Here is a 55900-nt window from a genome sequence, read left to right as displayed (position 1 = left end):
TGGCGCCGCTGCTGGCGGGCGTCGCCGCCAGTTTCGGCCCGCCGGAATACGCCGCGCTGGCGGTGACCGGCCTCGTCTCCATCGTCGTGGTGTCGGACGGATCGGTGGTCAAGGCGCTGATGTCGGGCCTGCTGGGTCTGCTGCTGGCCACCATCGGCACTGACGAATTCTCGACGGGCTACCGCTTTACCTTTGGCAATTACAACATGCTGAACGGCTTCCACATCGTCGCCGTGGTCGTCGGCCTCTTCGCACTGTCCGAGATGGCGTTGCAGGCCTTCGGCAAGGATCTGACCGCCAAGCCCGACATCGCGCCGGTGCGCGCCAGCTTCCGCTCGGTGCTTGCCACGCTGCGGCACTGGAAGAACCTCGTCCGCTCCTCCGCCATCGGCGTCTTCTTCGGCTCGCTGCCGGGGGCGGGGGGCATCATCAGCGCCTTCGCGGCCTATGCGGTCGCCAAGGCCGCCGCACGGCCCGAAGAACGCTATGGCGAGGGCGCCGAGGGCGGCATCGTGGCCACCGAAAGCGCCAACAACGCGACGGTTGGCGGCACGCTGATCCCGACGCTCGCGCTTGGCATTCCGGGCGAAGCCACCACGGCGATTTTCATCAGCGTGCTTCTGGTGCTGGGCATCTACCCCGGCCCCGCGCTGTTCACCGAAACGCCCGAAGTGGTGGGCGGGATCTATCTGGTCTATTTCTCCGCCAATATCCTGCTGCTGCTGCTGGGCGTGCTGACCACGCCGCTCTTCATCTACACGCTGAAACTGCGCAAGGCGCATCTGATCCCCGTGGTGCTGCTGATGTGCGCCATCGGCACCTTCACGCTTCAGGCCTCGGTCTTCGATCTGTGGGTGATGTTCGGCTTCGGTGTGCTGGGCACGCTGTTCCGCATGGGCAACTATCCGCTTTCGCCGATTGTCATCGGGCTGGTGCTGGGGCCGTTTCTGGAAAACAACCTGCGCCGCTCTCTGCTGATCTCGCGCGACGGCATGGGGATTTTCCTCGACCGGCCCGTCGCGGCGGCGCTGATTGCGATCAACGCGGTGCTGATCGCCTGGGCTGTCTATTCCTTCCTGCGCAAGCAGAAGACAACATGAGCAGGCTTCGGCAGGACCAGGCGCTCATCGCGATAGATGGTGGCGGCTCGACCTGCCGGCTGGCGCTGTGCCGCGACGGGCAGGTGACGCGGGTCACTGCCGGACATGCCAATATGCACACCGACAGAGAGGGCGCCCTTGCCGAGATCGCCGGGGGCCTCGCGGCGCTGAGCGCGGCGGCGGGGCTCGATACGGCTGACCTCCGAGCTATCCCGGCCTATGCCGGGCTGGCCGGAGTGCTGGATGCCGCGGCCGGCGCGACAATTGCCGCGAGGTTGCCTTTCGACCAGATCCGGGTCGAGGACGACCGGCAGGCGGCAGTGACGGGTGCGCTTGGTCGCCGGGACGGTTATGTCGCGGGCATCGGCACGGGCTCGTTCCTCGCCCGCAAGACCGGCGAAAAGATCCGCCTTGCCGGAGGCCATGGCCTGGCGCTGGGCGACGAGGCGTCGGGAGCCTGGCTGGGGCGCGAATTGCTGCGCGCCTGCCTGCATGTGCTGGACGGCTTCGCCGAAACCACCCCGCTGCTGGAAGACGCCCTTGTCCGTTTCGACCGCTCGCGAGCTGCGATCATCGCTTTTTCCGGCACGGCAACGCCGGGCGATTACGGCGGGTTTGCCCCGTCGGTTGTCGCCGCCGCCGAGGCCGGGGATTCCGCCGGGCTGGCGCTCATGCGGCGCGGCGCCGACTACCTCGCCCGCGCGCTGGCCGCACTTGGCCACCAGCCCGGCGCGGCGGTCTGCCTGACTGGCGGCCTTGGCTCGCGCTATAGAACATTCCTGCCCGACAGCCTGAGAGCGGATGTCACCGCCCCCGCCGGAACGCCGCTCGACGGCGCGCTGGCGCTGGCGCGGCGTTTCCGCCTGGACCTTCTGAAAGGACACTCGTGACCATGACCGCAACCGTGCCCGCCCCAACCCTGATGCGTCAGGAGATCGAAGAGATCCCCAGAGCGGTTGCGCGCCTTCTTGAGCGCGGCGGACCGCAGATCGCCGCTGCGGCAGCGGCGCTCCGGGCCGCCGATCCGGGCATGATCGTCACGGTGGCGCGCGGTTCGTCGGATCATGTCTGCACCGGCTTCAAATATGCCGCCGAGATCATGACCGGCCGTCCCGTCGCCTCGCTCGGGCCGTCGCTGGCCTCGATCTACGGCGCGGCGCTGAAGCTGGAGGGGGCGGTCTGCCTCGGGGTGTCGCAGTCGGGCCGCAGCCCCGACATTGTCGCCATGAGCGACGCGGCCCGCAAGGGCGGCGCGTTCAGCCTTGCGCTGACCAACGACCCCGCCTCGCCGCTGGCAGGCCTTAGCGATCATGTGATTGACATCCACGCAGGGCCCGAGCTGAGCGTGGCCGCGACCAAGACCTACGTGACCTCCGCAGTCGCCGCGCTGTGGCTGCTGGCGGAATGGCAGCGCGACGCGGGGCTGCTGGCTGCGCTGAAGGATCTTCCGGCGCAGCTCGAGAAGGCCGGGCACCTGACCTGGCCGGAACTGCGTGCGGCGCTGGCCGAGCGCACCTCGCTCTTCACGCTGGGTCGGGGCCTGACCTTTGCCACCTCGAACGAGGCTGCGCTGAAGTTCAAGGAAACCTGTCAGCTGCACGCCGAGAGCTATTCCGCCGCCGAGGTGCTGCACGGCCCCGTTTCGATTGTCGACGAAGGCTTTCCGGTGCTGTGCTTTGCGGGGGCTGACGCGGCGGAGGACAGTCTGGCGCAGGCGGCGGACGATCTGACGACCAAGGGCGCGCGGGTCTTTGCCACCACGAGCAAGGTTGCCAAGGCCACAGTGTTGGAGCATGTGGCAACCGGCCATCCGATGACCGAACCGCTGTCGCTGCTGGTATCCTTCTACGCAATGGTGGAAGCTTTCGCGACATCGCGGGGCGGCAACCCGGACGCCCCGCGCAACCTGCGGAAAGTGACGGAGACCCTATGACCGGACCGCTCATCGCGCTTGTCGGCGCCGACATCCTGCAACCGGGCGGGCGACTGTCCGGCCATGCGCTGCTGATCCGGGGGGACCGGATCGCCGCGATCGTGCCGGAAGCGGATCTGCCGGGGGAGGCGATCGTCACCCGGCTCGACGGCGGCCTGCTGACCCCCGGTTTCGTCGATCTTCAGGTCAATGGCGGCGGCGGGGTCATGCTGAACAACAGCACCGATGCGGGGGCGCTGGCCACCATGGCCCGCGCCCATGCCGCCATCGGCGCGACCTCGATCCTGCCGACGCTGATCACCGACACCGCCGAACAGGTCGCCCGCGCCATCGCGGCGGTGGCCGAGGCGCTGGCGGCGGGAACGCCGGGCATCCTGGGGCTGCATCTCGAAGGGCCGCATCTTGCGCTGTCGCGCAAGGGGGCCCATGACCCGGCGCTGATCCGGCCCATGGAGGAGGCGGATCTGGAAATGTTGTGCGCCGCCGCCGCGCGCCTGCCCCTCCTGATGCTGACCGTGGCACCCGAAAGCGTGACGCCCGCGCAGATCCGCCGTCTGGTCGCCGCCGGGGCGCTGGTGTCGCTGGGCCACACCGATGCCACCTATGAAACCTGCCTTGAGGCCATCGCGGCGGGTGCGCGGGTGGTGACCCATCTGTTCAATGCGCAGAGCCAGATGACCGGCCGTGCCCCCGGCGTGGTCGGCACCGCGCTTGCGCGTGGTGAGCTGTCGGCGGGGCTGATCGCGGACGGCATTCATGTGAGCGCCGCCAGCATGGGCATCGCCCTGCGGGCCAAGCGCGGCCCCGGACGGATCTTTCTGGTCAGCGACGCGATGGCGACCGCTGGCAGCGACGTGCCGGGGTTCACCCTCAATGGCCGCCGCATCCTGCGCGACGGCGACCGTCTGGCGCTGGAGGACGGCACGCTGGCCGGTGCGCATCTGCCGCTGGCCACCGCCATCCGCAACCTTGTCGGGCTTTGCGAGGTACCGCTCTGCGAGGCGGCGGCGATGGCGACCGAGGTGCCCGCCGGTCTGGCCGGCGCCACGGGTCGCGGCCGGCTTTGCGCCGGATACTGCGCAGATGTGCTGCACCTTTCGGATGAGATCGCGCTCCGCCGTGTCTGGCAGGGCGGCAAAGAGGTGGTGGCGCTCTGACGCCGCTGCCGCCTTTTCGCGGAAAGGGCGGTTCGGCAGGCGGCGAGGGGGCGTCAGGGTCGGCTGAAGACCACCGACGCCAGCCAGCCCGAGAAAACGGCGATCATTGCCGCCGCGATCCCGTAGAGCAGCCCGCAGCCCTGCGCGGCCTGATAGATCATGCGCTGTATCGAGCTTGACGGCCGATCCCAATGCCTATGACGCCTGGTTTCGCGTCAAGGTACAGGAAGCCCTGGACGACCCGCGCCCGGCAAAGTCAGATGGGCAGGCGATGCAGGACGTTCAGGCGCTGATTGACGGAAAGCACCGTGCACGGTCGTAATGGAAGGCAACGGCAATCGCCGACCTTCTGGCGATTATCGACGATATCTCTGACGACAATCCCGGTGCCGCCCAGTCTCTCAAGGACGAAATCCACGACAAGGCCGCGCGACTTAGAGACCATCCCAGATCTATCGCCTTGGTCGTGTCACCGGCACGCGCGAGGTGTTTGTGTGTCCGAATTACATCGTGGTCCACGCTGAAACCCGGGAAATCGTAAGCGTCTTGCGCGTTCTACACGCAGCGCAGCAATGGCCGTGACCCCGGCCGGCTTTTGTTTTTGGAGGCATGCACAGCGGTGCGCGCGTGCCCCGGACGCTTTCGGTCTTAGATCGAGCAAAACGCCTCTTCCAGCTTGGTTCGGGTCTTGCGGATATGTGCGCGAAGCAGGTTTTCGGCCTCTTCGCAGTCCCTGCGGCTGATCGCCGACAATAACAGCCCGTGCTCGGCATGGATGATCCATTGCCCCTGCGCACCCAGAATGTCGGAATAGGTGCGGCGGTAATGCTGGGTCGTGCTCCAGAACCGCTCGATCATGCCAAGCAGCATCGGTGCCTCTGCGCAGGAATAGGTCAGCAGGTGAAATTCGCGATCCAGCCGCAGGAAGGTCTCGGTATCGGGGGCGGCTTCGCAGCCCTTGTGGAGCTCTTCGAGCCGGGTCAGCGTCTCGGGCGTCATTCTGGGGATGCTCTCTGACAGCGCCAGCGGTTCGAGCCGCTCGCGGATCTTGTAGATCTCGACGCATTCGGCCATGTCGACCTCGGCGATCCAGGCGCCGTTGTTCGGCACAAAGACCACCAGACCGTCGCGTTCGAGAATCCTCAGCGCCTCGCGCACCGGAATGCGGCTGGTGCCATAGCGCTCGGCGAGCTGCTCCTGGCGAATGCGCTGCCCGGGCGTCAGCTCGCCGGAGAGGACGGCGGCCCTGATGTCGGAGGCGATCGACATGCTCATCGTCGTCGATGCATCGGCCTTCTGCTTGCGCTCACTCATTCTGCCACTCTTTTCGTTTCTTCATCGCGATCCGCCCTCACAATGGCTGAGGTTGCCACAGGAGCCGGTCGCTGTCGCGCTCATAGGCCTTGCCCGCCGGAAAGCTTACCAGTTCGCAGGTCAGGCCCCAAGGCGTCCGGAAATAGATCCAGGTCTGCCCGCCGCTCGGCCCTGCGTCACGGACCACTGGCGTTCCCAGCAGCTCGACACCGTGACGACGGAGACAGGCGAGAGCGGCTGCGAAATCGTCGACATAAAAGGCCAGATGGTGGCCGCCGACATCGCTGTTCGCGGGCAGTGTGCGGGCCTGATCCGGCGCGGAATACTGGAAAAGTTCGAGATTGGCGCCGTTCGCGCAGCGCATGAAGGCGAGCCGTTCCATCACCGTGCCCGGCGGCACCGCAAGCTGGCGTTCGATCCAGCCGTCCTGCGAGGCGAAGGGGCCGAGCTCGTAGATCTTTTCCCAGCCGAAGACGGAGGAGAAAAACCCGACGGCCTGATCGAGATCGGGTACCGTGAGGCCGATATGTTCGATGCCGCGACACCCGGGGACGACATCGGGCTTGGTGCTGTCCTTGCTCATGACCGTTGCTCCGCCAAAATCGCCGCCTCGCGCCGCGCCTCCCAGGCCTGACCGGGCAGGGCGGCGACAAGCGCCTGTGTGTAGGGGGCCCGGGGCTGAAGCAGCACGTCATGCGCGCTGCCGCGTTCCACGATCCGCCCGCGATGCATGACAACGAGATTGTCCGAGATCTGGCAGGCGACGCGCAAGTCGTGGGTGATGAAGATCAGCCCCAGATCGTATTCACGCTGAAGATCGGCCAGCAGGTCCAGAACCTTGGCCTGCACCGACACATCCAGCGCCGAGACGCTCTCGTCGGCCACAAGCACGCGCGGCGACATCGCCAGCGCCCGGGCGATGCCGATCCTCTGCCGCTGACCGCCGGAGAATTCATGCGGGAAGCGGGTCAGCGCGCTTTCGTCCAGCCCGACGCGCGAGATCAGGCGGCGGGCATCCTCCATGGCCTGTACCCGGGAGACACCGGCGGCCAATGGCCCGGCGGTGATGCTGCGCGCCACTGTATGCTGAGGGTTCAGCGAGGAATAGGGATCCTGAAAGATCATCTGGATGACGCGCCGCTTGGGCCGGAAGGCGCGGACCGACAGGTGCGTGACATCCTCGCCGTCGAGCAGATACTGCCCGCTATTGGGCTCTTCGAGCTTGACCAGTAGCTTCGCGACAGTGGATTTCCCCGATCCGGATTCCCCGACCACGGAGAGGGTCTCGCCGGCCCGGAGGTCGAAGGAGACATCGTTCACCGCATGCACCGCGCGATGCTTGCCGCCGGGTTTGCCGTATATCTTGTTGAGGTTTTTCACGCTGAGCAGCGGCGGGGTATCGAACGGCCGGGCGTCCTTGGGGATCATCATCGGTACGGCGTCGATCAGCTGTCGTGTATAGGCGTGTTTCGGCGCCTCCAGCACATCGGCGACGGCGCCCTCTTCCAGCGTTTCGCCATGGCGCATCACGATCACCCGGTCGGCGAGTTCGGCGACCACACCGATATCGTGGGTGATCATCATGATCCCCATGCCCTTTTCGTCCCGGATGCGCTTCATCAGGTCGAGGATCTGGGCCTGTGTGGTGACGTCCAGCGCCGTGGTCGGCTCGTCGGCGATCAGCAGGTCGGGTTCGAGTGCAAGCGCCATGGCGATCATCACGCGCTGGCGCTGGCCGCCGGAGAGGCGGAACGGATAGCTGCTCCGGATGGTCTCGGGCTCGGGCAGGCCGACGAACGCCAGAAGCTGGAGCACGCGGGCGCGGATATCGGTGAAGTCGCTGCCCGGATGCACCTTCATCACCTCGGCGATCTGGTCGCCGATCCGCATCAGCGGGTTCAGCGCCGACAGCGGTTCCTGAAAGATCATCGCGACCTCGCGCCCGCGCAGGTCGCGCAGGGTGGATCTGGACTGACGCAGCAGGTTGCAGTCGTTCAGCCGGATATGCTCCGCGCTGAAGCGCAGGCTTTTCGGCAGCAGTCCCATCACCGCATTGGCCGTCATGGATTTGCCCGACCCGCTTTCGCCGACGATGCAGAGGATCTCGCCCTTTTCGATGGTCAGATCCATGTCGTGCACGGCAAAGGGCCGGTCGGCGCCGTCGGGCAGCCGGACGCTGAGCTTGCCGATATTTAGAACGTCTGTTGCGTGCCGGGTCATGCCTTGCGCTCCCCATGAGCTTGCGGGTTGAGGGCTTTTTCAAAGCCTTCGCCGATCAGGTTGACGGCGACGACGGTGACGACGATGGCAAGGCCCGGGAAGACGCTCAGCCACCAGGCGTCCCGCAGCATCGTGCGCGAGGCGCCGATCATGTATCCCCATGAGATCATGTTGCGGTCTCCGAGGCCGAGGAAGGACAGCGCGCTTTCGGTCAGGATTGCGGTCGCCACCATGAGCGAGGCCATGACGACGATGGGCGAGACCGCGTTCGGTAGGATATGCCGGAAGATCAGCGCGCCCTCGCTTTCGCCGAGAACGATCCCCGCCTTGACGAATTCGCGGGTCTTGAGGCTCATCACCTCGCCGCGCACGAGGCGGGCGACCGGTGGCCAGGACACCAGGCTGATTGCCAGCACGATGGTGGTGAGCGAGGGCGAAAAGATCGCCACAAAGACCACCGCCATGGCGAATTGCGGCACGGTCTGGAAGAGTTCGGTGAAGCGCATGAGCAGGTTGTCGAGCATGCCGCCGTAGAACCCCGCCAGGGCGCCGATGGCCACGCCGAGCGTGATCGAGATGATGGTGGAGACCACCCCCACCGTCAGCGAGACCCGCGCGCCATAGGCGATGCCGGCGGCGACGTCGCGTCCCAGCATGTCGCTGCCCAGGGGCAGGGTGTCGTCCGCGAACGGTTCGAGCAGAGGAATGGCAGAGCTTTGCCAGGGCGACACGGGGTAAAAGACATGGGCGAAGACCGCGATCACCACGATCAGGGCGAGCAGCCCGAGCCCGATGACAAGCGGAGTGTTTTTCAGAAGGGTTTTCATGATCCTCAGCTCCCGGCGCTGGTTTCGATCCGGGGATCGACGATGCGGTAAAGAAGGTCCGTGGCGATGTTGACCAGGATGACCAGCAGGGCGGTGGTCAGGAACACGCCCAGGATGACGGGGTAGTCGCGCTGAAGGATCGCGTCGAACATCAGCCGCCCGATCCCGGGCCAGGCAAAGACCGTCTCGGTCAGCACGGCGCCGCCGATCAGCTGGCCGATCTGCACGCTGGCCAGCGAAAAGACCGGCAGGATGGCGTTGCGCAGCACATGCACGCGCAGGATGCGGCCGCCGGGCACGCCCTTGGCGCGGGCGGTCTTGACGAAATCGGCGTTGGAGACGTTGATCACCGAGGCCCGCATCAGCCGCGCATAGGTCGCGGCATAGAACAGCCCCAGCGAGAAGGCGGGCAGGACCAGGTGGCGCCCGATATCCAGCATCCGCTCCAGCGGCGCATCGGGCACCAGCACCGATTGCATCCCGAAGGGCGGGAACCAGCCCAGCCGGACGGAAAACAGCAGCACGAACATCATCGCCAGCCAGAACAGCGGTGTCGCATAAAGCACGAGGGTGACGATCATCAGGCCCCGGTCGAGCAGGGTATTGCGAAACCAGCCGCCCAGCATGCCGAAGACCACGCCGATGATCAGCGCGATGCCGAAGGCGGTCATGGTCAGCAGCAGCGTGGCGGGGATGCGCTCGGCGATCATGCTGGCGACGTCGCGCTGGTTGCGGAACGAATAGCCCAGATCGCCGCGCAGCAGATCGCCGGCATAGATCGCGAACTGGGTCACCAGCGGCTTGTCGAGCCCCATCTCCTCGCGGAGCTGCTCGACATAGGTTTCGTCGCCGCCGCCGGCCTCGCCGGCAAAGATCATCGCGGGATCGCCGGGCGCCATATGCACCAGCGTGAAATTCATGATGGCAACGCCGATCAGGACCAGCAGGCCATTGCCCAGCCGGGTCAGGAATATTCTGTATGTCATGAAGGTCTCTTTCGAGTTGGCGGGAAGCGCGCCTGCGGCGCTTCCCGCGCGACGGTCAGGCGGCCTTCCAGGTCGCTTTCATGGTGTCCATGGCGCCGATTGCGCTGGTGACGACCTCGTTCACCGTATCGCGGTAGATCGTCGGCGAGCGCATCTCGAAGATCCAGCCGAGCGCCACATCGTCCACGAGCAGTTTCTGCACCTCGGTATAGAGGCGCTGGGTCTCTTCCGGGTCGACCGAATTGGCGGCCTCGGCAAAGAGCCTGTCGGCCTCGGGGTTGGAATAGCCCTCGTTATTGGCGGCGGGGGTGCCCTGAATGATGTTCGAGCTGAGATAGTGCCGCGCCACCCCCAGCGCCGGGTGGGCGTATTGGTAGGTGTAGTTGAGCGCCAGATCGAACTCCCAGGTCGAGAGCGCCTGCGCCCAGCCGGACACGTCCACCCCCTTGATCGACACGTCGAGCCCGGCCTGCGTGAGCTGCTGCGCGATGTATTCCGCGGTGCGGTCCCATTGCTGGCCATAGGGCAGGGGCGTCAGCGTCACCTTCAGATCGTCGCCGCTCAGCCCGCTTTCGGCGACAAGGCTCTGCGCTTTCTCGATGTCGAACGGGTATGGTGTCACGTCAGGCTCGTAAAACGCGGTGCGCGACGAGACCGGGCCGGTCGCCGGTGCCGCCATGCCGAACCAGATATTGTTCGAGATGAAGTTGCGGTCGACCGCATGCATGACCGCCTGGCGGATCTTGAGGTTGTTGAAGGGCGGCTTGCGCAGGTTCATCTGGATGAAGGCATGCGGCGCGTAGAACTCTTCGCCCATCGTCGTCATGACCACATCGTCGGTCTCGGACAGGCGGCGCGCGACGAAGCCCTCGACATCGCCCGGCCGCAGCACATCGACCATTTGCTGTTCGAAGGCCGTCTCGCGCGAGGCCGCATCGGGGATCACCAGAAAGGTCACCCGGTCGAGATGCGCGGCGCTGTCGTCCCAATAGTCCTCATAGCGTTCCAGCTCGATCGACTGGCCGCGGTTCCAGCTCACGAATTTGAACGGCCCGGTGCCGATGGGGGCGTTGTTCGCGGGGTTGGTGCGATAATCGGTGCCCTCATAGATATGCCTGGCCATGATCGGCAGCGAGCTCAGCTCGAAGGCGTAGATGAAGGCCGAGAAGGGCTCCCTGAGCGTGAAGGTCACGGCGAAATCGCCATCGGCCTCGATGCGCTCCACATAGGTTTCGGCGAGCAGCTTCCAGCGCGGATGCGAGCTGCGCATCATGTCGTCGGCGGTAAAGACCACATCCGCCGAGGTGAAGGGCGTGCCGTCATGCCAGGTCGCGTTCTGCTGCAACTCGAACCGGTAGGTCAGCCCGTCCTCGGAAATGCTCCAGGATTTCGCGAGCGAGGGCATCGGCTCCAGATCGGTGGTATAGGTCAGGAGGCTCTCGAAAATCTTGCCGCCGACATAGATCGTCGGCGCCTGAAGGTTCAGGCCGAGACCCAGCGTGGCGGGCTCGGGACGGGCGATCAGCACCAGGCGCCCGCCCTCGACCGGCCCTGTCTGTGCCAAGGTGGTGCGTGGCAGCGTGAGCAGCGCCGTAGCGCCCAGAAGCGCCATGCGGCGCGTGACTGTGAAGCTGGTCTTGTTCAGCATGGTCTTTTCTCTCTGTTGGTGTTTTTTGGTGGTTGCGCGGGTGTCAGCTTTGCTTTGCCCGCGGATTGCGCAGCCCGGCGGTCTCACCGCCATCGACGGTGAGGACGTCACCGTTCACGAAGGACGATTTTGGCGAGATCAGCCAAAGCACCGCCTCGGCGATGTCCTCCGGGCGGCCGAGGCGACCGCTGGGAATGCGCGCTTCGAGCTGCGCGCGGCGACCCGGAAGCGAAAGGGTGTTTTGCATCATCCGCGTCTCGATCTGCCCGGGGCAGACCGCGTTGATCCGGACCTCGGGCGCGATTTCCAGCGCCAGCGCCTTGGTGAGGCCGATCAGCCCCGCCTTGGACGCGGTATAAAGCGCGATCCCTTCCTCACCGGTCTTGCCCGCGATGGAGGAGATCATGACCACAGAGCCGTTTGCCGCTTTCAGCGCGGGCAGGCAGAGGGCAGTCAGCAGGCTCGGCACCTTGAGATTGAGGTCGAAAACCTGATCACAAAGCTCTTCGGTCGTCTCCTCAAAGGCGTTGCGGGCGCCGCGCCCGGCATTGTTGACGAGCCCGGCAAGGCAGCCATCGCTAAGCGTGAGCGCGCGTTCCGCCAGCGATGCGACGGCGCCGGGCGCGGAGAGATCCGCTTGCAGGAAACGCGCCTCCGGGATCTCGCCGGCGAGCGCTTCGCCGGCCTCTGCGTCGCGCCCGGTGAAGATCGGCAGATAGCCCTCCTGCGCGAGCAGCCGGACGCAGGCGCGCCCGATGCCATGGGTGCCGCCGGTGACGAGGACGTGCCCGCCGCTCATGTCCCGGCTCCGGTCAGCGCGGTGGTGTAATCGGGATGCTCATGCAGCGCCCAATAGGCTTTGCGCAGCGACAGGGTGACCGGTCCGGGGCGGCCGTTTCCGACCGGGCGGCCATCGACTTCGCGCACCGGCATCACGCCACCGGCGGTGCTGGTCAGAAACACCTCGTCTGCCTCGTAAAGCTGTTCGGCGTTCACCCGGCCCACCGCGACCTCCAGCTGATGCGAGGGCGCCAACTCGATCACCGTGCGCCGGGTCATGCCCTCGAAAATCCCCTCGGCAGGGGTCGAAAGCGTCCGGCCCTTCAGACAGAAGACGTTGAAGCCCGCGCCTTCGGTCAGCCCGCCATGGATGCTGGGATGCACCGCAACATCCGCGCCCTGGTCATAGGCCTCGAAAATGCCGCGCGTCAGATCGAGCCAGTGGAAATTCTTGATCCGCTGGTCGACCGCCTCGGACGGAATACGCGGGGTCTTCGCGACCACCATCTTCAGGCCGCTTTCCTGCTGCTCGGGGCGCGAGATCCAGACGAAGGGCTGCACGAAGAGGCTGAGCCGGTTCTTGCACATGCGCGGATCGCGGCTGCCCGCCGGCGGCACGCCGCGGGTGCAGGTCATCTGCACATAGGCATCCTCCAGCCCGCTGCGGCGCGCGGCCTCAAGGATCAGTTCGCGCAGCTCTGCGGGGGTTTCGTCGATCTCCATCCGCAGCCCGGCCATCGAGGCGTAGAACCGTTCGATGTAATCGTCGAGCCGGAAGAACCGCCCCTTCCACATATGCGTCACGTCATAGGTGGCGTCCGAGCGCACAAAGCCGCGATCCAGCATCGGGATCCGTGCGTCGGCGAGGGGGATAAAGGCGCCCTCCACATAGGCGCATCCGGGCGCGTCATGGGGGGCGGGCTGTTGGCTGGCGAGGATGGACATGGTGTTCTCCCGTGGAAAGTCGGTCAGCTTTGAAAGCCGGTGAGGAAGGCGGAGAGGCAATGCGGCACCGCCTCCAGATTGTATCCACCTTCCTGCACCAGCACGGTCGGCAGGCTTAGCGCGGCAAAGCGCTCTCCGATTTGCCGGTAAGCGTCGGTCGTGAGGCGCAGGCCCCTGCTCGGGTCGTCGATATGCGCGTCGAACCCCATCGAGACGACGAGCGCGTCGGGGGTTTTGAGCAGAGCCTCCTCAAGCGCGGTGTCGAGCGCGGCCAGATAGGCGTTGTCTTCGGTGTCACCGGGCAGCGGCACATTGCGGGTGAAGCCGGTTCCCGGCCCCGCGCCGCGCTCTTCCGCATGGCCCCAGAAATAGGGATGATAATGCGCCGGATCGCGATGCAGCGAGACGAAATGCACGTCGTTGCGCTCGTAGAAGATGTCCTGCGTTCCGTTGCCGTGATGAACGTCGATATCCACCAGAAGCACGCGTCTGGCCTCTGACAGCAGCGTCTGCGCCGCCACCGCCGCATTGTTGAGATAGGTCGCGCCGCCGCCGCAATCCCGGCCCGCGTGGTGGCCGGAAGGGCGGCAGAGCGCATAGGCGGCGCGATCGCCGCCCAGCACCGCCTTTGCGGCGGTCTCGGCAATCGTCGCCGCTTCGAGCGCGGCGGCGAAAGTGTGTTCGTGGATGGGTGCGAGCTGGTCATGCATATGCAGGCCGACGCGAGCCGCCGGGTCGTCGGGATAGCGGTCGCCGGTGCGCATCGTGGGAAAGACATTCGGAAAGATGCCGTCGGGCGGCGTGCCATAGGCCGCGACCCAATCGGCATAGATGTTGCGCAGGAACGCGACATAGCGGGGGCTGTGCACGCCCTCCAGACAGGCCTCCCGCGCTTCCGTCACCTCGACCCGTTCCCATCCGCAGCGTTCCGCGGCGGCGGCCAGCAGGCCCGGACGTGCTGCGACATCGTTCGAGCGGCGCGGCTGGGAGAGGGAGAATACGGTCGGAAGATGGTGAAGCTCGTGCTTGCACCCGGCAAAATAGCGCATCGGTTCGTCCACTGTGTGTTTGGGCAAATGGATACGAATCTGCGCGCTCAGTCAAGATTAATGGATACATTTTTTTGAATCTCGGCGCGAGAAGGTCGAATTTCCTGGCTGCTTGCTGGAGTGGATTCCGGCGGGATGCGCGGCAGGTTTGCGGCGGGAATCTTCCCGTAATCTTATGATTAGGCGGATGTTTGGCTGTTTTTGAGCGGGCTTTAAGGCGCTCTAGGCAACTTCCTGACCTGGCTGTCGCGCGCCAGTACATGAGCGCGTGTTTTTGATAATGGATACATTTTATATTGACAGCTCCCGGTGGAACGGTGATGTTCCCGCCTATCGAGGCGGAGCGGCAGCCGCGCTTTTCAGAGACCGGGGATGGACCACGGCCTTTGAGGCTGATTCACGCAAGCTGCACTCGCGCCGGATCGCGGACGGAAACCAGATCGCGGAACATATAGGCGCCGCGCGCCGGCAGAGTGGACCCCGCCCGCAGAGCGCCGCAGCCTGTTCCGAACCAAAGAGGAGGTGCCTCATGAGGCAGATTCACAACCCAGATATCGCGCCGCCCTTCGGCCCCTATTGTCACGCGGTGGAGGTCGGCCCCGGCGACTCGCTGCTGGCCTTTTCGGGCCTCGTCGGCTGCGAACCGGACGGCACGCTTCCGGCGGATGCGGGGGAGCAGACCCGACTGATCTTTGAGACGCTGGCACGGCTGCTGGAGGGCGAAGGCCTCGGCACTGAACATGTCGGCAAGCTGAACTTCTTCGTGACGCGGCGCGAGGATCTGCCCGCAATCCGGGCCGCGCGCGACGCCTGGCTGGGCGATCACCGGCCTGCCATGTCGCTTGTGCTGGTCGCCGGGCTCGGCAGCGAGGACTGGTTCCTCGAAGTCGACGGCTTCGCCGTGCGCCCGGGGGCGGCGGAATGATGGATGAGATCCTCTCGCTCGACGCCACCGGGCAGGCGGAGCGGATCGCCAAAGGCGACGTGTCGCCCCTGGAGCTGCTGGACGCGACGATTGCCCGCTGCGAAGACCGCAACCCCGGGCTGAACGCGGTCACCGTAAAATTCTACGACATGGCGCGCGATGCGGTGAAAGCCGGGCGCGTGCCCGCCGGCCCGTTCCACGGCGTGCCCTTCCTGCTCAAGGATTTCTACGCCCACAAGGCGGGCACGCCGACCACCGCAAGCTCGGCGCTGCTGGCGGGCGGCGTGATGGACCACGACAGCATCCTGACCGAACGGTTCGAGGCGGCGGGATTCGTGATCTTCGGCAAGACCAACGTGCCCGAAATGGTCAGCATCGGCACCACCGAGCCGCTGCTCTACGGCCCTGCGCGCAACCCCGTGGATCCAGAGCGCACCCCCGGCGGGTCGAGCGGCGGCGCGGCGGCGGCGGTGGCGGGTGGCATGGTGGCGGCGGCGCATGCCAATGACGGCGCCGGCTCGACCCGCATCCCGGCCTCCTATTGCGGGCTCTTCGGCCTGAAACCTTCGCGGGCACGGACCACGCTCGGCCCGGATGTGGGCGAATCCATCGGCGGGATCACCTCGGAACATGTGGTGACGAAAAGCGTGCGCGACAGCGCCGCCATTCTCGATGCCACGCAGGGCGCGGCCCCCGGCGACCCCTATGTCGCCCCGGCGGTTTCCGGCAGCTATCTCGCCAGCCTGAGCCAGCCGCTCTCGGGCCTGCGGATCGCGGTGTCGACCGATCCGTTCTTCGACGGCTGCACGACCGATCCGCAGGTGGGTGCACAGGTGCTGAAGGCGGCGGCGCTGCTCGAAACCATGGGCCATGAGGTGAGCGAAACCGCGCCGCCGGTGACCCCGGCGGAGTTCCGCGAGGTGTTCCGCCGCTTCTGGCCGATGACGGTGTCGCGCGCGGCCTTCGGACTGGCTGCGGCACGCGATTGTTCCGTCGAGGAGATCGCCGCGCAGATGGAGCCGATCAACCGTCACATGGTCTCGCTCGGGATCGGTCTGCCCGCCGTGCAATACATCACCGATCTGGTCTATTTCCAGGGGCTGACGCGGCGCATGGGCCGGTTCCTCCAAGAGACCGACGTGCTGCTGACGCCGGTGGTGCTGCATCCCGCGCCGAAGCTCGGGCATTACGATGTCGACCGGATCGGGGCCGAACGTGCCTTTGACCGCGTGATGGAGTCCTTCGCCTTCACCTGTCTCGCCAATGTCACCGGTCTGCCGGCGGCCAGCGTGCCCTTTGGCCACACCAGGGAAGGGCTGCCCGTGGGCATTCAGATCACCGCGGCGCTGGGGCGGGAAGACCTGCTGTTCCGGCTGGCGGCGACGATTGAACAGCATCTGCAACAGGAGGGCTGAGCGATGACCGGCATTCCCCTTACGATCCCCGGCAGCGCGCGTCTGGTCGGCGTCATGGCCGACCCGGTGGCGCAGGTCCGCACGCCGCAACTGCTGTCGGAGGCCTTTGCGGAGGCCTCTGTCGAGGCGCTTTGCCTGCCGATGCATGTGCCCGCCGGGAATCTGGGCGCGGCGCTGGACGCGGCCCGCAGCATCAGGAATATCTCCGGCTTTGTGCTGACGATTCCGCACAAGGAGCAGGGCGTCGCCTTTTGCGACGCCGTGTCCGAGCGCGTCACCCTGTCGGGCAGCGTCAACGCGGTCCGGGTGCAGCCGGATGGCAGCCTTCTGGGCGAGACCTTCGACGGGCGCGGCTTTGTCGGTGGGTTGAAACAGGCCGGTTATGCCATTGCGGACAAGCGGGTGCTGCTGGTGGGCGCGGGCGGCGCGGCGGCGTCGATTGCCGCCGAGCTGCTGACCGAAGGCATTTCCGAGCTGCACCTGCTGAACCGCACGCCGGAACGCGCGGAGCGTCTTGCCGCCCGGCTCGCCCCCGCCTTCCCGGAGTGTCGCATCGGCCTTGCAGGTGCCGAAGCGGCGCCGGTGGATCTGGTGGTGAACGCGACCTCCGTCGGCTTGCGGGCTGACGATCCGATGCCGCTGACGGTGGATCGTCTGACCAGCGCCGATATGGTTGCCGAGGCGCTGGTGCCGCCGCAGCAGACCGCGCTTGGCCGCGCCGCGCAGGAGGCGGGGATCGCCTATCTCGACGGGCGCGCGATGCTTCAGGGCCAGCTTGGCCTGCTGCGGGATTTCTTCTCCGCCTGACCGCTTCCGATCTTTTCCGACTTCCTCAGGTCCGGGGCATTGCGCCCCGGGCCGCCGGCCTCTGCTTGCCGAGTTTCCTGAAAGGCTTCCGACATGCCCCTCTATGACGACCTCACCCCCAAGACCACCTGGCGGGACATCCGGGCCTCCGACGACGAGCGCAGCGCGCTCGATCCCACGCTCGGGCGCACGATGCTGAGCCAGCTCCATCTGATCCGCGCCTTCGAGGAAAAGGTTCTGGAGCTTGCCGGGCAGGGGCTCGTGCACGGCCCGGCGCATTCCGCCATCGGGCAAGAGGGCGGGGCGGTCGGCTCTGCCATGGCGATGCGCGCCTCCGATCAGGTCAATGGCTCGCACCGGGCGCATCACCAGTTTCTCGCCAAGGCGCTGGCCTATGTGGCGCCCGAGGGGATCGACCCGGAGAAGAGCTTTGGCGAAACCCTGCGGCATCTGTCCAAGCGCACGCTGTCGGAGATCCTCGGCCTTGCCGAAGGGTTCTGCAAGGGGCGCGGCGGCTCGATGCATCTTCGGTGGGCGGAGAGCGGCAATCTCGGCACCAATGCCATCGTCGGCGGCGGCGTACCCATGGCAGCCGGCGCGGCCTGGGCGCATAAGCATGCCGGCACCGGCGATGTGGTCTACACCTATTTCGGCGACGGCGCGGTGAATATCGGCTCGGTGCTGGAGACGATGAATGTCGCCGCCGCCTGGAAGCTGCCGATCTGCTTTTTCATCGAAAACAACCGCTACGCCGTCTCGACCCATGTCGGGGAGGTCACCGCCGAAACCCGCCTGTCGTCGCGCGGGCTTGCCTTCGGCATCCCGGCGCTGCGGGTGGACGGGATGGATACGCTGTCGGTCTATCTGGCGGCGGAAGAGGCCAACGCGATCATGCGCAAGGGCGGCGGGCCGGTGGTGATCGAGGCGGATGTCTACCGCTATTTCCACCAGAACGGCGCGCTGCCCGGTTCGGCCTTCGGCTATCGCAGCAAGGAAGAAGAGGCCGAATGGCGGGGCCGCGATCCGCTCGACGCCATGGCGCGCGACCTGATGGAGCGTCAGATCATCGGTGCTCAGGCGGTCGAGGATCTGCGGGCGCAGTGTCAGGCGATGATGGACGGGATCGCCGGCGAGCTGGTCGAAGAGGTCGACGGCAAGCGCCGCATCGTGCCCGCGCTCTGGCCCGAGGAGAGTTTCCGCGATTTCGGGTTGCGCGGCGATCTGTCGGAATTCGACGGCGCCCGGTTCGAAGAGCAGGAGAGCTTTTCCGGCGCACTCAAGGAGAATGTGAAATTCATCGACGCCGTGGCCGATGTCATGATGCGCCGGATGGAGACCGACGCGCGCGTCGTCGTGCTGGGCGAGGATGTGCACCGGCTCAAGGGTGGCACCAATGGCGCCACCAAGGGGCTGTCGGACAGGTTCCCCGAGCGCTGTCTCGGCACGCCGATCTCCGAGAATGCCTTTACCGGCATCGCGGGCGGCATGGCCGCCAACGGGCGGGTGCGTCCGGTGATCGAGTTCATGTATCCCGATTTCATGTGGGTGGCTGCGGATCAGGTGTTCAACCAGATCGGCAAGGCGCGGCACATGTTCGGCGGCGACAGCGCCATGCCGGTTGTGCTGCGCACCAAGGTGGCCATGGGCACGGGCTATGGTTCGCAGCATTCCATGGACCCCGCGGGCATCTTTGCCACCGCGCCGGGCTGGCGCATCGTCGCGCCCTCGACGCCCTTCGACTATGTCGGGCTGATGAACGCGGCGCTGCATTGCGACGACCCGGTGCTCGTGCTCGAACATGTCGATCTCTACGCCGCGAAAGGCGCCGCCCCGGCGGAGGATCTCGACTACATGATCCCGCTGGGCAAGGCCAAGGTCGTGCGTGAGGGCAACCGGGTCACGGTGCTCACCTATCTCGCCATGGTCGAAAAGACCCGCGAGGCGGTCGAGCGGCTGGGGGTCGATGCCGAGATCGTCGACCTGCGCAGCCTCGACCGCGCCGGGCTCGACTGGGAGACCGTCGAGGCCTCCATCGAGAAGACCGGCAATGTGCTGATCGTCGAGCAGGGCGCGGCGGGCACGTCTTATGGCGGCTGGCTGGCGGATGAGATCCAGCGCCGCTGTTTCGATGCGCTCGACCAGCCGGTCAAACGCGTTCACGGCGCCGAGGCCTCTCCCAGCATCTCCAGGGTGCTGGAATCGGCGGCCTGCGCCCGCCTGTCGGACATCGAGGCCGGGCTGCGCGACGTCATGGCCGATCAGGGCCTGCCGCTGGCTGCCGAATAAGGAGAGAGCACATGCCCAAGGATATCGTTTTGCCCTCGCTTTCGGCGGGAATGGAAGACGCGGTGATCGCGCGCTGGCTCAAGACGGAAGGCGACGCCGTGGCGCCGGGCGAGGCGCTGGCGGAGGTTGAGACCGATAAGGCGACGATGGAGCTGGAGGCGGAGGCGGCAGGCACCCTCGGCAGGATCCTTGTGCCGAATGGGGAGCGCGCCGACGTGAACGCGGTGATTGCCGTGCTGCTGGAGGAGGGCGAAAGCGCGGATGCGCTTGCGGCATACGCGCCGGGCGGCGCAACGCCTTCCGCGCCGGAAGCGCCGAAAGAGGCCCCGGTCTTGTCCGAAGAGACGGTTGCGGCGACGCCGCGCAGGACGGAGAAGGTGCTCGCCTCGCCGCTCGCCCGCCGGGTCGCCGCGCAGAAAGGCATTGATCTGGCGGGGCTTTCCGGCTCCGGCCCGCGCGGCCGGATTGTGCGGGTCGATGTCGAACGGGCGGCGGAACAGGCTCAAACCGCTCCGGTGGCGCAGGCGCCGGTTGCCAAGGCCGCGCCCGACCTGACCGGCCTCGGAGCTTATGAGGCAATCCCGCATTCCAGCATGCGCCGCACCATCGCCCGCCGTCTGGTGGAATCGAAAACCACCGTCCCGCATTTCTATCTCGAGGCCGATTGCGATCTCGACGCCCTGCTGGCGCTGCGCGCACAGGTCAACGCGGGCCGCGACACGCCCGCGCGGATCTCGGTCAACGATTTCCTGATCAAGGCCGTCGCCAACGCGCTTGCGGAGGTGCCCGAGGCGAATGCGGTCTGGACCGACGAGGCAATCCTGCGCTTTGGCTCCGTCGACATCTCGGTCGCCGTGGCCACCGATGGCGGGCTGATCACCCCGGTGCTGCGCGACGCGGATCGCAAGAGCCTGGGCGCGCTCTCTGCCGAGATGAAGGCGCTGGCCGTCAGGGCGCGCGAGGGGCGGCTCAAACCCGAGGAATATCAGGGCGGCGGCTTTTCCCTCTCCAATCTCGGGATGTACGGGGTCAAGCGCTTCTCGGCCATCATCAACCCGCCGCAGAGCTGCATCCTCGCGGTGGGCGCCGCCGAGCGCCGCCCGGTCGAGCGCGACGGCCAGCTCGCCTTTGCGCCGGTGATGAGCGTCACGCTTTCCGTCGATCACCGCTCCGTCGACGGCGCGGTCGGCGCGCAATGGCTCGCCGCTTTCAAGGCCGCCGTCGAAACCCCGATGACGCTGCTGGTCTGACACCGGAGCGGATATGACTGGACTGGAGGACATCTGATGAAACCCCTGTCACTTGCCGACCTGAGGGCGACCGGCCTCTGGCGCGACGCGACGCTTGTCGCGGGCACATGGATCGAGGCCGATCCGCCGACCGCGATTGCGGTGCACAATCCGGCGGACGGCAGCTTGCTCGGCCATGTGCCAAGGCTCGGCTGCGACGAGGTCCGGCGGGCCATTGAGGCCGCCGTGACGGCGCAAAAGGCCTGGGCGGCGCGCACGGCGAATGACCGTGCCACGGTCCTGCGGGGCTGGTTCGATCTGATGATCCGGCATCGCGACGCGCTGGCGCAGATCCTGACGCTGGAGCAGGGCAAGCCGCTGGCCGAGGCGGCGGGCGAGATCAGCTATGGCGCAAGTTTTGTCGAATGGTTCGCCGAAGAGGCGCGCCGGGTTTATGGCGAGACGATCCCCGGCCATCAGCCCGACAAACGCATTCTGGTGACAAAGCAGCCCATCGGCGTGGTCGGGGCGATCACGCCGTGGAATTTCCCCAATGCGATGATCACCCGCAAGGCCGCGCCCGCCTTTGCCGCCGGCTGTGCCATGGTGCTGAAACCCGCCTCCCAGACGCCCTATTCCGCCATCGCGCTCGCGGTGCTGGCAGAGCGGGCGGGGCTGCCTGAGGGGCTCTTCAGCGTCGTTACCGGGCCGGCCTCCGAGATCGGCGCCGGGCTGACCGAAAGCCCGGCTGTGCGCAAGCTGACCTTCACCGGCTCGACCGAAATCGGCGCGATGCTCTACCGGCAATCGGCACCGACGATCAAGAAACTGGGGCTGGAGCTGGGCGGCAACGCGCCCTTCATCGTCTTCGACGATGCCGATCTGGACGCCGCCGTCGAGGGCGCGCTGATCGCGAAATTCCGCAACAATGGCCAGACCTGCGTCTGCGCCAACCGAATCTATGTGCAGGCGGGCGTCTATGAGGCTTTCGCCGCAAAGCTTGCAAGCGCGGTCTCAAAGCTGCGCACCGGCAATGGTCTGGGCGAGCGGGTCGATCTCGGCCCGCTGATCGACGCCGCCGCGCTGGCCAAGGTCGAAGAGCATGTCGCCGACGCGGTTGGCAAGGGCGGGCGGGTGCTACAGGGCGGCAGGCCCCATGCACTGGGCGGCACATTCTACGAGCCGACGGTGCTGGCCGAAGTCACCTCCGACATGGCCGTCGCGCGGGAGGAAACCTTCGGTCCCGTCGCGCCGCTCTTCCGCTTCATCGACGAGGCGGAGGCCGTGGCGGCGGCCAATGACACCGAGTTCGGGCTGGCTTCTTATATCTATGCGCGGGACGCGGCGCGGATCTTCCGCGTCTCCGAAGCGCTGGAATACGGCATGGTCGGAGTGAACACCGGCCTGATCTCGACCGCCGAAGCGCCGTTCGGCGGGGTCAAGATGTCGGGCCTCGGGCGCGAGGGTTCGCGTCACGGGATCGACGATTATCTCGAGCTGAAATACGTCTGTCTGGGCGGGGTCGCATGAGCGATGCGCCCTGTTGTGAACTCACGCTGAAATACAAATCCAGATATGCCGTTTTATTCCAATCGGTTCCAGATTTCCAAAACCGTGGTTTCGAAGATCTCAGCTGGCGTATGGTAGCCTAGGTGTTTGATCCCACGGTTTGATGGTTTGAACCGCTCCGGGTCAGCACGTCGGCCCAGGCGGGCTTTGTGCTCGATGCGCTGGAGCAGCCGTCCATGAGCGTCGGCCGACGAAGCGCACGGGACTGGTCCACCACTCGGATCGCGGGTGCCAATACCTGTCCATCAAGTATTCCGAGCGTCTCGGCGAGGCCGGCATCGAGCCATCTGTCGGGAGCGTCGGTGACAGCTATGACAATGCTTTGGCTGAGACAATCAATGGCCTGTTCAAGGCAGAGGTCATACACCGCCGCGGCCCTTGGCGCAGCTTTGAGGCCGTCGGGAACATACCGCCCGCCGAAGCCGAAGAAGAATACGACGCAGCTCTGGAAGCCGAGGCCGTCGCCGCGCAACCAACGAAAATCAGCCTCCGGAAAACCCGCATCGGTTCAATCCGTCTGCTTCGCGGGATTTGATACGTGCCAAAGGGCAGATCCCGGCCCCTTCGACAGAAGGCGCACTACAAGCCTGCGGCGGTTCAAAGCCCGGTGATCCCCTCGATAGGAAGCGGCGGATAGGGTTGTGTCACCGCCTCCGGTCGGCGCTTTTCGTAGAAGGCATTGCCACCGGTCGAGAGCACGTAATGCATGTTGTTGTAGGAGGCGCGGTAACTGCTGCTGTGAAAGAACCGCGCATCGGCAATCATCGGGTGCCGCTCGCCATGCAGGACCGAGAGCGCCGCCTCTCGTACCAGCGCGGTTGATGCACCGGTCATCTCGCGGGTCATGACGCCCGGCGCGAACTGGTTCTTTTGCGAGACGACACCGCAGACCGTTCCCGGAAAATCGTCCGAGGCGACGCGGTTCATCACGACACTGCCCACGGCGATCAGCCCGTCGCGGCTCGACCGGTGCGATTCGAAATACATCGCGCGCTCCATGCATTCGAGCTCGTCGGGATGGTGACGCATCCGCGCGCCGCAGGCGGCCAGCAGCACGAGCAGCGGTAAGGCGAGGGCGGCGGTGCGGGTCATCGAGATCAGGGGCATGTCGCAATGTCTAAACGGAAGGCACGCGCCTTGGCACTTGTGGGGAAGCCTGCCGGCCTTGGCGCTGCGTTCAGTCTATCACTAGGCTGCGGCAAGATCTTCCCGCCATGTCGCCGCGGGGAAAAAATTGTCGGCGAGACCGGTCAGGGTGTGTCTTTTGCATCGGCATTGGCGGTCAGGATATCTTGTGCCAGCGCCGGGTCCGAAACCGCCCGGGCGAGCACCAGTGCCCCGACCAGCCGGCTGAGCAGCCGGATCGCCGCCGCCTCGCGCTCGGGCGTGCCAGTGTCTGCCGCCGCGCCGGCGATCTGGTTCAGGGTCTTGCGCAGCCCGGCGTCGAAGGCCTCGCGCACCGGCGCCTCGTGGCGCGGTGCCTCGGCGCCGAGAGTGGCGTAGGTGCAGCCAAGCCCGCGATGGCTCAGATGCGGCTCGGAGAGGTACCAGCGCGCCACAGCCGCGAGCGGATCGCCCTCGGCCTCCTGCAACACGGTCTCCCAGGCCTCGGCGTTGCGGGCGAGCGCGTCCTCTGTGGCCTCGGCCAGCAGCGCTTCCTTGCTGGCGAACTGTTTGTAGAACGCGCCATTGGTCAGCCCCGCCGCCTGCATCAGCGCGGCGATGCCAACCCCGTCATAGCCATGATCGCGAAACATCTCGCCGGCGGTGCGCACCACCCGGGTCCGGTTCTGCGCCGCGTCCTGCCGGCTCATCCGCATTGGGGCCTCCTCTGATATTCGGTTTGAATTATAACCGTAATCTTATTGTTGACAAGATGGAGTATGATCGTAATCTAAATGAAATTCAGGGAGATTCAGCATGTCAGACAAGTCCAACGATCCGGTGGCCATCGTCGCCGCCAGGCGCACTCCGCTGGGCGCCTTCATGGGTGCCTTTGCACAGGTGCCAGCGACCGAGCTGGGTGCCGTGGCGATCCGCGCGGCTCTTGGCGATGCGGCGCTCGACGGGGCGGATGTGTCGGAAATCCTGATGGGCTGCGTGCTGCCCGCCGGGCTCGGCCAGGCGCCGGCGCGGCAGGCGGCGCGGGCGGCGGGGCTGCCGGATGCGACCGGCGCGACCACGATCAACAAGGTCTGCGGCTCGGGGATGAAGGCGACGATGCTGGGCCATGATCTCATCCGCGCGGGCAGCGCCGGCATCGTGGTCACCGGTGGCATGGAGGCGATGTCGGGCGCGCCCTTCCTGATCCCCGAGATGCGCGGCGGGCGTAAGGCGGGCGGCACCGAACTGCTCGACCATATGATGACGGACGGGCTGGAGGATGCCTATGAGCGCGGGCGCCCGATGGGCACCTTCGGCGAGGCGACGGCAGAGCGCTACGGCTTTACCCGCGCCGATCAGGATGCCTATGCGGTGCAGACGCTGGAACGCGCCCGTGCCGCCGTCTCCGGCGGTGCCTTCGCCGCGGAATGCGCCCCGGTGGAGGTGCCTGGCCGCAAGGGGACTGTGACGGTGGTGCGGGACGAACGGCCCGAGCGCATCGACCCGGCAAAGATCCCGGGGCTGCGCGCGGTTTTTGGCGACCTGGGCACGATCACAGCCGCCAGCTCTTCGGCCAATGCCGATGGCGCGGCGGCGCTGGTGCTGGCCTCGGCCCGGGAGGCGGAGGCGCGCGGGTTGCAGGTGATGGGGCGAATCCTCGGCCACTGCACCCATTCGCAGGAGCCCGCCTGGTTCACCACCGCGCCGATTCCGGCGATCCAAAAGCTCTTGGCCCATGTCGGGTGGACGGCCGACGACGTGGATCTCTTCGAGATCAACGAGGCCTTTGCCGTGGTGGCCATGGCGGCGGCACGGGAGATCGGTATTCCGCGCCAAAAGCTCAACGTGAACGGTGGCGCCTGCGCGCTGGGGCATCCCATCGGGGCGACGGGCGCGCGCATCGTCGTGACGCTGATCCACGCATTGCGCGCCCGCGGCCTGCGGCGCGGCGTGGCCTGCCTCTGCATCGGGGGCGGCGAAGCGACGGCCATCGCGCTGGAGGTTACGCCGTAGGGTGGGTTTCCAACCCACCGACCGCAGACCTACGCCGGCACGACCTCTCCTTCTGCCTCTGCAACACGCGGGCGCAGCCCGAAATCCTGAAGCACCGCGATCACCGCAGGCGTCACGAACAGCGCCAGAAAGGTCGCGGCTGTGAGGCCGAAGGCGAGGCTCGCCACGATGGGGCGCAGGAACTGCGCCTGCGTGCTCGGCTCGAAAAGCAGCGGGCCGAGCCCCACCACCGTGGTCAGCGAGGTCAGAAAGATCGCACGGAACCGGTCGCGCACCGCCTCGCGCCCGGCCTCCAGCACATCCATGCCGCGGGCGGTCTTGTCGTCGATGAAATTCACCAGAAGGATCGAGTCGTTCACCACCACCCCGGCAAGCGTCGCCAGCCCCACGAGGCTCGGCAGAGAGATCTGAAGCCCCAGCGCCATATGCCCCCACATCACGCCCACAACGCTGAGCGGGATCGCGGCCAGCACCGCCAGCGTGCGGACAAAGCTTTGCAGGTAGAAGGCCAGCAACAGGAACACGCCACCGGCACCGAGCGCCATATTGCGCGCCAGCGAGCTGCCGGTGGTCGCGGTGTCTTCGGCCTCGCCGAGAATCCGCACGGAGATCTCGGGGCGGGTTGCCGCGAGCTCGGGCAGATAGGAGGCGCGCAGCGCCGCCATCAGCTCGCGGGCATTGGCCACGGCGGGATTGATCGTGCCCTGAATGCGCACGCTGCGCTGCCCGTCGACCCGGTTGATCGTGGCATAGCCGCGCGATTGCGTCACCGTCGCCACCGCCGAGAGCGGCACCAGCGCGCCGGAGCTGCTGCGGATCCGCAGATCGGTGATATCTGACAGCGCGATCCGGTCGCCGGCGCCAAAGCGCGCGACCACATCGACCTCGCCCAGCCCGTCGGCGAAGCTGAGCGCGCTGTCGCCGCGGAACGCGGCGCGCAGCTCGCCGGCGAGGGTCTGCGGCGCGACCCCCAGTGCGTTGGCGGCGGCGGTGTCGAGCCGGACGAGATATTCCGGCTTGCCGGGCATCAGGTCGAAGGTCACGTCGCGCACCCCGTCGAACTCGCGGAAAAACCGACGCATCTCGCGGGCGGTGGCTGCCAGCGCTTCCAGATCGGGGCCCTGTACGAGCAGGTCGATGGGTTTGCCCCCGGCGCCGCGCTCCTTGTCGGTGATGCGGAATGCGGCCATGTCGGGCAGCCGTCCGCTGAGCATCTTCCAGCGGTCGAGAATCTCGGTGACATCGGTGTTGCGCGTGCCGGCGGGCAACAGCTTGGCGCTGATCGTCGCCATATGCGGGCCGGTGCCCGGCGCGTCGGGGTTGCTGCCATAGGTGACCGTGTAACTCTGGACAAGCGACTGGCCCCCGGGCTGCGCGGGCGTCAGTTCGGCATTCATGATGTCCAGCGCCGAGACCACCTTGGCCACGCGCTTTTCGGTCAGCGACAGCGGCGCGCCCTCGGCCAGCAGCAGCCGCGCCTCGACAGTGTCGCTCTCGAGCTGGGGAAAGCTCTGATACTTGATAAAGCCGCCGGAATAGGGGGCGAGCGAGATCAGCACGAGAAACACCGCAAGGCCCAGCGTTGCATAGCGAAAGCGCAGTGCCAGCCCGGCGAGCGGCACGATCACCGCGTCGCGGAACCGGGCAAAGCCGTCATTCACCGCGCCGCTGATGCGCCCCGGCTCTGCCCTCCGACCCAGCGAATGGCGCATATGCGCGGGCAGGATGAGGAAGGCTTCGATCAGGCTGATGGCGAGCACCAGCAGCAGCACGATGGGGATGTATTTCAGCACCGCGCCGATACTGCCGGTCATGAAGCTCAGCGGCCCCACGATCATCGCCGTGGTCAGGAAAGAGGCGAAGACCCCCGGCCCGACCTGTCGCACGCCGTTCACAGCCGCATTGTGGGGCGCTTCCCCGGCCTCGCGCCGGCGCACGATGTTTTCGGAAATCACGATGGCGTCGTCCATCAGCAGCCCCACCGCGATCAGCAGCGCCACCATGGTCATCATATTGATCGTGTAGCCCAGAAGCTGCATCGCAAAGATCGCGCCCAGGAACGAGACCGGCAGCCCCATCGCCACCCAGAAGGACAGACGGAAGCCGAAGAACAGCCACATCACCGCCAGAACAAGGAGCAGGCCCTGCGTGCCGTTCTCGGCGATGATGCGCAGGCGGTCGCGGATATTGCTGGTGGAGTCCTGCGAGATCGCCAGCGCGATATTGCCCGGCGCATCGGCGCGTGCCTGCGCGATCTGCCGGTCGAGCGCTGCCTTGACGCGCAACGCATCCTGCGTGGCGGTCTTATTCACCGAGACGATGGCGGCGCGGTGGGCGCCGTAATAGGCCGCCTGTGCCGGATCGGCGAAGCCGGCACGGATCGTTGCCACATCGCCCAGCAGCAGCGTGCCGCCGCTCGCGCTGCCCGCGACGGGGATGCGGGCCAGCTCGGCGGGGCTGCGTTTCTCTCCCAGAAAGCGGATCGCGGCATCGCCATCGGGCCCTTGCAGCGTGCCCGCCGGCAGATCGAGGCTGTGCTGCGACAGGACAGAGGCGATCTGCGCGATGTTCAGCCCGTGGCGGCGCAGGGCCACCGCGTCGAAGGTGACCGCGATCTCGCGGTCGGAAAAACCGTTCACCTCCACATCCGAGATCTCGGGATCGGCGCGCAGCCGGTCGGCGAGCGCGGAGGCATAGGCAAAGAGAACCTGCGGGTCTTCCGGCCCGGTGACGGCGATGGAGGCCACGGAGGCGACGCGCTCGACCACTGTGCTCACCGGATCCTCGGCCTTGTCGGGAAAGCCGGTCACGCCGTCGATTGCGGCCTTCAGATCGTTGTGAAACCGCGTCATGTCGGCGCCTTCGACGATCTCGGCGGTGAGGATCGCGGTGTTTTCGCGCGCGAGGCAGGTCAGCCGGTCGAGGTTTTCGACGCGGCGCAGCGGGGTCTCGGCCATGACGCAGATGCCGCGCTCGACCTCGGCGGGGGTGGCGCCGGGATAGGCGATACGGATCTCTACCTCAGAGGGCGCCACCAGCGGAAAGGTATCGCGTTGCAGCTTGGGCAGCGCCGCGAGGCCGAGCGCCAGCAGCGCGATCATAAGGATATTCGCTGCCGTGGGGTGGAGCGCGAAGAGCCGGATCATTTGCCGGCCTCGCCGGATTTGTTTTTGCCTTGACCGCTCCCCGCGCCGCCGCCTGCAGGCGCGCTCTGCCCCAGCGCCTCGGCGGCAAGGGCGGTCATGCGGGCACTGTCCTCGACCGGTTTCACCTGCATGCCGGGCACGGCCACGGTCGGCGACGTGATCACCAGTTGGTCGCCGGGTTCCAGCCCGCTGTCGATCACCGCAAGATCGCCCATGGTGAAGGCGATGGTCACGGCGCGTTTCTGAAGCGTCTCGTCGGCGCCCACGACCAGCGCCGTACCGTCCCAGACCGCATCTGCCGGGGCCACGAGCCGTTCGGTCTGCGGGCCGATCAGCAGCACCTCGACAAACATGTTGCGCCGCAGCGGCGGGCGCTCTCCGGCAGCGGCCTGGCCGAGCGGATCCTCGACGCGCACCACCACCGTGGCGCTTTGCGTCCCGCTGTCGATGGCGTCGCCGACCCGTACGACCTCCGCTTTCCAGGTGACATCGTGGCCCGGCGCCGTGAGGCGCACGCGGGCTTTCAGATCCGCGACCTCGGCGTCCCCGCCGGCCAGCCGCAACAGCGGGCCGATATGGCCCAACGGGAACCGTGCCGGCACCTCTGCCGCCGCGAGGTCCTCGGCGGCGAGCAGCGTCTGCCCCGCCCCGACATATTGGCCCTCCGTGGCGGTCACCTCGGTGATGCGCAGGTCGTAGGGCGCACGGATCTCAGTGAAGTCGAGCGCCCGTGCCACCGTGGCCTTTTGCGACAGCACGACCTCGCGCTCGGCGGCGGCCAGTCGGCGCTCGTTTTCGAGTCCGGTCACCTGCGCGCGGGCGGAGAGTTCCTGCCGGCGGGCGGCATCGAGCCCGGCGCGCGCCGCGACTCCCTGGTCGGTCAGCCGCTCCTGCCGCGCCAGTTCGGCCCGGGCGAGCTCCAGATCGGCGCGCGCGATGTCCAGGCTGGCGGCGAGCGTGTCGTTCTTCACATCCGCCGCAGCGATCTGCGCGTCCATCTGCGCCAGCGACAGGCGCAGATCCGAATCGTCGATCCTGAAGAGCACCGTATCCGCTGCCATCAGCGTGCCCGCCGCGAGATCTGCCCCGGTTTCCACGATGTCGCCGGCGACACGCGCCACCGCGTGCCATTCGCGCGCCGGGTTGACGGTGCCGTAGCCCGACAGCCGGGGCAGGACCGGCACAGGTTGCATGGTCAGAACCCGGACGGGCAGGGAGGGACGCTTCACGGCGGCCTCGGCGGGGGGCTGTTTCAGCGTTTCCGCATAGACAAAGGCCGCAGCACCAAGAGCGGCAGGAATGCCAAAAGCCAGCGCACGGCCAATCAGGGAACCCAAGCCCGCCATCTATCGTGTCTCCGATCATATCTCGACTATTGAATGGGTTCACAGAACAGCCCGGGCGGGCAAAAGGCAATAGTCTTGTCGCTGTCGCGATGTAGGTTGGCGATCCGCTATTCGAAGCAGGCGGCGCGGCCATCGCGTTCGATGGTGGCGGCGCCGTCGCGGATCTGTGCGGCACGGCGCTGGACATAGCTCGAGGGGCGCGAGGCCGAGCGGTCCTTGGGGTCGGGCAGGATCGCGGCGAGACGTGCCGCCTGGGTGGCGCTCAGCTTGTCCGGGCCGACGCCGAAGTAATGCCGGGAGGCTGCTTCGACGCCGAACACGCCTTCGTCGAACTCGGCGATGTTGAGATAGATCTCGAGAATGCGCCGTTTCGACCAGAGTGCCTCCACCACCGGGGTGATCAGCGCTTCCAGCGCCTTGCGCGGCCAGCTGCGGCCCTGCCAGAGATAGACGTTCTTCACGACCTGCTGGCTGATCGTCGAGGCTCCGCGATTGCCGCCTTCTTCGATGGCGGCGCGGATCGCCCGCATGTCAAAGCCCCAATGGGTGCAGAAATTGGCATCCTCTGCCGCCACGACCGAACGCAGCATCACCGGTGCGATGCGCTCGGCATCGACCCAGCGCTGATCGACGGAGGCGCCGAGCCGCCGGCCCTCGGACCACATCGTGTAGGTGGTGGGCGGGTTGATCAGCTTGTAGAGCAGGACCGCCAGCAGCAGCAGCCCCACCGCGACCATGCCGAGTCTGAACGTCTGCCGCAGCAGCCAGCGCCCCGGACGGATCCGCCTGCGCGGCTTTGCGACCGCCTCACGCAGCTTGTCGGGTTTTGCCTGCTTCTTCGGTTTTTTCGCTGCTCGCGCCATGAGCTTAGAAATACACGGGCTGGCGGGCGGGGGGAAGCGTGCAACACGCACAAGGCCCGGCGCATCTATGCGCTCCGGGCCTTGGCCGCCCCAGTGGCAGGGGACGATATCCGACACTCATCATCATACGCCACGGGTTACATTTGGAACTAACACTCCGAACAATTCCTTTATGGCCACTGAATTGGGTGCCGTTAGGTAAACAATGTGGCGCAATCCGGAAAAATCACTCGGTCGGGCGGTTTTTTCCCTGCACTTCAGGCCAAAAGCAAGACGCCCGGGGAAATCCCCGGGCGTCTGCGACATCTCATGAAAGCCGAGGCTTATTCCGCCGGCACGGCGAGGCTGTCCTCGATGCCCAGCGGGTGGGCGATCTTGTTCAGCATCTCCTTGGGGCAGACCTGGAGGAAGTTGACCTTCTCCAGATCCCAGTGCTGGAGGATGTCCTCGGCCTTGCGGCTTTTGGTCTCGGCCAGATGGCGCTCGATCATGCCTTTCAGCTCCGCTTCCCAGTGCTCGCTGTTCACCGGGCAGGTGACGAGGCTTTCCATGTTCATCATGTCCGCCGCTTCGCCCTTGGGGTCGTAGAGATAGGCCATGCCGCCGGTCATGCCGGCGCCGAAGTTGGCACCGATGGGCCCGAGGATCACCGCCACGCCGCCGGTCATGTATTCGCAGCCGTTGGAGCCGCAGCCCTCGACCACCACCTTGGCGCCGGAGTTGCGCACCGCGAAACGCTCGCCCGCGCGGCCGGCGGCAAACAGGTAACCGTCGGTTGCGCCGTAAAGCACGGTGTTGCCGATGATCGTGTTCACCTCGGCCTTGAGCGGCGACATCATCGGCGGACGCACCACCACGGTGCCGCCGGAGAGACCCTTGCCGACATAGTCGTTGGCATCGCCCGAGACCTCGATCTTGAGGCCCGGCGCCGCGAAGGCCCCCAGCGACTGCCCGGCGGAGCCGGTCAGCTTCACATGCAGGTGGTCGGGTTGCAGCGCGTTGCGCATGCCGAACTTGCTGACGATATGCGACGAGGTCCGCGTGCCCACCGTGCGGTGCGTGTTCTGCACCGCGTAGGAAAGCTGCATCTTCTCGCCATCCTCAAGGAAGCGGTGGCCGTCGCGGACGATCTCGGCATCGAGCGTGTCAGGCACGACGTTGCGGCCCTTGTTGCGGTCGTAGACGATATCGTCGGCGCCATCGACGCGGATTAGCAGCGGATTGAGATCGAGATCGTCGAGATGCTCGGCCCCGCGGCTGACCTGACGCAGCAGGTCGGCCCGCCCGATCACGTCGTTCAGGCTGCGCGCGCCGATGGAGGCGAGGATCTCGCGCACCTCGGTGGCGTAGAAGGTGATGAGGTTCACCACCTTGTCCGCGCTGCCGGTGAACTTGCCGCGCAGCGCCTCGTCCTGCGTGCAGACGCCCACCGGGCAGGTGTTCGACTGGCACTGACGCACCATGATGCAGCCCATCGCGATCAGCGCGGCGGTGCCGATGCCATATTCCTCGGCGCCCAGCATCGCGGCCATGACGATGTCACGGCCCGTGCGCAGACCGCCATCGGTGCGCAGTGTCACCCGGTCGCGCAGCTTGTTCATCGCCAGCACCTGATGCGCCTCGGTCAGGCCCATCTCCCAGGGCAGGCCGGCATATTTGATCGAGGTCGCCGGAGACGCCCCGGTGCCGCCATTGTGGCCAGAGATCAGGATGACGTCGGCCTTGGCCTTGGCCACGCCCGCCGCGATGGTGCCGACGCCGGAGGAGGCCACCAGCTTCACCGTCACCTTGCAGCGCGGGTTGATCTGCTTGAGGTCGTAGATCAGCTGCGCCAGATCCTCGATCGAGTAGATATCGTGGTGCGGCGGCGGCGAGATCAGCGTCACGCCCTTGGTCGAATGCCGCAGACGCGCGATCAGTTCGGTCACCTTCATGCCGGGCAGCTGGCCGCCCTCGCCGGGCTTGGCGCCCTGAGCGACCTTGATCTCAAGCTCTTCGCAGTGGTTGAGGTATTCGGCGGTCACACCGAAACGCCCCGAGGCCACCTGCTTGATCTTTGCCGACGGGTTGTCGCCATTGGGCTCCGGCACGAAATGCGCCGGATCCTCGCCGCCCTCACCCGAGTCGGACTTGGCGCCGATGCGGTTCATCGCGACGTTGAGTGTCTTGTGCGCCTCGGGGCTCAGCGCCCCCAGCGACATGCCCGGCGTGACAAAGCGTTTGCGGATCGAGGTGATGCTTTCCACCTCCTCGATCGGGATCGCCTTGCCCACCGGTTTGATGTCGAGCAGGTCGCGCAGATGGATCGGCGGGTTGGCCCGCATCGCCTTGGAATAGGTCTTCCACAGCTCATAGGAGGCCTTGTTGCAGGCCGCCTGCATGAGATGCATCGTCTGCGCGCCCCAGGCATGGGTCTCGCCGGATTTCCGCGCCTTGTAGAACCCGCCGATGGGCAGCACGTCGCGTCCGCCGGCAAAGCCCAGCTTGTGGATCTCTTCCGCCTTCTGCTGGATGCCGTGCACGCCGATGCCCGAGATCCGGCTCAGCATGCCGGGGAAATACTCGGCGCACATGGCGCGCGACAGGCCCACGGCCTCGAAGTTGAGACCGCCGCGGTAGGAGGAGATCACCGAGATGCCCATCTTGGCCATGATCTTCAGCAGACCCTGGTCGATGGCCTCGCGGTAACGCGCCATGTTCTCGGTCAGCGTGCCGTCGAGCAGGCCGCGCTCGATGCGGTCGGCGATGCTGTCCTCGGCGAGATAGGGGTTCACGATGGTCGCGCCGCAGCCCACCAGAACCGCGAAGTAATGCGGGTCGATGCATTCCGCAGAGCGGATGCCCAGCGAGCAGAACGTGCGCAGCCCCTTCTTGGTCAGCCAGCTATGCACGGCGCTGGTGGCGAGGATCATCGGCATCGCCACCTTGTCGTCGGTCTGGTGCTGATCGGTCAGCACGATATGACCGCCGCCCGAGCGCACTGCGTCCTCGGCCTCGGCGCGGATGCGGCTCAGCGATTCGCGCAGCGCGCCCTCGCCCTGTTCGGCGGGGAAGGTGCAGTCGATCTCCACCAGACGCGCATTGAAATGCTCCGTCAGCTCGGCGAACTGGGCGTTGGCCACGAACGGGCTTTCCAGCACCAGGATCTCGGTCTGCGAGCTGCTTTCGTCCAGCACGTTCTTGAGGTTGCCGAACCGCGTCTTGAGCGACATCACGCGGAATTCGCGCAGGGAGTCGATCGGCGGGTTGGTCACCTGGGAGAAGTTCTGCCGGAAGAAATGGCTCAGCGGGCGGTACTTCTTCGACAGCACCGCAGAGGGCGTGTCGTCGCCCATCGAGGCCAGCGATTCCTTGCCGTCCTCTGCCATCGGCGCGAGGATCTGCTCCAGCTCTTCCATCGTGTAGCCGGCCGCGATCTGGCGCTTGCGCAGGTCGGACCCGGCAAAGAGCGGCTTTTCTGTGATGCCCGAGAGCGCTGCGTCGAGATCGGTGATCTTGCCGACCCATTCGCCGAAGGGCTGGCTGCCGGCGAGGCGGTTCTTGATCTCGGTGTCGTGGTAGAGCTTGCCCTCTTCCATATCGACAGCGATGAGCTGGCCCGGGCCGAGCGCGCCCTTTTCGCGCACCGTGCCCTCGTCGACCGGCACCATGCCCGCCTCGGAGCCCGCGATCAGCAGCCCGTCGCCTGTCACCACATAGCGCATCGGACGCAGACCGTTGCGGTCGAGCCCGCCGCAGACCCAGCGGCCATCGGTCATCGCCAGGGCGGCGGGGCCGTCCCAGGGCTCCATCACCGAGTTCACATAGGAATACATGTCGCGCCAGGCCTGCGGCAGCTCCACCGCCTGCTTGGACCAGCTCTCGGGGATCAGCATGGTTTTCGCCATCGGCGCGTTGCGCCCGGCGCGCACCAGCACCTCGAACACCGCGTCCAGCGCGGCGGAATCCGACGCGCCATTTGCGATGATCGGTTTGATGTCCTCGGCCATGTCGCCGAAGGTGGAGGAGGCCATGCGGATCTCGTGGCTCTTCATCCAGTTGGTATTGCCCTTGATCGTGTTGATCTCGCCGTTATGAGCCAGCATGCGGAAGGGCTGCGCCAGCCACCATTGCGGGAAGGTGTTGGTGGAATAGCGCTGGTGATAGATCGCAAAGGCGCTCTCGAACCGCTCATCCTGAAGGTCGGGATAGAATTCGCTGACCTGCTCGGCCAGCATCATGCCCTTGTAGATGATCGAGCGGCAGCTCAGCGAGGCGATATAGAGCTCGTTGATGCCGGCGGCCTGCGCGGCCTTCTCGATGCGGCGGCGGATGACGTAAAGCTCGCGCTCAAAGGTCTCTTCGTCCACCCCCTTGGCATTCGAGATCAGGATCTGTTCGATCTCGGGGCGCGTCGCGTTGGCCTTTTCGCCGAGGCAGTCGACGCTCACAGGAACGTGGCGCCAGCCATAGATATAGTGCCCCATGCGCAGCACTTCGGTCTCGACGATGGTCCGGCAGGTCTCCTGCGCGCCGAAATTGGTGCGCGGCAGAAAGACCTGGCCGACGGCCATCAGCTCGTCCTTGCGCGGCGCGTGGCCGGTGCGGTCGATCTGGTCGTAGAAGAAGGCCACCGGGATCTGCACATGAATGCCCGCGCCGTCGCCGGTCTTGCCATCGGCATCGACCGCGCCGCGGTGCCAGATCGCCTTGAGCGCGGTGATCCCCGCCTCGACCACCTTGCGCGACGGCTTGCCGTCGATGGACACCACAAGGCCCACACCGCAGGAGGAATGCTCATGCTCCTCGCGGAACATGCCGTTCTCTTCCATCCATGTGCGTTTGGCCTCTTCGGCGGCGGCCCAGGCTTGATCGTAAGTGGTCATGGCATTGCACCTCCATGCAGGGCCGCATCACGCGGCCGGTTGTTCAGGTCCGGCACTTGGCGCCGGGAAAATCTCGTGCGGGTCAGGCGCCGTCCACCTGGACCCCGTATTTGGTCAGCGTCTCGGCACGGGTCATACGCTCGTGATTGCCGCTCAGCGACCAGCAGTCGGGTTTCTGGTCGATAAAGATCTCGCGCTGCATCTCCAGTCCGTCGGCGTTGTCGAGCGTGCCGATGGTCACCTCGAAGTCGCCGGCGCCGTCGAGACCCTTGTCAAAGCGATACCAGAGCACCGAGCCGCACCGGCCGCAGAACTCGCGGCTGGCCCAGTCCGAGGAGCGGAAGGCGCGGATATGCTCTGCCCCCTCCAGCATCATATCGCCCTGCGGCACGGTCACCGCAAAAAGCGCCGCGCCGGCCCAGCGCTGGCACTGCTCGCAATGGCACACGCCAAAGCTGCCCAGCGATTTCGCCGTATAGCGCACCGCGCCGCACAAACATCCGCCCGTTCGTTCCGTCATGGCATCCCGCTTTCCGGAAGGCGCGGCGCTCGCCACGCGCCTGCGCTTTCATCTTTCTTCAAATACTCACCGCACCCTGTCCGCCGCAGAGGCGGCCTCGGGCAGGGGCGCCGTTCATTCGGCGGCAATCGCCGCCTGCCGGTCGAAATCCTGGAGCACATGCTCGGCGCAGTCGCGCCCGTCGCGGATCGCCCAGACGACCAGCGATGCGCCGCGCACGATGTCGCCCACGGCATAGACGCCGGGCAGGGCGGTGCGGCCGGAGGTGAACTCGGCCTTCACGGTGCCCCAGCGGGTCACTTCCAGCTCGGGCGCGCCCCAGAGCGTCGGCAGCTCCTCGGGCTCGAAGCCAAGCGCTTTGATCACCAGATCGGCGGGCTCTTCGTAATCGCTGCCCTCGATGATCTCGGGCGACTGACGGCCGGAGGCGTCGGGCAGGCCGAGGCGCATCTTCTGCGCGAGAACGGCACTGACCGGCTCGCCCTTGAAGCCCTGCGGCGCGGTCAGCCATTCAAAGACCACACCTTCTTCCTCGGCGTTCTGCACCTCGCGCTGCGAGCCCGGCATATTGGCGCGGTCGCGGCGGTAGAGACATTTCACGCTGGTCGCGCCCTGACGGATCGCCGTGCGCACGCAGTCCATGGCGGTGTCGCCGCCGCCGATCACCACGACCTTCTTGCCGTTCGCGTTCAGCTCGCCGCTTTCGAATTCCGGGACCTTGTCGCCGAAATTCGCGGCGCGGTTCGAGGCGGTGAGATAGTCGATGGCCTTGACGATGCCCGACGCGCCGGCACCCGGGCCGCGCAGGTCGCGCGATTTATAGACGCCGGTGGCGATGATCACCGCATCGTGCTGGTCGCGGATGTCTTCAAAGGACATGTCGGCGCCGACATTGCAGTTGAAGACAAAGCGCACGCCGCCATCCTCGAGCTGCTTGATGCGCCGCATGACCACATCCTTCTCCAGCTTGAAGCCCGGGATGCCGTAGGTCAGCAGCCCGCCGCCACGGTCGTAGCGGTCATAGACCGTCACCTGCACACCGGCGCGGCGCAGCATGTCCGCCGCCGCCAGCCCGCCGGGGCCGGCGCCGATGACGCCGACGCTCTCGCTGCGCTCGGCCGTGGGCGCGGCGGGGGTGACCCAGCCCTTCTCCCATGCGGTATCGGTGATGTATTTCTCGACCGAGCCGATGGTCACGGTGCCGTGGCCGGAGGATTCGATCACGCAATTGCCCTCGCAGAGACGGTCCTGGGGGCAGATGCGGCCGCAGATCTCGGGGAAGGTGTTGGTCGACTGGCTGATGTCATAGGCCTCTTGCAGGCGGCCCATGGCGGTCAGGCGCAGCCAGTCGGGGATATTGTTGTGCAGCGGGCAATGGCTCTGGCAATAGGGCACGCCGCATTGCGAGCAGCGGCTGGCCTGTTCCTTGGCCTTCGCGTCGGCGAATTCCGCATAGATTTCGTCAAAGTCCTTGTTGCGGACCGTCGCGCCACGCTTCTCGGGCATGTCGCGTTCGATTTTCACGAATTTGAGCATCGGCTGCTTTGCCATGTTCCTGGGTCTCCGAACAAGTCCTTGGGTCGCGTCTCCATACTGAAAGCGAAAACGAAATAAAAGTCAGAAAGTATGACCTATATTCGCTTTCTTTCAGGGCCCTCGCTGCGGGTGCGCGATGTTTTTGTGAAAATTGAGTAACGAAGCGGACCTTTTTGTTTCTTTCCCCCTGAAAAATAGGGCGTTATAGAGATCGCATGAGCCTAGCCGGAGGTTTGCGCCCATGCCAATGCTGCAACTGATCCTGCTGGCCTTGATCCAGGGGATCACCGAATTTCTGCCCATTTCTTCCTCAGGTCATCTGATATTACTGCCGAATCTCTCCGGCATGGCGGATCAGGGCCAGGCCATCGACGTCGCCGTGCATGTGGGCACGCTGGCGGCGGTGGTGCTCTATTTCCGCGCCGATGTGAAAGTCGCGGCACTCGGCACGCTCGATCTGCTGCGCGGGCGCCGCGACACGCCCGGCGCGCGGCTGGCCTTGGGGCTGGCCATCGCCACGGTGCCGGTGGTGCTCTGCGGGCTCGCACTGAAACTCACCGGTCTCGACGAGGCGCTGCGCTCGGTCGCGGTGATCGGCTGGACGATGCTGGGCTTCGGCATCGTGCTCTACTGGGCCGACCAGACAGGCGGGACCGACAAGGTTGAGGCGGATTGGGGCGTGTGGGACGCGCTGAAGATGGGGCTCTGGCAGGCGGTGGCGCTGATCCCAGGCACCTCGCGCTCTGGCATCACCATCACCGGGGCGCGGTTCATGGGATATAACCGGCACGACGCCGCCAAGATCTCCATGCTGATGTCGATCCCGACCATTCTGGCCTCTGGTGTGCTGCTTGGGGCGGAGGTGATCTCCGAGGCGGACGCGCAGGTCGCCCGGGACGGGGCCATCGGTGCGGTTTTTGCCTTTGTCGCGGCGCTGCTGGCGCTGACGCTGATGATGCGGCTGCTGCGTTCGGTCAGCTTCACACCTTATGTGATCTATCGCGTGATCCTCGGCGCCGGGCTGCTCTGGTACGCCTATTCCTGATCTGCCCGGCGGGTGCGGAGGTAAAGAGTTGGCCCCGGAGTGTTTTGGGACCTCCGGGGCCAAAAACGCGCCGACCGGTGCGACCGAAATAGGCCGCGGGGACAGGGTGGCAGGCACGTTAGCGCGTGTCGGTCTGGCAGCACGACGCCGCGTTGAAATCCTGCTAAATCAAGGATCTGTGACTTGGCAACCAGAGCGGGTTGACGATAGCGGAAACTCGCCGCCAACGAGGGCTGGGCGGGCGGAAACCCGCCGAGTGTCAGGCGCGGTGATAGGGGCTTCCGGCGAGGATCGAGGCGGCGCGATAGAGCTGCTCGGTCAGCATCACCCGCACTAGCATATGCGGCCAGACCATCTGCCCGAAAGACAGCGCCATATCCGCCTCGGCGCGCAGATCCGGGGCGATTCCGTCGGCACCGCCGATGACAAAGGCCAGATCCTGCGTGCCGCCGTCGCGCCAGCGTCCGAGCCTTTGCGCAAAATCGGGCGAGGGCATCTGCCGCCCGCGCTCGTCCATCACGCAGAGCCGCGCACCGGAGGGCAGGGCACGGCGCAGCAGGTCGGCCTCTGCCGCCATGCCACCGCCCTTGCGGTCATCGACCTCGGTCACGCGCGCGGGGCCCAGCCCCAGCGCCCGCCCCGTCCGGTCGAAGCGTTTGAGATAATCGTCGACAAGATCGCGCTCGGGGCCCGCCCGAAGGCGTCCCACGACGCAAAGATGCACCCGCACGCGACCGCTGTCAGTTCGCGGTCTGCGCGGTCTTGCCCATCGGCAACCACATCTTTTCGAGCTGGTAGAACTCGCGCACTTCCGGGCGGAAGACATGGACGATCACATCGCCCGTGTCGATCAGCACCCAGTCGCCGGTTTCCTGGCCTTCGGATTTCGAAAGCACACCCAGCTGGTGTTTCAGATCCTCGACGAGCTTTTCGGCGATCGCCACCACCTGGCGCGACGAGCGGCCCGAGCAGATCACCATCTGATCGCAGACGGAGGTCTTGCCGCGCAGGTCGATCTGCACGACATCTTCGGCCTTGTTGTCATCGAGGCTTTTGAGGACAGCGGCGAGGATCATCTCGCTGGTGACCTCGGACTGGGGCAGGCCGTTCATCGCCGCCCCCGGCTCTGCGGCACCGGCCGCATTCGCAGTAAGTGACAGGACATCGTCCTCCTTCTAGACAAGCGCCGAATGCCACCCCGGCGCCGGGCGTGCTCAAAAGATAACATCGGAAGTGTGAAATCTCAATGATTGCACATGTTCCGGAATGCGTCCCGCAGCCGGATTGCGCGGCTTTCGCCCGAATCCCTAGCAGAGTCAAAGCTTTCCTGCGCGGTGGTGACGGATGAAAAATATCTCCCGCGTCGGCGCCGGTCAGGCGCCCCAGGGAATCCACACGGTTTTGACCTCGGTCGCGGCGTCGAGAAAGGCACGCCCCTCGGCCCCGGCGCCCATCCAGTCGCGCGCCAGCCCGTTGTTCACCCAGCTGCGTTTCAGGTTGCCCGCAGCGCCCCGTTCGATCACGGCGGATAGGTCGGTGCCGGAGAAGCTCCAGACCGCATCCACATCCATATGGCTGGCAAGCGTCGGCGCCAGCTCGGCATGGCTGCCGGTGAGGATATTGACGACGCCGCCGGGCACGTCCGATGTGTCGAGCACCTGATAGAAATCCGTGGCGGCGAGCGGGAAGGGTTCGGAGGCGGCCAGCACCACGCGGTTGCCCATCGCAATGGCCGGCGCCATCAGCGAGACGAGGCCGAGCAGCGGCATCTCGTCGGGGCAGAGTGCGCCGATCACGCCGCAGGGCTCGCGCGTTGCCAGAGCCGCGCCGCGCATTGGCACCGGCGCCACGCGCCCGTCGAGTTTGTCGGCCCAGGCGGCATAGGTGAAGAGCCGGTCGACCGCGGCCTCAACCTCCTTCGCGCCGGAGCGCCCGCCGGTCATCCGGTCGATGCCGGCAGCGAATTCTTCGGCCCGCGCCGAGAGGTTCTCGCCGATATAGTAGATCACCTGCGCGCGGTTATGGGCCGTGGCTCCGGCCCAGCCGGCAGCGCCGCGCGCCGCCTCGACGGCGTTGCGGATGTCCTTGCGGCTGGCGATGGGCGCCTGACCGATGAGCTTGCCGCGCCTGTCATAAACATTGCGGGCATAGCCGCCATCGGGGCGCGCCTGCTTGCCGCCGATATAGAGCTTGGCGGTGCGGTCCACCGGCTGCGGCTCGATTTCGTCGCCGGCAAACGCGGCAACGGGTTTCAGCGGCTTCGGTTTCGCGACCGGGCGGGTATAGGCGCTGAGCCCCTCCCAGCCGCCCTCGCGACCGAAGCCGCTTTCGCGCAGCCCGCCAAAGGGGGCGGCCGCGTCGAACATATTGCTGCCGTTGATCCAGACCACCCCGGCGGCAAGTTTGGGCGCGATGTCGAGCGCCGTGTTGATATTCTCCGACCAGACGCTGGCGGCGAGACCGTAGCGGGTGTTGTTGGCAATCTGCACCGCTTCGGAGGGCGTGCGGAAGGTTGCGCTTACCAGAACCGGGCCAAAGATCTCGTCCTGCATCAGCGGTGAGGCCGGCGACAGGCCGGAGATCAGCGTCGGCGGGTAGAAGCAGCCCTCGGGGCAGGCGCCGGCGCGATAGGTCTCGCCCTCGTCGTTCGCCTCGACCATTGCGGCAATACGGGCCTTCTGCACCGGATCGACGATGGCGCCCACGTCGATGCATTTGTCGAGCGGATCGCCGACGCGCAGCTTGTCCATGCGGGCGCGCAGCTTGTCGTGAAAGCGCCCGGCAATGCCCTCTTGCACCAGCAGGCGCGAGCCCGCGCAGCAGACCTGACCGCCATTCAGCCAGATCGCATCCACCAGCCCCTCGACCGCGCTGTCGAGATCGGCATCCTCGAAGACGATATAGGGCGACTTGCCGCCCAGTTCGAGCGTCAGCGCCTTGCCGCTGCCCGCCGTCGCTTCGCGGATCCTGCGGCCCACCTCGGTCGAGCCGGTAAAGGCGATCTTGTCCACATCAGAGGCAACCAGCATCTCGCCCACGGCGCCGTCGCCGGTGACGATATTGACCACACCCTTGGGCAGCCCGGCCTGACGGCAGATATCGGCAAAGAGCAGCGCCGTGAGCGAGGTCCATTCGGCGGGTTTCAGCACCACCGTGTTGCCCATGGCCAGCGCCGGGGCGATCTTCCACGCCAGCATCAGCAGCGGGAAATTCCACGGAACGATCTGGCCGCAGACGCCCAGCGGCTCGCGGCCCGGCAGTTCGCTCTCCATGAGCTGGGCAAAGCCCGCATGGTGATAGAAATGCCGCGCGGCCAGCGGCAGGTCGATCTCGCGACTCTCGCGGATGGGTTTGCCGTTGTCGAGTGTCTCCAGCACTGCAAACAGGCGCGCGTGCTTTTGCAACAGCCGCGCCAGCGCATAAAGATGGCGCGCCCGGCCCTTGCCGCCGAGCCGCGCCCATTTGCCCTGCGCCGCACGGGCGGCGGCGACGGCGGCGTCGATATCGGCCTGCGCCGCCTGAGTGAGCGTCGCCAGCACCTCGCCGGTGGCGGGGTTGCGGCTCTCGAACCCGTCGCCGGGGGCGGTAAAGGCGCCGTCGATGAAATGGCCGAAGCGATCGCCCTGATCGACCAGCCAGGCCAGCGCCTCGGCGGCGCTTTCGGGGGCAGGGCCGTATTCCATGGTCTCGAAGATCTCTTTCACACTCATGGGGCGGGCGCTCCTCCGGGCAGGGTTTGCCATATCTTAGAAGCCGCCCCGGCGCCCCGCAACAGCGGCCTGTGGCGCGCCGCCGATCATGCCGTCACGGAAGGTAGGGTGGGCAATCTGCCCACCGCCTCCGCGACATTTTTAAGTGCGCAACTCCACCCGTCGCGCTGGCCTTAGTTCCGCGGTCCGAGAAGGTCGCGCAGCACCTGCTGGATGATATTGTCACGCTGCCGGCGCTCGCGGTCGGGCTCTTGCTGCGGCTGCTCCTGCACCACCTGCGGCTCGGGGCGCGCGGGGGCCATGGCGGGCAGCGGCGAGATCGGCATGCCCTCCTGCACGCGGATCATCGTCTCGCGCCAGATATCGGCGGGCAGCCCGCCGCCGGTCACGCCTCTGAGCGGCGAGTTGTCGTCATTGCCCATCCAGACGCCGGTGACGTAATCGGCGGTAAAGCCGATGAACCAGCCATCGCGGCTGTCCTGACTGGTGCCGGTCTTGCCCGCCGCCGGTCGTCCGTCGGGCAGCTGCGCGCGGCGCCCGGTGCCTTCGGAGATCACCTTTTCCAGCATCCAGGTCAGCTGGCCCGCGGCCTCGGGCTGGATCACCCGCTCGCGGATGCCGCCGCCGGTGCCCATGAGCGGCGTGTCGTCGCCCTTGAGCCGCAGCTCCTTGAGCCCGTAGGGCGTCACGGCCGAGCCGCCGTTGAGAAAGCCCGCATAGGCACCGGTCATTTCCAGCAGCGAGGCCTCGGACGTGCCGAGCGCCATGGCGGGGGTGTCGTTCAGCTCGGACTCGATGCCGAATTCATAGGCCACCTTGTGCACCAGATCGCGGCCCACGCTTTCCGAGATCTTGATCGCCGGAATGTTCAGCGAGTTCTTCAGCGCGTCGGTCAGCGTGACCCGGCCCTTGAAGTTGTTCGAATAGTTCTTGGGGCACCACTGGCCGGAGCCGGGGATGTTCATGCAGAAGGGTTCGTCCACCACCGTGTCATAGGGCGAATAGCCCAGTTCCAGCGCGGTGGCATAGATGAAGGGTTTGAAGGAGGAGCCGGTCTGCCGCTTGGCCTGGGTGGCGCGGTTGAACACGCCCGACACGCCGGTCTTCTTGCCGCCGACCATGGCGCGCACGGCGCCGTCCGCCGACATCACCACGATGGCCGCCTGCACGACAGAGCCCGGCTTGGTCACCTTCTCGGAATAGACCTTGTTCATCGCGGCCTCGGCGGCGCGCTGAAGCTTGGGGTCGAGGGTGGTCTGGATCACCACATCCTCGGTGGTATCGCGGGTGAAGTATTCCGGGCCCGTCGACATCACCCAGTCGGCGAAATAGCCGCCCAGCCGGCGCTCGGCCTCTTCGGAAAGCGTCGCTGGGTTGGCCTGCGCGGTCTTTTCCTGCTCGGCGGTCAGATAGCCCTGTTCGCGCATCAGCCGCAGCACCGTGGCGGCGCGGGCCTGCGAGCGTTCGACGTCGTTGGTCGGCGCGAGCGAGGAGGGCGCGGTCAGCAGCCCGGCCAGCATCGCCGCCTGCTGCGGGTTCAGCTCGCCCGCATGCTTGCTGAAATAGCGCTGCGAGGCGGCCTCGGCGCCATAGGCGCCGCCGCCCATATAGGCGCGGTTGAGATAGATCGAGAGGATCTGGTCCTTGGTATATTTCGCCTCCATCGCCATGGCGTAGAGCGCTTCCTTGCCCTTGCGTGCCAGTGAGGACTGGCGGCAGTCGGCGACATAGGCGGCCTCGCTCTCCCACGCTTCTGGGTCGAACTCGGTGCCGAGGCAGAGCAGCTTGGCGGTCTGCTGGGTAATGGTCGAGCCGCCATGGCCCGAGAGCGGTCCGCGCCCTTCGGAGAGGTTGATGCGGATGGCGCTGGCGACGCCGCGCGGCGAGACGCCGAAATGCCGGTAGAAGCGCTTGTCCTCGGTGGCGACCACCGCGTTCTTGAGATGCGGGCTGACGCTGTCGGCGGTCACTGCGCCGCCGAACTGGTCACCGCGCCAGGCAAAGATCTGGCCGTTGCGGTCGATGAGCGTGACCGAGCCGCGCGCGCGGCCGTCGAGCAGCGCCTCGAAGGAGGGCAGGGTGGTGTAGAAATAGCCGACGCCGAGGGCCACGAGCAGCGCAACCACCGCCGTGACCCGCCAGACCACGCGCCAGATCAGGCCAAAGATCCAGCGGAACATGCCCAGTACAAAGGCCGCAACCGGGTTGCGACGCGGCGCGGCCTTGCGGCGCGGCGCGGCTTTCCCGGCCTTTTTCGGCTTTGTTTTCTTGGGCTTTTGGGCGGTTTTGTTCGGATAGCGGCGATCCGCAACCAACTGGCCCTTGCCCCGGCCTGAATCACTCATTTGGCTCTGCCCGCATTTTCGTCTTTTGCCGCAGAGTAACGGCTTTCACCCGGGTTGTAGACCGGGAAACGGTCACATTCATGACTTTTTAGTGTGACTAATAATTCGGCATATGTTCGAATTTAGATCAATTTTCGCGCATTAATGGGGTGTCGCCCGGCTGTTACAAGGGCCGTTTCTTCCAATGGAATGGCTCGGGCGGCTTCCTGCCCATGCAAAACGCAGGCAGCGGTCTGCCAAACCGAAAGGGACCAAGGTGAAACTGATCATTGCGACGATCAAGCCGTTCAAGCTGGAGGAGGTGCGCGAGGCGCTCACTGGAATCGGCGTGCGCGGCATGATGGTGACGGAAATCAAGGGCTTCGGATCACAGTCTGGACACACGGAAATCTATCGCGGCGCCGAATACGCGGTGAATTTCGTGCCGAAGATCAAACTGGAGATCGTGGTGGCCTCGTCCATGGCCGACCAGGTGGTCGAGACGATCACCAAGACCGCGCAGACCGGCAAGATCGGTGACGGCAAGATCTTTGTACTGGACGTGCAGCAGGCCGTGCGGGTGCGCACCGGCGAAACCGACGCGGACGCGATCTGATCTCATTCAGACGCAAGTTTACAAGGGACAAACGGATCATGAAACTTCTCAAGACTCTCGCCCCGGCTGCCGCGCTGATCGCGCTGCCGACCCTGGGCCTCGCCCAGGATGACGGCCCCGTGCCGGGCGTGAACGCGTCGACCGATACGGTCTTCATCCTCAACTCGCTGCTGTTCCTGGTCGGCGGCTTCCTGGTGATGTGGATGGCTGCGGGCTTTGCGATGCTCGAAGCCGGTCTCGTCCGCTCGAAAAACGTCGCCATGCAGTGCATGAAGAACGTCGTGCTCTTCTCGCTCGCGGCGATCTTCTACTACCTGATCGGTTATAACCTGATGTACCCGTTGGGCACCTGGTCGGTCGATGGCGTCATCTCTGGCGTCTGGGGCCCCGGCGTTCTCGAAGCCGTCGGCGTGACCGCCGATGCCGCCGACGATTACGGCTATGCTTCGACCGGGTCCGACTTCTTCTTCCAGCTGATGTTCTGCGCCACCACCGCGTCGATCGTCTCGGGCACCCTGGCCGAGCGTATCAAGCTGTGGCCGTTCCTGATCTTCGTCATCATCCTGACCTCGATCATCTACCCGCTGCAAGCCTCCTGGAAATGGGGCGGCGGTTTCCTCGACGAAGCGGGCTTCCTCGACTTCGCCGGTTCGACCGTTGTGCACTCGGTGGGTGGCTGGGCCGCTCTGACCGGCGCCATCATCCTCGGCCCGCGTCTCGGCCGCTTTGTCGACGGCCGCGTGGTTCCCTTCCCGGGCTCCAACCTGACCCTCGCAACCCTCGGGACGTTCATCCTGTGGCTGGGCTGGTTCGGCTTCAACGGCGGCTCGCAGCTGGCCATGGGCACCGTGGGTGACGTCGCCGACGTGTCGCGGATCTTTGCCAACACCAACACCGCCGCAGCCGGTGGTTCGGTGGCAGCCCTGATCCTGACCCAGATCATGTACAAGAAGCCCGACCTCACCATGGTGCTGAACGGCGCGCTGGCCGGCCTCGTGTCGATCACCGCAGAACCGCTGACCCCGACCCTGGGCGCGGCCACCATCATCGGTGCGATCGGCGGTATCATCGTGGTCTTCGCGGTTCCGATGCTCGACAAGCTGAAGATCGACGACGTTGTCGGCGCCATCCCGGTCCACCTGGTCTGCGGCATCTGGGGCACCATCGCCGTGGCCTTCACCAACTCCGACGCCTCCTTCGCGACGCAGCTCTATGGCATCGTGGTGGTCGGTATCTTCACCATCGTGGCTTCCGCAGTGGTGTGGTTCGTCCTCAAGCTGGTCATGGGCGGTATCCGTGTCAGCGAAGAGGAAGAGATCACCGGTCTCGACATGGGCGAGCTGGGCATGGAGGCCTATCCGGAATTCTCCAAAGGCTGATCTCCTCCTTCCTGTCAGCCTTTTGTGACCAACTGCCCGGGCGTTCGCGCCCGGGTTTTTTTGTGCGGTAAGCAGCGGATGCAAGAAGACGCGCGCGGGGCGCCGCCTCGGTCGTTGCGATCCGGAAAGGACGGGGCGGTGACCGCCGGGACGTCTCAGCCCCGGTGCTTCACCCGCTCATAGCGCTGTTTCGCGATGTCTTCGTCATGCTCGGCCTTGCGGTCGGCGGCCAGCGCCCGTTCCACATAGCTCAGATGCGCCTCGACGGCGGCGCGGGCGGCGGCGGCGTCGCGGGCCTGAAGCGCCACGTTGATCGCGCGGTGCTGGTCGAGCAGCGCCTCGCGCGTGGTGCGCTGGCGGAACATCACCGAGCGGTTGTAAAACACCCCCTCGCGCAGCAGCTGATACATCGAGCGCATCATGTGCAGCATGATCACATTGTGGCTGGCCTCGATGATCGCCAGGTGAAACTCCGCATCGAGCCGCGCCTCGTCCGCCGGGTTGCGCTTGCCATGCGCCGTCTCCATTTGCGCGAAGAGCGTATCTATCACCCTGAGGTCGGTATCGGTGCCGTGAAGGGCGGCGCGTTCGGCGGCCATGCCCTCCATGTCGCGGCGAAAGCTGAGATAATCGAAGACCGCCTCGTCATGGCGGGCAAAAAGCTGCACCAGCGTATCCGAAAAGGCAGAACCCAGCGCCTCGGTGACAAAGATCCCCGCGCCGGCGCGCGAGGTGAGCAGCCCGCGCGCCTGAAGGTCGGCCACCGCCTCGCGCAGCGATGGGCGCGAGACGCCGAGCCGTTCGGCCAGCTCGCGCTCCGCCGGCAGCCGCTCGCCCGGGCGCAGGATGCCGCGCAGGATCAGCTCCTCGATCTGGCGCACCACGGCCGAGGCGAGTTTTTCCGATTGCACGGGACGGAAGGGCATGGGGCGCCTCTGATCTGCGAAATTGGTCAGATCATATGACCGCACCGGGAGCGGGACAAGTAGGGTGGGCAATCCTGCCCACCGTTCGCCGACCCATCTGCTGCGCCTACCAGCGCCGCAGCGCCGCCTCGTCCTCATCCTTGGCCGCGACCCAGGACTGCCCCCCGCCGGCGCTTTCCTTCTTCCAGAAGGGCGCGCGGGATTTCAGGTAATCCATCAGGTACTCCGCCGCTTCGAACGCATCCTTGCGATGTGGTGAGGCGGTCGCCACCATCATGATGCGCTCGCCCGGCGCCAGTTTGCCGTGGCGGTGGATCACCAGAACCTCGCCCAGCGACCAGCGCGCCTGCGCCTCTGCGGCGATCCTGGCCAGCGCTTTTTCGGTCATGCCGGGGTAATGCTCGATCTCCATGCCGTCGAGCCCGCCGCTGACGTCGCGCACCACGCCGGTGAAGGTCACCACCGCGCCCATGTCGTTGCGGCCAGCGGCGAATGCGTCGGCTTCGGCGCCGAAATCGAAGGGCGCCTCCTGCACCACGATGCGGATGCCGGCCTCCTCGCTCATGGCTCAGCCCCCGGTCATCGGCGGAAAGAACGCCACTTCGCGGGCACCGGCCAGCGGCGCGTCGAAATCGGTCAGCTCCTGGTCGACCGCGACGCGCAGCGCCGAGAGATCTGAGAACGCCATGGCGTAGCGCTCTTCGCGGGCGCGCAGCTCGTCGACCAGCGCCGCGACGGTCGCGGCCCCGGTGTCGAGCCTTTCCTTCGGCATCCCGATCCGCTCGCGGACCCAGGCGAAATAGAGAACGTCGATCATCGCTCCTCCCGGAGATGCGGCAGGGCCTTCACGAAATAGTCCCAGCCGGTGATCAGGGTCAGCGTCGCCGCGACCCAAAGCAGCGTCAGCCCGATATGCCCGGCCCAGGTCATGCCCTGCTCCTTCCAGATCAGGCCATGAACATCTGCGGCCTCACGGCTCAGAATCGCGCTTACGCGCTGCGGGTCGAGGTCGATGACGCTGACCGCAAGATAATGTTCGAAGACGCCCTGTGCAAACAGCACCGCGATGGCGACCATCTGGAAGGTGGTCTTCCACTTTGCCAGCTTGGTGACCTTGAGCGTGCCCGCCACGTCGCCGAGATACTCGCGCAGCCCGCTGACAAAGACTTCGCGGAAGAGGATGAAGGTCGCCGGCAGCACCAGCCAGGGCGACATCGAGGAATAGCCCACGATCACCATCAGCGCGATCACCACCATCGCCTTGTCGGCGATCGGGTCTAGCATCGCGCCGAGCTTCGATTCCAGCGACCAGGCGCGCGCGATATAGCCGTCGAACCAGTCAGTCACGGCGGCGCCGACGAACAGCAGTAGCGCGAACCAGTCCGCCAGAGGGCGGGAGAAATACAGGAACATCACCGCCACGCCGGGAGCGGCAAGCAGGCGGAGCGCGGTGAGTGTGTTTGGAAGGGTCCAGCGCATGGGAGGATTGGTAACGCTCTTTTCCGGGGGAGGGAAGAGAGCCCGCACGCGACCGCTTAACGCGCCTGCCGCTCCAGTCGCTCGACAAACAGCGCGCGGGCGGCGGGCAAGGGGCGGTCGCGCAGCTCATGCGCGAGCTTGTGTTCGAGGAAATAGCCGGTGGTGGAGAGCGCCGTGACGATCTCGGCATCGGGCGCATTTCCCTCGCCGCGCAGCACCGGCGGCAGCGGCAGCAGCCGCGCCGCCCAGTCACCGGCGCCGATGGCCGAAACCGCCCGCCCGCTGCGCGGCGAGACGTAGTCCAGCGGCTCGTTGATTCCGGTGACCGCGCAGGCGGAGAGATCGAGGCCGAATCCCATCTCCTCCAGCAGCGCCATTTCCCAGCGCAGATAGGCCAGCGGCCAGAGCTCGCGCTCGCCCAGCAGGTCGAGGAGCTGCTCGGAACGGGCATAGAGCGCCGGATGTGCCTCGCGCTCGGGCAGGCAGAAGGCCAGCAGCGCCACCACCGCGTTGAGCCCTGCCAGCGACAGCCGGTCGCTCATCGCGGTCGCCGCGCGCGAGCGCTGCGGCTCGACCGTGTAGGCGCCCATGTGATCTTCGAGCCGCGCCCGCCAGGTCACGTCGAGCTGCGCGCCCGGTTGCAGCGAGGGCGCGATCCTGCGCGAGGCGCCGCCGCGCAGCACGCCCATATGCCGCCCGTGCTCGGCGGTGAAGATCTCGAGGATGGCCGAGCTTTCGCCATGCCTGCGAGCGGAAAGAAGAATGCCGGTGTCGCGCCAGTCCATGCGCGGACTATCGGACGGCTTGCCGCCGGCGGCAAGCTGCGACAGGGTATCGCCGATGACCAACCGGACCCGCCTCTTCGCCCTTGTGATCGCGCTGCTGACCCTGGCGGCGCTGGCGGTGCAATTCACGGCCACCGCGCAGGCCAATCCCGACTATACCCCGCCCGAGACGCTGTGGCGGCTGCTGCGCTATTTTACCATTCTCACCAATGCGCTGGTCGCCGGCACCTTCCTGTGGATTGCGGCGCGGGACCGGATGGCGGGGGCCGCATGGCTCGGTGGTCTGGCGCTGTGGATCGGCATCGTCGGCGTGGTCTATCACCTGCTGCTGGCCAAACCGCTCACCGGGCTCGACGCACTCGCCGATCTCGGGCTGCACATGGTGACACCGGTGCTGACCGTGCTGTTCTGGATATTTGCCGCGCCCAAGCACGGGCTGCACCTCGGCACTGCGCTGGCCTGGATGCTCTGGCCGCTGGCCTATGTCGGCTATGCGCTGCTGCGCGGGCAGATCGAAGGCATCTATCCTTATTTCTTCGTCGATCCGACCGAGATCGGCTGGCCCGGCGTGGCGCGCTGGTCGGGGCTGCTATGCGCCGGTTTCGTCTCGGCTGGGGCCGCACAGGTCGGGATTGCGCGGCTGCTGCGTTAGCTTGCGTATCCGTTGTGAGGCGGAAAAAGGCCCGATTTGCATCTGTTGTCTCGCGCACGCTTGCGGCATGGTCGCCGCGGAACGGACTGAAGCAGGAGGTGCCCCGTGGCTGTCAAACCGGATATCGAGATCGCCCGCGAAGCCAGCAAACGGCCCATTCAGGAAATCGGCGCCAAGCTGGATATCGGCCCGGACCACCTGCTGCCCTATGGCCATGACAAGGCGAAGGTCGACCAGCGCTTTATCTCCGGCCTCTCCGAGCGGCCCGATGGCCGGCTGATCCTGGTGACCGCGATCAACCCGACCCCGGCGGGCGAGGGCAAGACGACCACCACGGTCGGGCTCGGCGACGGGCTCTCGCGCATCGGCAAGAAGGCGGCGATCTGCATCCGCGAGGCCTCGCTCGGGCCGAATTTCGGCATGAAGGGCGGGGCCGCGGGCGGCGGCTATGCACAGATCGTGCCGATGGAGGAGATGAACCTGCATTTCACCGGCGATTTCCACGCCATCACCAGCGCTCACAACCTGCTGGCGGCGATGATCGACAACCATATCTACTGGGGCAACGAGCAGGAGATCGACCTGCGCCGCGTGGTCTGGCGCCGGGTGCTCGACATGAACGACCGTGCCCTGCGCGATACCGTGACCTCGCTGGGCGGGGTCAGCAACGGTTTTCCGCGCGAGACCGGTTTCGACATCACCGTCGCCTCCGAGGTCATGGCGATCCTCTGCCTGGCCGAGGATCTGGCCGATCTGGAGCGCCGACTGGGCGACATGATCGTCGCGTATCGCCGCGATCACTCGCCCGTCTTTGCCCGCGACATCGGCGCCGACGGGGCAATGACGGTGCTGCTCAAGGACGCGATGATGCCCAACCTCGTGCAGACGCTGGAGCATACGCCGGCCTTTGTGCATGGCGGGCCCTTCGCCAATATCGCCCATGGCTGCAACTCGGTCATCGCCACCAAGACGGCGCTGAAACTGGCCGATTACGTGGTGACCGAGGCGGGCTTCGGCGCCGATCTGGGGGCGGAGAAGTTCTTTGACATCAAGTGCCGCAAGGCCGGGCTCTCCCCCGATTGCGTGGTGCTGGTGGCGACGGTGCGGGCGCTGAAGATGAACGGCGGCGTCGGCAAGGACGCTCTCGGCGCCGAGAATGTTGAGGCGGTCACCAAGGGCTGCGCCAATCTCGGGCGGCATATCCAGAACCTCAAGGGCTTTGGCGTGCCGGTGGTGGTGGCGATCAACCATTTCACCGGCGACACCGATGCCGAGATCGCGGCGGTGCGGGACTATGTGGCAGGGCAGGGCGCCGAGGCGCATCTTTGCACCCACTGGGCCGAGGGCTCGGCGGGCACCGCGGCGCTGGCCACCCGCGTCGCTGAGATCGCCGATGGCGGTGCCGCGCAGTTCGCGCCGCTCTATCCCGACGAGATGCCGCTCTGGCAGAAGATCGAGACCGTCGCCGAGCGGATCTATCACGCCCATGAGGTCACTGCCGACACCCGCATCCGCGAGCAGCTGCACCAGTGGGAGGCGCAGGGCTATGGCAACCTGCCGGTCTGCATGGCCAAGACGCAGTATTCCTTTTCCACCGACCCCAACCTGCGCGGCGCGCCCGAGGGCCATGTGGTGCCGGTGCGCGAGGTCCGGCTCTCGGCCGGGGCGGGATTCGTCGTGGCGATCTGCGGCGAGATCATGACCATGCCGGGCCTGCCCCGGCATCCCGCCGCCGAAAAGATCCGCCTCAATGCGGCGGGCGATATCGAGGGTCTGTTCTGATCGGTGCCACCGAAACGCTCATCGGAACGCATTTCCACACTGCATGGTCGCAAACGGCGCTCTCGGGGCGTTGAACATTGATACACCGGCGGGCATCAGAGCCTGGGCGGTCAGGTAAGGAGACACAGAATGCGCAACCCTGCGGATCTGGGTGACATGGCGGCGCTGCGCGCCGAGATCGACACGACCGACAAGGCTCTGAGTGCGCTTCTGGGGCACCGCGCGCGGCTGATCTCGCGGGCGGCAGAGCTCAAGGCGGAGAACGGCTGGCCGGCGCGCATCGCCGACCGGGTGGACGAGGTGATCGCCAATGCGATGGCCCATGCCGAGGCCGAAGGCTACGACCCGGCGCTGGCGGAATCGCTCTGGCGGGAGCTGGTGGAATGGTCGATCCGGCGCGAAGAGACCGCGCTCGGGCGGGAATGAAGGAGAGGTCCATGACGGCCACGATCATCGACGGCAAGGCCTTCGCGGCCAATGTGCGGGAAAAGGTGGCGTCCCATGTGGCGCGGCTGAAGGAAGAGAACGGCATCACGCCGGGCCTTGCGGTGGTGCTGGTGGGCGAGGACCCCGCGAGCCAGGTCTATGTTCGCAACAAGGGCAAGCAGACCGTGGAATGCGGCATGCAGAGCTTCGAGCACAAGCTGCCCGCCGACACCCCCGAGGCCGATCTGCTGGCGCTGGTCGCGCAGCTCAATGCCGATCCGGCGGTGCATGGCATCCTGGTGCAGCTGCCGTTGCCCGATCACATGAACGCGGATGCGGTGATCAATGCCATCGACCCGGCCAAGGATGTGGACGGGTTCCACATCTCCAATGTGGGCCTGCTGGGCACGGGGCAGAAGAGCATGGTGCCCTGCACCCCGCTCGGCTGCCTGATGATGCTGCGCGATGTGCATGGCGCGCTTTCTGGCATGAACGCGGTGGTGATCGGGCGCTCGAACATCGTCGGCAAGCCGATGGCGCAGCTCCTGCTGGGCGAGAGCTGCACGGTGACCATCGCGCATTCGCGCACGAAGGATCTCGCCGATGTGGTGCGCCGCGCCGATATCGTGGTGGCGGCGGTGGGCCGCCCGCAGATGGTGCCGGGCGACTGGATCAAGCCGGGCGCCACGGTGATCGACGTGGGCATCAACCGCATTGACGCGCCCGAGAAGGGCGAAGGCAAGACCCGTCTGGTGGGCGATTGCGATTACGACAGCTGCGTCGAGGTGGCCGGCGCGATCACCCCGGTGCCGGGCGGGGTGGGGCCGATGACCATCGCCTGCCTGCTGGCCAATACGGTGACGGCGGCGTGTCGCGCCAACGGTCTGGCCGAGCCCGAAGGTCTCACCGCCTGAGCACAGCGGTGGGCAGGATTGCCCACCCTACCGCCCCTTGGTGGCACAGGCATTATACGGGAACGGTGGTGCCGGTGAGCAGGGCGGCATGGGTTTCTTTGCCATTCGCCACCGCATAGATATCGGCACTGACGATCACCAGCCGCCGCCCGGGCTTGATGACCCGCCCGCGGGCGATCAGCGTCTCTCCCACGGCGGGCGCCAGCAGGTGGACCTTCATCTCCGAGGTCACGACCTCCTTGTCCTCCGGCATCACCGAGAGCGCCGCATATCCCGCCGCGCTGTCGCCGATGGCAAAGGCCAGCGCCGCATGGGCATAGCCCAGCTGCTGTTGCAGATCGGGGCGGATCGCCGCCTCGATGCTCACCGCGCCGGGTGCGACCGAGACCAGTCGAGCGCCCAGCGTCTGCATCATGTTCTGGCGGGCGAAACTGGCCCTGATACGCGTGTCGAGATCCATGACCCGCACTCGATCACGGGCGCGGCGCGCTGGCAAGCCTCAGCCGCGCGGCATCGGGATCGCAACCGGCTGCGGCCCGGTCAGGATCGCCCGCGCCTCTGGCGCCATCAGCGCCCTCAGAGCCGCGTGATCGCTGCGCAGCCCGCCGGTATAGGCGCCATAGGCGGGCAGGATCAGCCGCGCGTGATCGACCAGGAAACAGGGCCGCGACAGGCTGCGCCCGCGCAGCCGCAGCCGTGCCTTGGGATGGTAATGCCCCGAGACCTCGCCCTCTGCCCCCGGCACCGCGATATGGCGGAACACCAGCGCCCCGAGCACCATCTCGGCAAGATGGGTGCCGCCCAGATCCACCGGGCCGGGATCGTGATTGCCCTCGATCCAGACCCAGTCGCGCCCCGCCTGCAACCGCGCGATCCACAGCCGTTCCTCCTCGGGAAGCGCCTCGGCGATGCCCTCCGCGTCGAAACTGTCGCCGAGGCAGATCACCCGGCGCGCGCCCGTCGCCGTCAGATCCGCCTCCAGCCGCAGCAGCGTCTCGCGCGTCTCATAGGGCGGCAGCGCCGCGCCGCCCACCGCCGCGAGCCGCGCGGATTTGCCGAAATGCAGATCCGACACCACCAGCAGCGCCTCATCCGGCCAGTAGAGCCCGCCCGAGCCCAGTGCCACCAGTTCTGCCCGCCGAAATCCGAATGCCAGCCCCGCCATCTGCTCCGACCCGGCCCTTTCATCTTTCCGATAAATACTCACGTCACTCCACCCGCCAAAGGGTGCCGCGCCGGGCAGAGGTCACACAACTCAGCCATGCCCCGCCCCGATCTGCGCCAGCCCCGACTCGTCCAGCAGCGCCGTGATCTCCTCCTGTATCAGCCGCTCATCCGCCGAGCCCGCGATGGGTACCCGCCCGGGCTCCAGGAACAGCGGCGCCGAGAGCGGCGTGACGCGCTCCAGCCGGACGAGGTCGATCCGGTCGCCCACCCGCTGGCACATCTCGCGGATGCGGGCGAAATCCACCAGCCCGCGCATCGCCTCTTCGCGGGTGATCCGCAAGAGCAGATGGCCTGGGTCGTATTTCACCAGCGTGTCGTAGAGGATATCCGACGACATGGTGGCCTGCCGACCGCTCTTGCGCTGCCCGGCTGTGTTGCGCTCGATCAGCCCGGCGATGGTGGCCGAGGCGCGGAAGGTGCGTTTCATCACCGCGTTGCCCGCCAGCCAGGTCTCCAGCCCCGCCTCCAGCCGCTCCAGATCGAAGAGCGGCGCCGGGTCGCTCACCGCGTCGAGCCCCCAGATCAGCACGGCGTAATCGGAGGAGACAAAGCCCATCGGCGCCAGCCCCTCCTCCTCCATGCGCTTGGTCAGCAGCAGTCCCAGCGTCTGCATCGCGTTGCGCCCGGCAAAGCCGTAGACCACGAGCTGTTCGCGCCCGTCATGCGGAAAGCTCTCGATCAGCAGCCGCCCGGGTTCGGGCAGGCGCGACACCTCGCGCTGGAGCCGCAGCCAGTCGGCAGTATGCTGCGGCAGCTCCGGCCAGGTCTCCTGCTGGAACATCTCGACGATGCGGGTGGAGAGCTGGGTGGAGGTGGAGAATTTGGTGCCCATGAAGGCGGCGATCTTGGGCTTGCGGGCGGCGTCGCGGGTGACCTCGACCACCAGCTCGCGCAGCCCCTCATAGCGCACGATCTGCCCGCCGATCAGGAAGGTGTCGCCCCTGGTGAGCGAGGCGGCAAAGCCCTCCTCGATCTCGCCCAGCGGTGCGCCGCCACGGCCGCGCCATTTCACCTTGAGCGTATCGGTGTCCTGGATCGTGCCGAGATTCTGC

At 66.4% G+C, this 55900-nt stretch carries 50 protein-coding genes and 1 pseudogene (2 of these 51 only partly in view); 21 read left to right on the top strand and 30 right to left on the bottom strand.

Translation table 11 applies throughout. From position 1 onward, the window contains the following. The 4 genes in view from I6N89_RS15355 to nagA are tightly spaced (at most 2 nt apart) and all read left to right on the top strand, a layout consistent with a single transcriptional unit that may run on beyond the window. Positions 1 to 1100, top strand: partial view of a tripartite tricarboxylate transporter permease gene (locus I6N89_RS15355; protein ID WP_207019299.1) — the 3' portion only. It extends 388 nt beyond the left edge of the window; 1100 of the gene's 1488 nt are visible here — the last part of the coding sequence; its start codon lies off the left edge, out of view; its stop codon occupies positions 1098 to 1100. Continuing rightward, positions 1097 to 1990: a BadF/BadG/BcrA/BcrD ATPase family protein gene (locus I6N89_RS15350; RefSeq protein WP_207019298.1), complete on the top strand. Its 894-nt coding sequence runs from the start codon at positions 1097 to 1099 to the stop codon at positions 1988 to 1990. Before I6N89_RS15355 ends, I6N89_RS15350 begins: the two co-directional genes overlap by 4 nt. Before the next feature lie 2 nt (positions 1991 to 1992). Then, entirely contained in the window at positions 1993 to 3033 is a 1041-nt protein-coding gene (locus tag I6N89_RS15345) for an SIS domain-containing protein (RefSeq protein WP_236016657.1), read from the top strand. After that, a complete protein-coding gene (nagA, locus tag I6N89_RS15340; RefSeq protein ID WP_207019297.1) occupies positions 3030 to 4190 on the top strand; it encodes an N-acetylglucosamine-6-phosphate deacetylase in 1161 nt (386 codons plus the stop codon). Before I6N89_RS15345 ends, nagA begins: the two co-directional genes overlap by 4 nt. Positions 4191 to 4243: 53 nt before the next feature. Here the strand turns inward: nagA and I6N89_RS15335 are convergent, their stop codons facing one another. Next, complete coding sequence (locus I6N89_RS15335; protein WP_207019296.1) at positions 4244 to 4351, bottom strand: TIGR02186 family protein; 108 nt, start codon at positions 4349 to 4351, stop codon at positions 4244 to 4246. A gap of 14 nt (positions 4352 to 4365) precedes the next feature. Here I6N89_RS15335 and I6N89_RS25785 point away from each other — a divergent pair, with 14 nt between their 5' ends. Next, entirely contained in the window at positions 4366 to 4512 is a 147-nt protein-coding gene (locus I6N89_RS25785) for a StaA (protein WP_328805888.1), read from the top strand. 15 nt (positions 4513 to 4527) lie between these two features. After that, the gene (locus tag I6N89_RS15330) at positions 4528 to 4731 is read left to right on the top strand and encodes a type II toxin-antitoxin system RelE/ParE family toxin (protein WP_328805889.1); all 204 of its coding nucleotides are present in this window, start codon (positions 4528 to 4530) and stop codon (positions 4729 to 4731) included. A gap of 107 nt (positions 4732 to 4838) precedes the next feature. Here the strand turns inward: I6N89_RS15330 and I6N89_RS15325 are convergent, their stop codons facing one another. The 9 genes from I6N89_RS15325 to I6N89_RS15285 are packed head-to-tail and all read right to left on the bottom strand — an operon-like array spanning position 4839 to position 13959. Further along, positions 4839 to 5504, bottom strand: a complete 666-nt coding sequence (locus I6N89_RS15325; RefSeq protein WP_207019295.1) for a GntR family transcriptional regulator — start codon at positions 5502 to 5504, stop codon at positions 4839 to 4841. Positions 5505 to 5541: 37 nt separating this feature from the next. Further along, positions 5542 to 6087, bottom strand: coding sequence for a VOC family protein (locus I6N89_RS15320; protein WP_207019294.1), 546 nt, complete (start codon positions 6085 to 6087; stop codon positions 5542 to 5544). Further along, complete coding sequence (locus I6N89_RS15315; protein WP_207019293.1) at positions 6084 to 7724, bottom strand: dipeptide ABC transporter ATP-binding protein; 1641 nt, start codon at positions 7722 to 7724, stop codon at positions 6084 to 6086. The genes I6N89_RS15320 and I6N89_RS15315 overlap by 4 nt, the downstream gene beginning before the upstream one ends. Continuing rightward, a complete protein-coding gene (locus tag I6N89_RS15310; RefSeq protein ID WP_207019292.1) occupies positions 7721 to 8551 on the bottom strand; it encodes an ABC transporter permease in 831 nt (276 codons plus the stop codon). The genes I6N89_RS15315 and I6N89_RS15310 overlap by 4 nt, the downstream gene beginning before the upstream one ends. Before the next feature lie 5 nt (positions 8552 to 8556). Beyond that, positions 8557 to 9537, bottom strand: a complete 981-nt coding sequence (locus I6N89_RS15305; RefSeq protein WP_207019291.1) for an ABC transporter permease — start codon at positions 9535 to 9537, stop codon at positions 8557 to 8559. A gap of 55 nt (positions 9538 to 9592) precedes the next feature. Then, a complete protein-coding gene (locus tag I6N89_RS15300) occupies positions 9593 to 11185 on the bottom strand; it encodes an ABC transporter substrate-binding protein (protein WP_207019290.1) in 1593 nt (530 codons plus the stop codon). A 43-nt stretch (positions 11186 to 11228) separates the two neighbouring features. Further along, positions 11229 to 11984: an SDR family NAD(P)-dependent oxidoreductase gene (locus tag I6N89_RS15295; protein WP_207019289.1), complete on the bottom strand. Its 756-nt coding sequence runs from the start codon at positions 11982 to 11984 to the stop codon at positions 11229 to 11231. Continuing rightward, positions 11981 to 12910, bottom strand: a complete 930-nt coding sequence (locus I6N89_RS15290) for an aminotransferase class IV (protein ID WP_207019288.1) — start codon at positions 12908 to 12910, stop codon at positions 11981 to 11983. The genes I6N89_RS15295 and I6N89_RS15290 overlap by 4 nt, the downstream gene beginning before the upstream one ends. Positions 12911 to 12933: 23 nt before the next feature. Then, positions 12934 to 13959 carry a histone deacetylase family protein gene (locus I6N89_RS15285; RefSeq protein WP_207019287.1) on the bottom strand — a complete coding sequence of 342 codons (1026 nt, stop codon included), beginning with the start codon at positions 13957 to 13959 and terminating at the stop codon, positions 12934 to 12936. A gap of 529 nt (positions 13960 to 14488) precedes the next feature. On the opposite strand from I6N89_RS15285, the gene I6N89_RS15280 reads away from it, so the two are divergent. The 7 genes and pseudogenes from I6N89_RS15280 to I6N89_RS15250 all read left to right on the top strand — a co-directional run. Then, entirely contained in the window at positions 14489 to 14884 is a 396-nt protein-coding gene (locus tag I6N89_RS15280; protein ID WP_207019286.1) for a RidA family protein, read from the top strand. Next, positions 14881 to 16299 carry an amidase gene (locus tag I6N89_RS15275; protein ID WP_207019285.1) on the top strand — a complete coding sequence of 473 codons (1419 nt, stop codon included), beginning with the start codon at positions 14881 to 14883 and terminating at the stop codon, positions 16297 to 16299. Before I6N89_RS15280 ends, I6N89_RS15275 begins: the two co-directional genes overlap by 4 nt. Positions 16300 to 16302: 3 nt before the next feature. Then, positions 16303 to 17106 (top strand): shikimate dehydrogenase family protein, encoded by an 804-nt coding sequence (locus tag I6N89_RS15270; protein WP_207019284.1) that lies wholly within the window; start codon positions 16303 to 16305, stop codon positions 17104 to 17106. A gap of 93 nt (positions 17107 to 17199) precedes the next feature. Beyond that, positions 17200 to 19392, top strand: a complete 2193-nt coding sequence (locus I6N89_RS15265) for an alpha-ketoacid dehydrogenase subunit alpha/beta (RefSeq protein ID WP_207019283.1) — start codon at positions 17200 to 17202, stop codon at positions 19390 to 19392. An 11-nt stretch (positions 19393 to 19403) separates the two neighbouring features. Further along, positions 19404 to 20642 carry a pyruvate dehydrogenase complex dihydrolipoamide acetyltransferase gene (locus I6N89_RS15260; protein WP_207019282.1) on the top strand — a complete coding sequence of 413 codons (1239 nt, stop codon included), beginning with the start codon at positions 19404 to 19406 and terminating at the stop codon, positions 20640 to 20642. A gap of 36 nt (positions 20643 to 20678) precedes the next feature. Further along, positions 20679 to 22151: an NAD-dependent succinate-semialdehyde dehydrogenase gene (locus I6N89_RS15255; RefSeq protein ID WP_207019281.1), complete on the top strand. Its 1473-nt coding sequence runs from the start codon at positions 20679 to 20681 to the stop codon at positions 22149 to 22151. 158 nt (positions 22152 to 22309) lie between these two features. Continuing rightward, positions 22310 to 22725: pseudogene (locus I6N89_RS15250) on the top strand (hypothetical protein); the annotation flags it as partial. A gap of 62 nt (positions 22726 to 22787) precedes the next feature. Here the strand turns inward: I6N89_RS15250 and I6N89_RS15245 are convergent. Together I6N89_RS15245 and I6N89_RS15240 are read right to left on the bottom strand one after the other, a co-directional pair. Beyond that, on the bottom strand, positions 22788 to 23297 hold the full coding sequence (locus I6N89_RS15245; RefSeq protein ID WP_207019280.1) for a cell wall hydrolase: 510 nt from the start codon (positions 23295 to 23297) through the stop codon (positions 22788 to 22790). Positions 23298 to 23440: 143 nt separating this feature from the next. After that, positions 23441 to 24010 (bottom strand): TetR/AcrR family transcriptional regulator, encoded by a 570-nt coding sequence (locus tag I6N89_RS15240; protein WP_207019279.1) that lies wholly within the window; start codon positions 24008 to 24010, stop codon positions 23441 to 23443. 100 nt (positions 24011 to 24110) lie between these two features. Between I6N89_RS15240 and I6N89_RS15235 the strand changes: the two genes are divergently transcribed. Continuing rightward, positions 24111 to 25307 carry an acetyl-CoA C-acyltransferase gene (locus I6N89_RS15235; protein WP_207019278.1) on the top strand — a complete coding sequence of 399 codons (1197 nt, stop codon included), beginning with the start codon at positions 24111 to 24113 and terminating at the stop codon, positions 25305 to 25307. Positions 25308 to 25336: 29 nt separating this feature from the next. Here the strand turns inward: I6N89_RS15235 and I6N89_RS15230 are convergent, their stop codons facing one another. The 6 genes from I6N89_RS15230 to I6N89_RS15205 all read right to left on the bottom strand — a co-directional run bounded on the left by I6N89_RS15230 (position 25337) and on the right by I6N89_RS15205 (position 37598). Next, positions 25337 to 28453, bottom strand: coding sequence for an efflux RND transporter permease subunit (locus I6N89_RS15230; protein ID WP_207019277.1), 3117 nt, complete (start codon positions 28451 to 28453; stop codon positions 25337 to 25339). Next, on the bottom strand, positions 28450 to 29799 hold the full coding sequence (locus I6N89_RS15225; RefSeq protein WP_207019276.1) for an efflux RND transporter periplasmic adaptor subunit: 1350 nt from the start codon (positions 29797 to 29799) through the stop codon (positions 28450 to 28452). The genes I6N89_RS15230 and I6N89_RS15225 overlap by 4 nt, the downstream gene beginning before the upstream one ends. 107 nt (positions 29800 to 29906) lie before the next feature. Continuing rightward, positions 29907 to 30662: a monofunctional biosynthetic peptidoglycan transglycosylase gene (gene mtgA, locus I6N89_RS15220; protein WP_207019275.1), complete on the bottom strand. Its 756-nt coding sequence runs from the start codon at positions 30660 to 30662 to the stop codon at positions 29907 to 29909. A 323-nt stretch (positions 30663 to 30985) separates the two neighbouring features. Beyond that, positions 30986 to 35527, bottom strand: a complete 4542-nt coding sequence (gene gltB / locus I6N89_RS15215) for a glutamate synthase large subunit (RefSeq protein WP_207019274.1) — start codon at positions 35525 to 35527, stop codon at positions 30986 to 30988. A gap of 82 nt (positions 35528 to 35609) precedes the next feature. After that, complete coding sequence (locus I6N89_RS15210; protein WP_236016656.1) at positions 35610 to 36047, bottom strand: GFA family protein; 438 nt, start codon at positions 36045 to 36047, stop codon at positions 35610 to 35612. A 114-nt stretch (positions 36048 to 36161) separates the two neighbouring features. Further along, positions 36162 to 37598, bottom strand: a complete 1437-nt coding sequence (locus I6N89_RS15205) for an NAD(P)-dependent oxidoreductase (protein ID WP_207019273.1) — start codon at positions 37596 to 37598, stop codon at positions 36162 to 36164. A gap of 226 nt (positions 37599 to 37824) precedes the next feature. Between I6N89_RS15205 and I6N89_RS15200 the strand changes: the two genes are divergently transcribed. Further along, a complete protein-coding gene (locus I6N89_RS15200; protein WP_207019272.1) occupies positions 37825 to 38628 on the top strand; it encodes an undecaprenyl-diphosphate phosphatase in 804 nt (267 codons plus the stop codon). Between the two features lie 259 nt (positions 38629 to 38887). Here the strand turns inward: I6N89_RS15200 and rlmH are convergent, their stop codons facing one another. The 4 genes from rlmH to I6N89_RS15180 all read right to left on the bottom strand — a co-directional run bounded on the left by rlmH (position 38888) and on the right by I6N89_RS15180 (position 44683). Continuing rightward, positions 38888 to 39358 carry a 23S rRNA (pseudouridine(1915)-N(3))-methyltransferase RlmH gene (rlmH, locus tag I6N89_RS15195; protein ID WP_207019271.1) on the bottom strand — a complete coding sequence of 157 codons (471 nt, stop codon included), beginning with the start codon at positions 39356 to 39358 and terminating at the stop codon, positions 38888 to 38890. 10 nt (positions 39359 to 39368) lie between these two features. Beyond that, positions 39369 to 39740 (bottom strand): ribosome silencing factor, encoded by a 372-nt coding sequence (gene rsfS / locus I6N89_RS15190; protein WP_207019270.1) that lies wholly within the window; start codon positions 39738 to 39740, stop codon positions 39369 to 39371. A 261-nt stretch (positions 39741 to 40001) separates the two neighbouring features. Further along, positions 40002 to 42338, bottom strand: coding sequence for an aldehyde dehydrogenase family protein (locus I6N89_RS15185; protein ID WP_207019269.1), 2337 nt, complete (start codon positions 42336 to 42338; stop codon positions 40002 to 40004). Between the two features lie 173 nt (positions 42339 to 42511). Further along, positions 42512 to 44683, bottom strand: coding sequence for a transglycosylase domain-containing protein (locus I6N89_RS15180; protein ID WP_207019268.1), 2172 nt, complete (start codon positions 44681 to 44683; stop codon positions 42512 to 42514). A 256-nt stretch (positions 44684 to 44939) separates the two neighbouring features. Between I6N89_RS15180 and I6N89_RS15175 the strand changes: the two genes are divergently transcribed. Further along, positions 44940 to 45278, top strand: a complete 339-nt coding sequence (locus tag I6N89_RS15175) for a P-II family nitrogen regulator (RefSeq protein ID WP_076706002.1) — start codon at positions 44940 to 44942, stop codon at positions 45276 to 45278. A 38-nt stretch (positions 45279 to 45316) separates the two neighbouring features. Then, positions 45317 to 46657 (top strand): ammonium transporter, encoded by a 1341-nt coding sequence (locus I6N89_RS15170; RefSeq protein WP_207019267.1) that lies wholly within the window; start codon positions 45317 to 45319, stop codon positions 46655 to 46657. 155 nt (positions 46658 to 46812) lie between these two features. Here I6N89_RS15170 and I6N89_RS15165 read toward each other — a convergent pair whose 3' ends face one another. The 5 genes from I6N89_RS15165 to recO form a co-directional block, all read right to left on the bottom strand. Beyond that, a complete protein-coding gene (locus I6N89_RS15165) occupies positions 46813 to 47583 on the bottom strand; it encodes an FCD domain-containing protein (protein WP_207019266.1) in 771 nt (256 codons plus the stop codon). A 106-nt stretch (positions 47584 to 47689) separates the two neighbouring features. After that, a complete protein-coding gene (locus I6N89_RS15160; RefSeq protein ID WP_207019265.1) occupies positions 47690 to 48148 on the bottom strand; it encodes a molybdenum cofactor biosynthesis protein MoaE in 459 nt (152 codons plus the stop codon). Positions 48149 to 48151: 3 nt separating this feature from the next. Then, entirely contained in the window at positions 48152 to 48400 is a 249-nt protein-coding gene (moaD, locus tag I6N89_RS15155) for a molybdopterin converting factor subunit 1 (protein WP_207019264.1), read from the bottom strand. Continuing rightward, complete coding sequence (pgsA, locus tag I6N89_RS15150) at positions 48397 to 49062, bottom strand: CDP-diacylglycerol--glycerol-3-phosphate 3-phosphatidyltransferase (RefSeq protein ID WP_207019263.1); 666 nt, start codon at positions 49060 to 49062, stop codon at positions 48397 to 48399. Before pgsA ends, moaD begins: the two co-directional genes overlap by 4 nt. Before the next feature lie 56 nt (positions 49063 to 49118). Beyond that, on the bottom strand, positions 49119 to 49847 hold the full coding sequence (gene recO, locus I6N89_RS15145; protein ID WP_207019310.1) for a DNA repair protein RecO: 729 nt from the start codon (positions 49845 to 49847) through the stop codon (positions 49119 to 49121). A gap of 55 nt (positions 49848 to 49902) precedes the next feature. On the opposite strand from recO, the gene I6N89_RS15140 reads away from it, so the two are divergent. From I6N89_RS15140 to folD, 4 genes are all read left to right on the top strand, one after another. Then, positions 49903 to 50499, top strand: coding sequence for a Pr6Pr family membrane protein (locus I6N89_RS15140; protein ID WP_207019262.1), 597 nt, complete (start codon positions 49903 to 49905; stop codon positions 50497 to 50499). Positions 50500 to 50604: 105 nt separating this feature from the next. Continuing rightward, complete coding sequence (locus I6N89_RS15135; RefSeq protein ID WP_207019261.1) at positions 50605 to 52281, top strand: formate--tetrahydrofolate ligase; 1677 nt, start codon at positions 50605 to 50607, stop codon at positions 52279 to 52281. Between the two features lie 129 nt (positions 52282 to 52410). Further along, the gene (locus I6N89_RS15130; protein WP_207019260.1) at positions 52411 to 52707 is read left to right on the top strand and encodes a chorismate mutase; all 297 of its coding nucleotides are present in this window, start codon (positions 52411 to 52413) and stop codon (positions 52705 to 52707) included. Positions 52708 to 52718: 11 nt separating this feature from the next. Beyond that, positions 52719 to 53621 (top strand): bifunctional methylenetetrahydrofolate dehydrogenase/methenyltetrahydrofolate cyclohydrolase FolD, encoded by a 903-nt coding sequence (folD, locus tag I6N89_RS15125; RefSeq protein ID WP_207019259.1) that lies wholly within the window; start codon positions 52719 to 52721, stop codon positions 53619 to 53621. A gap of 52 nt (positions 53622 to 53673) precedes the next feature. Here the strand turns inward: folD and I6N89_RS15120 are convergent, their stop codons facing one another. The 3 genes from I6N89_RS15120 to I6N89_RS15110 form a co-directional block, all read right to left on the bottom strand. Next, entirely contained in the window at positions 53674 to 54081 is a 408-nt protein-coding gene (locus I6N89_RS15120) for a PaaI family thioesterase (protein WP_207019258.1), read from the bottom strand. 39 nt (positions 54082 to 54120) lie between these two features. Then, the gene (pdeM, locus tag I6N89_RS15115) at positions 54121 to 54786 is read right to left on the bottom strand and encodes a ligase-associated DNA damage response endonuclease PdeM (protein WP_207019257.1); all 666 of its coding nucleotides are present in this window, start codon (positions 54784 to 54786) and stop codon (positions 54121 to 54123) included. 90 nt (positions 54787 to 54876) lie between these two features. Continuing rightward, positions 54877 to 55900 carry the 3' portion of a ligase-associated DNA damage response DEXH box helicase gene (locus I6N89_RS15110; RefSeq protein ID WP_207019256.1) on the bottom strand. The gene runs 1400 nt beyond the window's last position, so the window shows 1024 of its 2424 coding nt (coding positions 1401-2424); its start codon lies beyond the right edge, outside the window; its stop codon occupies positions 54877 to 54879.

It is taken from the genome of Salipiger abyssi, from assembly GCF_017311415.1.
In the GTDB taxonomy this organism is placed as follows: Bacteria; Pseudomonadota; Alphaproteobacteria; order Rhodobacterales; family Rhodobacteraceae; genus Salipiger; species Salipiger abyssi_A.
The sequence above is the reverse complement of the archived record's forward strand: the minus strand, read 5'-3'. Positions and strand labels throughout refer to the sequence as shown.

What these genes read in the sequence shown, in the direction of transcription:
- I6N89_RS15350 (WP_207019298.1), top strand. Translation starts at nt 1,097, where the DNA reads ATGAGCAGGCTTCGGCAGGACCAGGCGCTCATCGCGATAGATGGTGGC.
- I6N89_RS15345 (WP_236016657.1), top strand. Translation starts at nt 1,993, where the DNA reads ATGACCGCAACCGTGCCCGCCCCAACCCTGATGCGTCAGGAGATCGAA.
- nagA (WP_207019297.1), top strand. Translation starts at nt 3,030, where the DNA reads ATGACCGGACCGCTCATCGCGCTTGTCGGCGCCGACATCCTGCAACCG.
- I6N89_RS15335 (WP_207019296.1), bottom strand. Translation starts at nt 4,351, where the DNA reads ATGATCTATCAGGCCGCGCAGGGCTGCGGGCTGCTCTACGGGATCGCG.
- I6N89_RS15325 (WP_207019295.1), bottom strand. Translation starts at nt 5,504, where the DNA reads ATGAGTGAGCGCAAGCAGAAGGCCGATGCATCGACGACGATGAGCATG.
- I6N89_RS15320 (WP_207019294.1), bottom strand. Translation starts at nt 6,087, where the DNA reads ATGAGCAAGGACAGCACCAAGCCCGATGTCGTCCCCGGGTGTCGCGGC.
- I6N89_RS15315 (WP_207019293.1), bottom strand. Translation starts at nt 7,724, where the DNA reads ATGACCCGGCACGCAACAGACGTTCTAAATATCGGCAAGCTCAGCGTC.
- I6N89_RS15310 (WP_207019292.1), bottom strand. Translation starts at nt 8,551, where the DNA reads ATGAAAACCCTTCTGAAAAACACTCCGCTTGTCATCGGGCTCGGGCTG.
- I6N89_RS15305 (WP_207019291.1), bottom strand. Translation starts at nt 9,537, where the DNA reads ATGACATACAGAATATTCCTGACCCGGCTGGGCAATGGCCTGCTGGTC.
- I6N89_RS15300 (WP_207019290.1), bottom strand. Translation starts at nt 11,185, where the DNA reads ATGCTGAACAAGACCAGCTTCACAGTCACGCGCCGCATGGCGCTTCTG.
- I6N89_RS15295 (WP_207019289.1), bottom strand. Translation starts at nt 11,984, where the DNA reads ATGAGCGGCGGGCACGTCCTCGTCACCGGCGGCACCCATGGCATCGGG.
- I6N89_RS15290 (WP_207019288.1), bottom strand. Translation starts at nt 12,910, where the DNA reads ATGTCCATCCTCGCCAGCCAACAGCCCGCCCCCCATGACGCGCCCGGA.
- I6N89_RS15285 (WP_207019287.1), bottom strand. Translation starts at nt 13,959, where the DNA reads ATGCGCTATTTTGCCGGGTGCAAGCACGAGCTTCACCATCTTCCGACC.
- I6N89_RS15280 (WP_207019286.1), top strand. Translation starts at nt 14,489, where the DNA reads ATGAGGCAGATTCACAACCCAGATATCGCGCCGCCCTTCGGCCCCTAT.
- I6N89_RS15275 (WP_207019285.1), top strand. Translation starts at nt 14,881, where the DNA reads ATGATGGATGAGATCCTCTCGCTCGACGCCACCGGGCAGGCGGAGCGG.
- I6N89_RS15270 (WP_207019284.1), top strand. Translation starts at nt 16,303, where the DNA reads ATGACCGGCATTCCCCTTACGATCCCCGGCAGCGCGCGTCTGGTCGGC.
- I6N89_RS15265 (WP_207019283.1), top strand. Translation starts at nt 17,200, where the DNA reads ATGCCCCTCTATGACGACCTCACCCCCAAGACCACCTGGCGGGACATC.
- I6N89_RS15260 (WP_207019282.1), top strand. Translation starts at nt 19,404, where the DNA reads ATGCCCAAGGATATCGTTTTGCCCTCGCTTTCGGCGGGAATGGAAGAC.
- I6N89_RS15255 (WP_207019281.1), top strand. Translation starts at nt 20,679, where the DNA reads ATGAAACCCCTGTCACTTGCCGACCTGAGGGCGACCGGCCTCTGGCGC.
- I6N89_RS15245 (WP_207019280.1), bottom strand. Translation starts at nt 23,297, where the DNA reads ATGCCCCTGATCTCGATGACCCGCACCGCCGCCCTCGCCTTACCGCTG.
- I6N89_RS15240 (WP_207019279.1), bottom strand. Translation starts at nt 24,010, where the DNA reads ATGCGGATGAGCCGGCAGGACGCGGCGCAGAACCGGACCCGGGTGGTG.
- I6N89_RS15235 (WP_207019278.1), top strand. Translation starts at nt 24,111, where the DNA reads ATGTCAGACAAGTCCAACGATCCGGTGGCCATCGTCGCCGCCAGGCGC.
- I6N89_RS15230 (WP_207019277.1), bottom strand. Translation starts at nt 28,453, where the DNA reads ATGATCCGGCTCTTCGCGCTCCACCCCACGGCAGCGAATATCCTTATG.
- I6N89_RS15225 (WP_207019276.1), bottom strand. Translation starts at nt 29,799, where the DNA reads ATGGCGGGCTTGGGTTCCCTGATTGGCCGTGCGCTGGCTTTTGGCATT.
- mtgA (WP_207019275.1), bottom strand. Translation starts at nt 30,662, where the DNA reads ATGGCGCGAGCAGCGAAAAAACCGAAGAAGCAGGCAAAACCCGACAAG.
- gltB (WP_207019274.1), bottom strand. Translation starts at nt 35,527, where the DNA reads ATGACCACTTACGATCAAGCCTGGGCCGCCGCCGAAGAGGCCAAACGC.
- I6N89_RS15210 (WP_236016656.1), bottom strand. Translation starts at nt 36,047, where the DNA reads ATGACGGAACGAACGGGCGGATGTTTGTGCGGCGCGGTGCGCTATACG.
- I6N89_RS15205 (WP_207019273.1), bottom strand. Translation starts at nt 37,598, where the DNA reads ATGGCAAAGCAGCCGATGCTCAAATTCGTGAAAATCGAACGCGACATG.
- I6N89_RS15200 (WP_207019272.1), top strand. Translation starts at nt 37,825, where the DNA reads ATGCCAATGCTGCAACTGATCCTGCTGGCCTTGATCCAGGGGATCACC.
- rsfS (WP_207019270.1), bottom strand. Translation starts at nt 39,740, where the DNA reads ATGAACGGCCTGCCCCAGTCCGAGGTCACCAGCGAGATGATCCTCGCC.
- I6N89_RS15185 (WP_207019269.1), bottom strand. Translation starts at nt 42,338, where the DNA reads ATGAGTGTGAAAGAGATCTTCGAGACCATGGAATACGGCCCTGCCCCC.
- I6N89_RS15180 (WP_207019268.1), bottom strand. Translation starts at nt 44,683, where the DNA reads ATGAGTGATTCAGGCCGGGGCAAGGGCCAGTTGGTTGCGGATCGCCGC.
- I6N89_RS15170 (WP_207019267.1), top strand. Translation starts at nt 45,317, where the DNA reads ATGAAACTTCTCAAGACTCTCGCCCCGGCTGCCGCGCTGATCGCGCTG.
- I6N89_RS15165 (WP_207019266.1), bottom strand. Translation starts at nt 47,583, where the DNA reads ATGCCCTTCCGTCCCGTGCAATCGGAAAAACTCGCCTCGGCCGTGGTG.
- I6N89_RS15160 (WP_207019265.1), bottom strand. Translation starts at nt 48,148, where the DNA reads ATGAGCGAGGAGGCCGGCATCCGCATCGTGGTGCAGGAGGCGCCCTTC.
- moaD (WP_207019264.1), bottom strand. Translation starts at nt 48,400, where the DNA reads ATGATCGACGTTCTCTATTTCGCCTGGGTCCGCGAGCGGATCGGGATG.
- pgsA (WP_207019263.1), bottom strand. Translation starts at nt 49,062, where the DNA reads ATGCGCTGGACCCTTCCAAACACACTCACCGCGCTCCGCCTGCTTGCC.
- recO (WP_207019310.1), bottom strand. Translation starts at nt 49,847, where the DNA reads ATGGACTGGCGCGACACCGGCATTCTTCTTTCCGCTCGCAGGCATGGC.
- I6N89_RS15140 (WP_207019262.1), top strand. Translation starts at nt 49,903, where the DNA reads ATGACCAACCGGACCCGCCTCTTCGCCCTTGTGATCGCGCTGCTGACC.
- I6N89_RS15130 (WP_207019260.1), top strand. Translation starts at nt 52,411, where the DNA reads ATGCGCAACCCTGCGGATCTGGGTGACATGGCGGCGCTGCGCGCCGAG.
- folD (WP_207019259.1), top strand. Translation starts at nt 52,719, where the DNA reads ATGACGGCCACGATCATCGACGGCAAGGCCTTCGCGGCCAATGTGCGG.
- I6N89_RS15120 (WP_207019258.1), bottom strand. Translation starts at nt 54,081, where the DNA reads ATGGATCTCGACACGCGTATCAGGGCCAGTTTCGCCCGCCAGAACATG.
- pdeM (WP_207019257.1), bottom strand. Translation starts at nt 54,786, where the DNA reads ATGGCGGGGCTGGCATTCGGATTTCGGCGGGCAGAACTGGTGGCACTG.